This is a genomic window from Bacteroidales bacterium (assembly GCA_023228145.1).
In the GTDB taxonomy this organism is placed as follows: Bacteria; Bacteroidota; Bacteroidia; order Bacteroidales; family CAIWKO01; genus CAIWKO01.
Genome location: JALOBU010000024.1, coordinates 1 through 42618, shown reverse-complemented (window position 1 = coordinate 42618; position 42618 = coordinate 1). Strand labels below are relative to the sequence as shown.

Here is a 42618-nt window from a genome sequence, read left to right as displayed (position 1 = left end):
TGGCACCGCAAGCTACCGTTTTGTTTGTCGGACAGGTTATGGTAGGCGCCTGTGTATCAACATATATAGTGATAGATGCTACATTTGAGTATAATGTACTACCAGGATAAGCTCCGCTAAGCACTTCGTATTGCAAGTAATAGGTTGTGTTGACAGTTGGATTTACAGTTATAGTATTTGTGTTATAGCCGGCTTCCGTTCCGCCCGAAGTGGTCCCCCACCGGCAATTCATATAATCATCATCCTGAATATTTGCACTATTGGCATACAGTATAACAGCTCCTCCGGAACATACCTGTGTAATCGAAGCGCTGATAGAAGGAGTCTTTGGAATGGCTCTATAATTCAATGTACCAGAATATGATGTGCCACTTGCACAGGTATAATAAGTACTTAAAAGGCGGACAGCGGTGCTTCCAGGGGTATAAGTTATCATAGACTCATTTCCTGCGCCATTATTATCGTCGTACGCCAAAAAATATGTGTCACAATTATTTTGTGGATACAGGACAAGATATGTGTCATAACCATAGTTGTACCATTGATAAAAATAATTCGCATCAAGCGACCAATAACTGTATGATCCGCTGTAAAGCCCACTGCCGGATTGAGTCCATTGTATAGCGGTGCCACTTAGTGTGCCTGCTGGAGCGTTGTACGTACAGTTTGTACACTGTGAATACCCTGAACTTAAATTAGAAAAAATTAAAAAAACAAAAAAAAGTGTATAAATTATTAAATGGTTTTTTAATTTTTTACTCAGTAGTGTATATATTTTCCCCATTTTTATAAAAACATATTTTTATTAATAAAAGGATGTCAACAATTACAACAATAATTTATGAATTTAGGTTGTATATAATTGGTATAAAATTATATAAAAAATCTTAAACGAAAATATTTTTATATGGTTTTTGCATTATTTTTTTTATATATTTCTAAAATATTGAAATAATTTTTATGTTTTTTTTGAATTGTTGTTAACAAAAAAAGAGGCTATTTCTATTTTGAGACCACAACGCTTGGTGAAGCTGGCTGGATTAGCTTCGCTTAACCCTGTGGGGAGGAGGTAAAAACAACACCACTTTTACTTCACATTTTCAAATATTTCAGTCTTTAATTTGAAAGCAAACTTTCAGAACCGCTTAAATATTTGAAAAACACCCCTGCGGGGTGCAGAGGTGTTGTTTTGTGGAGCTGGCGGGATTCGAACCCGCGTCCAAACAAGTAGCTGAAATGCTTTCTACATGCGTAGCTTTTACTTGGTTTTCGTGATAAAGCCGGAAAAAAGCCGTCCTACCCTACCCTTATCCCTTAAAGTTTTGCCCGAACATCAGGGCGCTGAACGGACTATCCCCGCATTTACGATGCTTCTGGCGGGACACAGCAGGGAGGAGTTTCCCGGGAAGCAGCCAGCGCTTAATTCTAAATTAAGCAGCTAAGGCGTAATTGTAATCGTTGCCATTTAACTGGCGTGAGCATTGGGATTAACGGGCCACACACACAACGCCCGGCATGCTTACAAGTCCACTAACCTCGCTGTCAAAACCGGTCAGCCCCTTGCAACAGTGCAAAGTTACTATTTTTTTACCACATCCTTCGTGTTATCAATCAACTGAATATTAATATCTTCAGGAATTTCAAATTTCTCAGCAGGAATAACAGGGTTTTCTTCAAGTTTAACGGCCTCCATCTTCACTTCAATTCCGGCTACCGAAGAAACGGCTTTCATTATAAAACCTTTCCAAACATAATACGTCCCTTTCATTTTGGCCGATGTGTGCTCTGCCGTATAAACATCGCATTTTTTATCCAATATCACAGCCGTACCAGTTTTTTTTATATTAAACTTTTTAACCATTTCTTCTGTCAATGCATTGAAATTTACTTTATCAGGGCTGTTTTCATCGAGTTTAATTTTTGTTCCGTTTTTGTCAGCTGTAGTGTAGGTGTACATATAGCCAGAATCGGTTATGGTAATTTGTTTCATGATCTTTCCCAGCAGTTCAATGCTCAACTCGTTACATTGTTTTTTTCCGTAATCATCAAAATACATAATGACATCCTGCTCCATACCCATGGTCTTTGATTTCATGTGCAGTATGGCCGATTTGAGCCCATATCTTTCATAAACGGGTTTCCCTTCATCAGCCAATGCAATGACAGTGTCGCCGGAATTAATATCAGTTTTTTTATCGGAACTACCCGAACAGCCGCTCAAAATAAAGACAACTGCAATAAAAAGCATTTTTAATTTTTTCATAATTGTAGGGTTTTAATAATTACTAAGTGATTTAACATACGGAATCATATCATTCATAAAGTTAAAAAAATCCTGATTGAGGCTGCTGTAATGTTTTTTCAGTTCTCCCGCAGCATCTTTCATCACATAAGTGTTTTTTGTCCGGTAAGACAGCCCCTGAAATAAAATCTCAGGTTATTTGCATCCCTGTAATTTAAAAGCCAGTTTGTCAGCATCATGTGCGGAAACATTAGTTTCATTTGCAAAGGCAGAAAATGATATTTGGACAAAACAATTTTATAAACTTTTGCAACAAAATTACGCAAAGGTAATGGGTGGTATCGTTGCCAGTTTGCCGCAAGGAAGTGGTCGTAAAAAATATCCACAATCACGCCCCCATAAGGTGTATATTTCAAGTCGAGCCGGCTGATGCTTTTCTTGAAATGCAGATTATCATCGGTATAATTATCAATAAGATGGTGCAAGCGAATTCCTTGTCGAATTTTTTCTGAATATCCCGAAGCTTTATTTTTTACGGTATCAGCAATGAAGTTCCCAAGAAGTATATCCCCTTCATCAAATGAAAGATATGCATGCGCCAGATAATTCATCATCAAATAATTCATGCAAATATATTCACTTGCGCTTATACCTGCAATATCTCAACACATAATTCAATAAATTTTTATTTTTGTACGACGAAACATAATGAAATTTAAATAAACTTATGAATAATTTTCAACAGGAAATTTTGCAGGGTATTCCCGATATATTGCCGGAGCCACAGCTTTACGACAAGCAAATAAACCATGCGCCAAAAAGAAAAGATGTACTCAGCGCAGATGAAAAAAAACTTGCGCTTCACAATGCCCTAAGATATTTTGATGCCAGGTACCATAAAGTTCTGGCTCCTGAGTTTCTCAGCGAGCTGAACACTTACGGAAGGATTTACATGTATCGTTTCCGCCCCCGTTATAAAATTTATGCCCGCAATATTGATGAATATCCTCATCGTTCCAGACACGCAGCAGCCATCATGCTCATGTTGTCCAACAACCTTGACAACGCAGTAGCACAACATCCACACGAACTTATCACCTATGGCGGCAACGGAGCTGTTTTCCAAAACTGGTCACAATACCTGCTCACCATGAAATACCTGGCAACAATGACCGACGAACAAACTCTGGTATTGTACTCGGGGCATCCGCTGGGATTATTCCCTTCACATAAAAATGCTCCCAGGCTTGTAATTACTAACGGAATGGTTATTCCAAATTATTCCAAACCCGACGACTGGGAACGCTTTAATGCTCTTGGTGTGTCACAGTATGGGCAGATGACAGCCGGCTCATTTATGTACATTGGCCCGCAGGGCATTGTTCACGGAACAACTATTACCATTATGAATGCCGGAAGAAAAATTGACGCAACAGGCGAAGGCCTTGCAGGAAAACTTTTTGTATCCTCCGGGCTGGGAGGCATGTCGGGGGCTCAGGCCAAAGCATCTGTCATTGCAGGCGCTGTTGGGGTTATTGCGGAAATCAATCCGAAAGCAGTTGAAACACGCCATTCGCAGGGCTGGGTTGATGAAGTGTTTACCAATCTTGATGAGCTTATTGTAAGAATAGAAAAAGCACGCAAAGCAAAAAAAGCCGTTTCAATGGCATACCAGGGCAACATTGTTGATTTATGGGAAAAGCTCATTGAAAAAGATATTCATGTGGACATGGGCTCTGACCAGACTTCCTTGCATAACCCATGGTCCGGTGGGTATTATCCTGCAGGGCTAAATTTTGAAACGTCAAAAGAAATGATGGTAAAGGACCCGGAACTTTTCCGTCAAAAAGTCCAGGAATCATTGCGGCGCCAAGTCAACGCAATTAATGCTCTTGCTACAAAAGGAATGTATTTTTTTGATTATGGTAATGCCTTTTTGCTGGAAGCTTCCAGGGCAGGTGCTGATATTTTAAAACCTAACGGAGACTTTATTTATCCGTCCTATGTTCAGGATATTATGGGGCCTTTATGCTTTGATTATGGTTTTGGCCCGTTTCGGTGGGCATGCACTTCTTCCCGGCCCGAAGATCTTGACAAAACTGACAAGATTGCGATGCAGGTTTTAGAAGAAATATCAAAAAATGCCCCATCAGAAATACAACAACAAATGAAAGACAATATTCTCTGGATAAGAGAAGCCAAGAAAAACAAACTGGTGGTAGGCTCACAGGCAAGGATACTGTATGCCGATGCTACCGGAAGAATAAAAATTGCCGAAGCTTTTAACCAGGCCATAAAAAATGGCGATATTTCAGCACCTGTTGTACTTGGCCGCGACCACCACGATGTTTCCGGAACCGATTCCCCTTACAGAGAAACCTCAAATATTTATGACGGTTCTAAATTTACGGCAGATATGGCCATGCAAAATGTTATTGGCGATGCGTTCCGGGGAGCCACCTGGGTGTCACTTCATAATGGTGGAGGAGTTGGCTGGGGCGAAGTGATAAACGGCGGCTTCGGCATGGTGCTCGATGGCTCTGATGATGCAGACAGGCGATTAAAATCCATGCTTTTCTGGGACGTGAATAACGGCATCGCTCGCAGAAGCTGGGCAAGAAATCCGGGAGCCATATTTACAGCAAAAAGAGCTATGGAATCTGTACCAGAACTGCTTCTTACCCTACCTAATATTGCTGATAAAGATTTAATTGATTCCTTATTTTGATATTGGAACATTTTTTGCTTAAATTAGCAAAAAAAAACAATGATTAATATGAATAAAAGCTTAAGATTATTTATTGTTTTTACCTTGTTTTCTTTACTTATCTTTTCATCATGTGAAGAAATTGATGACCCCAATGAAAATGATGTCAGGGAATCTTATTTAGGCACCTGGAGCTGCCACGAGGCAAGCGGTCTGAATTATAATGTAACCGTACAACTCGACCCTTCAAACAGCGCTCAAATCCTGATATATAATTTTCATTTTCAGGGCAGCAACGAAAAGGTTTATTGCATTGCCACCGCAAACAACCTCACTCTTCCATCACAAACCTATTGCGGCAATACGGTCAACGGCTCCGGAAACCTTGTCAACAGCAATAAATTTACCATGCTGTACTATGTGAATGACAATGCCGATGTGGAAACTGTTGAAGCTACCTATACAAAATAAATCAGGGATTAACGCTCATTATTTTTGATTGCATCTTACTTAATTCAGTAACTACATTCTGATAAATTTTGTAATAATCCTTTATATTCGAATTGTAAAAATTCAGGCTGGCATTGAATTTTTTACTATTCATGTTGTGCTTTTTCATTATAAGGCTGTAATATTTTACCGATAGATTATTAACATCCTGTCCTTGTTGTTCGGCTCTTTTCAGAGCAGCTTCTGCCAGATGAAAATCCACCAGCACAGCAACCATCTTATTCTTGTCCATTACATTTTCGGGTATGGAAGCCCCTTTTTCTTCAGACCCGCAAGAGGCAAGAAACAACAATAACAATAAAGCAAGGGCTTTTCTTTTCATAGAGCAAAATTACAATTTCACATTTAATTAAATGTAAGCCTCATACCATGGGTTTTTTCAGCAACATTTACACCATCATAAACCTTATATCCGTTAACAAAGGTGGCCGTTATTTTAGATGAAAATGTTGTTCCTTCAAGCGGCGACCATTTGCATTTGTAAAGCAATGATTCTGTAATAACAGATGTGGAGGTTTTCAAATCAAGCAACACTAAATCAGCATAATAATTCTTACGAATAAACCCCCTTTTTTGAACTTTAAAACATATGGCAGGATGATGGCACATAAGCTTCGGAATTTCTTCAAGTGATAGTTGTTTTTGATGGGAAAATTCCAGCATCATCAGCAATGAATGTTGTACCAGAGGGCCACCGGAAGGTGCTGAAAAATACGTTTGCATTTTTTCCTCAAAAGTGTGTGGAGCGTGGTCAGTAGCCACAACATCAATAGTCCCGTCAAGAACGGCTTTGAACAATGCTTTGCGGTCCGCTTCGGTTTTTATAGAAGGATTCCATTTTATCAATGTACCTTTTGTGTGATAGGCATCTTCGTTAAACCACAAATGGTGAACGCATACTTCAGACGTTATCTTCTTTTCTTCAAGAGGAATATTGTTGGTAAGAAACGCCAGTTCATCAGCAGTTGACAAATGCAATATGTGAAGTCTTGTGCCAAGTTCATGCGCTAGCATTACAGCCCGCTGAGAAGATTTGAAACATGCTTCTGCGCTCCTTATGGCAGCATGAAATTTAACCGGGACATCCTCACCGTATTTTTGCCTGTAAAACTCAGTGTTCGCCCTTATGGTTGCTTCATCTTCGGAGTGAATGGCAATCAAAAAAGGCAAACTAAAAATCTTTTTTATAGTTTCGGTATTATCTACCAGCATATTTCCCGTAGAAGAACCTAAAAAAACTTTTATGCCGCAATTTTTCGTTGGGTCAAACTGTTTCAGGTGTTCAATATTGTCATTGGAAGCTCCAAGATAAAATGAAAAATTAGCCTGTGAAGTTTTTTCGGCTATCTCATATTTTTGCTCAAGCAACTCCAGTGTGAGTGCAGGAGGCTTTGTGTTGGGCATATCCATAAAACTGGTTACGCCACCTGCAACGGCTGCTGCCGATTCAGAAGCAATATCTCCTTTACGTGTCAATCCTGGTTCCCGAAAATGCACCTGGTCATCAATTACTCCGGGAATGAGAAACATCTCTGAAGCATCAATAACTTCAATATTTTGTTCCCTGGCAAATAAAACGCTGATTGGTATATTTTCCCCTATATCCGCAATAAAATTCCCGATAATAAGGACATCACCGGAAAATGTTTTTCCTTCATTTATAATCGTGGCATTTTTAATAAGGTAATTTTTCTTCATATAAAAAACACAGGCAGTGAACCTGCAACGTTATGAATAAAAAACAATACCATGCTCAGGAAACTTTTTGATATTTTCGGAACCAACTTCTTATTTTCAATGATATTACACCAAAAACAGCTTCTTTAAAAATACCTTTGCTCATCTTCGACTGACCTTCAGTTCTGTCGGTGAAAATGATAGGCACTTCCTGTATTTTAAAACCGTGTTTCCATGTGGTAAATTTCATCTCAATTTGAAAAGCATAACCAATAAAGTGAATTTTATCAAGTTCAATGGTCTCTAAAACCTTGCGGGTATAGCATTTGAATCCGGCTGTAGTGTCACGGATTTTCATGCGGGTAACGAAACGCACATAAGCCGAAGCATAATAAGACATCAGGACCCTTCCCATGGGCCAGTTTACAACATTAACACCGTTGATATAACGTGAGCCTATTGACATATCGGCTCCATTTTTTGCACAGGCATCATAAAGCCTTATTAAATCATCGGGATTATGAGAAAAATCGGCATCCATCTCAAAAACATAAGTGTAGGAACGCTGCAAAGCCCACCTGAACCCATGTATGTATGCCGTGCCAAGGCCAAGTTTCCCTTTGCGCTCTTCGATAAATAGCCTGCCGGGGAATTCATTCATAAGTGTTTTAACAATATTGGCGGTGCCGTCAGGAGAATTGTCTTCAACGATGAGTATGTGGAAATCTTTAGGAAGTGAAAAAACCTTACGGATAATTTTTTCAATATTTTCCTTTTCGTTATAAGTTGGTATGATGATTACGCTGTCTGACAAAATTTATTTTTTAATGGTTGGGTAACAAATTTATCATTTTTTTATTATTTATAAAGAAAATCTTTTAAAGAAAATTGATTTTTGTGTTCTTAAAAGGTCTTTTTATTATTTTTGACAAAAAAACTTCTCTTAATTCGTTAAATAATTAAAATCACAACCATGAAAAAAATTACTTTGTTTTTTTTATCTGCTTTTCTGCTTTGCTTCACAGGCCTGAAAGCACAAGTCATCATTTCCCAAATTTATGAAGGTTCTTCATATAACAAATTTATTGAAATTACCAATATCGGGACAAGCGCCGTGGACTTGACAAGCCCTCAGTTGACTATTAAGACTTATAACAACAAAGCTGAAATTGGCGCAAATAATCCGACTTATACAAGAAACCTGACGGGAACTCTTGCCCCGGGACAATGCTTAATTATAAGGCATAAAGATGCTGCCAGCCCCGCTTATGCGGTAAGTTATACCCCCGGAGACACTGCTATGGTAGCAAATTTCAACGGTCAGGGAAGCGATGCAACAAATACCGATATTGTAACATTAAACAATGGAACCACCCTGCTAGATGTTTTTGCCTGGGGCACTTTTCAGTATGCAAATAAATCTTATTATAGAAATTTAGCAATTACAGCACCAAATTCCACATGGACATTAAGCGAATGGACGGAAACCACAACGGCTGTTGTTGACGGAGCCGCCACAGAAACTATCGAGCGCTTAGGCTATCACGGGGCTGTTTCAACAGACCCTGTTATTTCCATTTTATATCCTGCTGACGGTTCAACTGTTTACACTGCTGATATTGATGTTACTTTTTCCTTATTTAATTTTATAATGAATACTGATGGACATATTCATTATACCGTTGATGGCGGAAGTGTCAATGAGTATACACTCACTGACCCGATTTCTATAACAGGACTTACAAACGGTGCTCACAAGGTGGTAATGACTTTGGTTGACAACAGCCACAACCCGCTCACCCCGAATGTTGCAGATAGTACTACCTTTACTGTTAACCTTTCGGGGCCAACCATCACACCTATTTATGATATTCAATACACCACCCTGCCTAACGGGGATTCCCCTCTCAATGACTCTGTATTAACGACTACAGGTATTGTTACAGCTACACATGCATTGGGATATTTTATTCAGGACGGCACCGACCCCTGGAACGGACTCTATGTTTACGACAATTCTCATTCTCCTGCTCTTGGCGACAGTATTGTATTAACAGGCTTAGTTTCAGAATATAACAACTTAACCGAGCTAAAAACTATTACATATTTTAATACTCCTGCAACCGGCAAGCCTTTGCCAACTCCAGTTTCACTAACAACCACAACGGTAAAAACCGAGCAATATGAAGGCATGCTTGTGAATGTGATAGACGCTCCCTGCACTTATGTGCACACATCGGGCTGGTGGGAAGTTATTCAAAATTCCGACACCCTTGAAATTGGAAATTTGATTTTCGGGTTCCCCACTGCTGTAGTTGGCAGCTACTATGATGTTACCGGGGTTGTTTATTTCACATGGGGTGATTTTGTTCTTGAACCAAGAGACATTAATGATATTACTTTACACAGCAGTATTGAAGAAAATACCGGCAATTATTTCAGCATATATCCCAATCCGGTTAGCGATGTCATCAACATCAAAACTGAAAAGAAAATCAATAAAATTACTGTTATCAATCTTCTGGGAGAAAAAGTTTTTGAATATAACGTAACTGAACAAAACTCCAAAATATTTGTAACAAACCTGCAAAACGGAATTTACTTCCTGAGTTTTATGAATGGCAATACTATAGAGGGAACCCGTACATTTATTAAACAATAAGTAGATACATAATCATTTGAAAGCTGCTCCACAATGGGGCAGCTTTTTTTATTTCAAAATAATAATCTTTCCGGTCTCAAAAAAATTTAATTTGTCTTTCACTTTGTATAAATAAATTCCACTGTTCAGCTCCTGCAATTTTATTTTTTGAAAAAAGCCGCTTTTCAGGTTAGTGGCAAAAATTCTTTTTCCCATGATATCGAAAAACTCAAAAAAACTATCTTTTTGAGTATAGTTAAATATCGTAAAAGCTCCGTCATTAGGGTTTGGTGATATTCTAACATCTCCGGTTTGCTTTTTATTTTCATCTAAGCCGCTATACACACCAAATCCGAATTTGTTCGCCCATTCGGGCTTATCAATAAAAGGATTACGGTTTTGTTGTAATGAATGTATGTAATCATTTCTGGCTATTTCATAATTATCCGGAGGGTCTTGTAAATTCCATTGTTTCAGAAGGCTTTCGTTCTGCCCATACATTGTTGCAGAATCAATAACCGTTGGCAAATACCAGTCGTTTCCGTTCACACCGTCATAGCATAGTATCTGATAAAACATCGATCTTGCGCAATCACCTTTTATCTTGTCGCGGGGCTCGAAAACGACATTTCCCGAAGAATCGAGGCCTTTTTTTGCATCTAAATATTGATATTGAATTGTAACAACTTTTCCAAGGGGATAATTAAGACGGTACACATTAATTTTATTCTGGTTGACTGGCATCAGGTTGTGATAGTCACTATATTCAGGAAAGTCGGTAAAGTTGGCATCATTAGAGGTAGGCATCCAACTCTGGCAGAAATTATGCTCCCTGCTAAAATACAGAAAAGCAAAAGGTTCGCTGTACACATAATTTTCTCCAGAGTAAGCACATGTGATTACTTTTCTTGAATATCCATCGGTAAGTGTATCACGGCTTTCAAAATTATCCACAAGATAAGAGGTGTAATTGCTGTAATATTGAGAATAATGGTTGTTGATAAGTGTATGAAGGTCTTGCCATAATGTTGGTGAAAGTTCATCAATGCTGTCATAATAATCCTCTATCATATTTTCGGGTGTGGTTGTATCTGCCGCAGCTATGGCTGAAGTAAGATAATTTTCATACCCCTGAAAACCGTTAAGAGAAAATATTTTTATATAGTAATGAGTATTGGCTATTACATTGGATGGGTAAAAATATCCGGCAGGCCCGATATAAGACACCTGAGCGCCACCTATATATTCCCCCTTCCGATAGCTTTGCCCGTCAAGTGGTTGTTCTGTTATTGGTGAAGATTTTTTCAGTACAAGGTATTTTTCCGGCGGAGTGGTCCCGTCAGAAAAATTCACACGGAATTTATATGATTTGACATACGAAAAATTGAGGTTTGTGGCTGCCTGTGTGGGTTCGGTAGCACAACATCCGTTCACAGCCCATAGGTTCAAAATATAAGGATTGTTGCCGGAGTCGTTGTTGCTGATACTTATACTTGCTGTTTTAGTTCCTGAAGCTCCTGATGGGCTAAAATGTACTGCAAGGAATACCGAGTCATTGGGTGGAATATTTAGTGGAATATCCGGGCAAGAGAACATCGAAGCATCTACCCCGCTGAAAACTGCAGAGTTAAGCCTAAGAGTGGAATCGGTTCCCTGATTTATCACTATAAAATTTACCGGAGAAGCGTTGCCGTAAACTGCTGTACCTCCCGATGGAATAAAAATATTATTCAGTTTAATCTTTATGTATGCCTCAGGGCCGGGGGGTAATGGTGTAATCATAATATCATCTACAGCCACATTACCACCTGATTTGTTTGTATATATAAACCTGACATAACGTGTTACTGATAGTAGTTTTTCTTTAAAAGGCTGAGCAGTTTGTAAACTGCTATTAGGAATATTGGCATTTGTAAAAATTCTCACATCAGTCCATGTACTGCCGTTTTGTGATTGCTGAACGGAAAAAGTACCCCCTGAAAAAGAGGCGCCGCGTAAATAATATTTCAGGCTATCAGGTTTGTCAACAAAATGAACGGTTATATACTTCCCTGTTGCTTCAAATTTTGCTGCATTGGGTGGCGAATGATAATAAGCCGATGAAACATAATAGTCAGATATATTAGTTGTCCATCCGTCCGGGATAGATTCCGGGGAGCAGTCCCAGGATGCCGGTAGCAATGTCTGTGCCTGGATAACAAACGGTAATAAAAATCCAAACAACACAATTAGAATTTTTCCGGATAGTTTTTTCATTATTCAGGAATTAACATAAAATTACAAAGTTTTTATACCGGGTTTTATCACAACAAAAAGGGGTTATTCTTTTGAAAACAACCCCCTTTGAAAGTATTGCATTTATATTAATTGTGAGATCCAGTTATCAAAATGCCTCCTACCTCCCATGTAGCCGCACCGGCAGTAGTAGATAAATATTTAAACGCAATATGCACGTTAGTACCGTTTATTGCCGAGAGGTCAACATCCCCGGAAGTAGTTTTAACCCATCCACCCGATGAAAGTGTCATTCCGGTGATTTCTGTCCACGTTGCCAGCGTGGGATTCCCGGATGAATAGTCTGTAGAGAAATAAAGGCGGAGGGAACCATCGCCTGCTGTGCCATAATTCATCATGGTAAAGAAATTAAGTTTTTCATTGGTGAAATTATCCAGGTTCAGAGAAGGCGAAATCAGCCAGTCTTCGTTATCGATTGCCGATCCTGAAAATCCTGACATTTTTGCAAAAGTATCATCGTTATATGTTGACTGCGCCCATACCTGTGCTCCGGTTACACTATATTGTGAAAAAGTTCCAAGAGAGCCAACTGTTGCAAAAGGTTCGCTTAAAACAATAGCAGCATTGAAATCAAAACCACTAAGGTCGTTTAAATCTCGCAGATAAAGTTGTAAATCGCCGTTGAAAACACTCAGTATGCCATAAACGGTGCCTATGCCCCCCGGGATGATATTGGCTGCAAAATTTGCATAATTGCTGGTTCTTACAATCAAAGTATTTGCCCCATCAGTAATTGTACGGTTGGTTGTTCCTGTTGACAATGAAAAAGTTTGTCCCACTTCAACGAAGCTCATATTTTCAAGTTTGATAAGCATTCCCAGATGAGCGTCTGTTATAGCTGGGATGGTCAACAATTCAGCCTCAGGCGTTGTCCCGGGTAATCCATTGCGAAACAAATGTTGGTCAATATAAATGTCGGGAATCCGGCCGATTTCTCCGTTGTAAATAGCTCCAAGCTGTGTCATTCCTCCATAATCCCCCAAAAATAAACCCTGGCATTTGATAAACACCTGTTGACCCACTTTGAAAATATTATAAAGACTTGTCCGGTCAAGGCCAATATACAATCCACCAGAAGTATCCTGTATATAAAGGCTTTTATAAATATTCCCCGATTCATCGTTGGCTGTAACGATACCAGACACATAAACATTATCATTTATACTATCAAGGGCACCTAAAACGGTATGGCGGGCTTTCAGTTCACTGATGTTAATGAGTGTTGCTCCATCAGGTAAGGTAAAAGTCGGTATTTCAACCGGAGGAATATCAAAGTTTTTCTTGCAGCTTGTGGCAATTAACATAGAAGCAATAATTGCAAGCACCCATACTTTTTTTATCTCAAAAAATGTTTTCATAACCTATAATTTATTTTTTATTTTAATATCTGAATGTAATCATAATGAAATATGTCCTGCCAAAGCCATAATAGTATTTTGCAGGAAACTTGTCAATATTTTTTGTTTCATAATCAAACCTGAGCTGCTCATAGCCGGAGGTAATCATTTTTTTATTATCAAGAATGTTGCTGACACTGGCATTTATCCCGATATAGTACTTTTTAAAAGCAAATGTTTTGCCTAAAGACGCATCCAGTGTAAACTGGGGTTTTTCGTATGCCAGATGTTGCTCAGTAATAGTAATAATTTGCGGGTCATCGGGCATCAGACCATCAAGAGCTTGTGAAGTGCGGCGGCTGGGATTAAAATCAACCCAATTGTTTGCAAAGATATTTGCATTGACATTAGCATACCATGTCTCATTTACATTTTTAATCCAGTTTACAGGATAAGCCAGTTTCAAACCCAGAGAGCCTGCGGCTTGTGGTGTGCCATTTACAAAAAAGTTTTTACAATAGATTTTTTGTGTCGAATCAGGCTGCGAACCATTTTCAACAGACATGAACGCAGACGGCTGATTTGAATACCTGTACTCTCCATAAGAACCTGCTGCAACAACTGACAATTCTGGAATTATTTTCACTTCAACACCTAATTCAATACCCATATGCGTTTTGTTTATACCCACCATCATATAGTTAACAAAAGTCTGTAGGTCATCATGATAAAAACTATTGTATTTGGTGTCATCCCAGAATTGTGTGTAAAACCCGGTAAGCCTGGCTTTCACAACAGGATAACGGATAATATAACTCAAATCAGTACTAAAAATCTTTCGGGGTCTAATGTCGCTTATGGCTGTATTTCTTACCCTTGGCGAGATATAAATGTCGTTAAAAGACGGGGCCATAGTCATGTAAGCGCCATTAAGTGCAATATAATGTCTGCCGGTTGGTTTATAAGTAACACCGGCTTTAACAGCGTAGTCGAAAAAGCTATGTTTTGCCGACTTCCCGTATGAATCATCAGGGAAGCGTCCGTTTTTCATTTTTCCGTCTCTCCACAGCTGTGTACCGGAAAGTTTAATTCCAGCAAAGAAATCAAAGTGATTAAAAGAAAATTCACTAAGCGCCCAAATGTTTGCAGAATTAATATGCACATCATAGTCATACCCGAAAACATCTCCTTTATATTTTTTCTCCCCGGGGTTATTTAAGTCGTTTTGTAACATATTTGTATCTGAAGGAAAGTCTCGTTCAGAGTACTGGTCAACATCAATCCAGTAGCCTGTGTAAGGCTCTCCCGTAGTTACGTCTGTCATTCCGTCAAGCATATCATTTATGACTTTGTAGTTACGGCTTTTATATAGGTTAATATTCAACCCTCCGCTGAAAAATATATGTTTGTTAATTTCGTAATTCAGGTGTGATGAAAGTGCTTCCTGCCAGTGGTCAAGACGGCGTTCTTCAAGGATATATTTTGCCTGGTCACCACTGAGATAGCTAAGATAATTTATCTGATACAACTCATTCCAGTTAATTTGCCTGACATTTTCATCTGTTTTCCATGCATTGATAATATCCTGAACCAAGAGGGGATCTGCAGCTGTTTCCGGGTCAACATTTTCCTGCCAGCTTGGAAGGTACCTGTAATAATCAGGGCGCGGGTCAGCGGCATTGTACCAGTTAAGAGCAGTAGTGCCTGTCCTGCCGAAGCTGAAACCAAATGTTGTTGTGAGCTTTATTTTATCATTAATATCATAATAGTGCGACAACATTAACACCGGTTCATGGCTGTTTCTTATACGTGCATTGCGGACTTTCCCTTCCTGCCAACCCCAGTTTGGATTGTAATAATTGTCTTCCAGCATGTCATAAATTTCCTGTACGGCAGCCGACTGCATACCTCTTTTTGCTGGCGCCCCAAAGCCCGTAAATGAGATAAAATGTTTTTTCCCGATCTTCTTTTCTACAGAAAGAAAATAGGAATATGCCTCGTACGGGGTTCCTTCAACATATCCGTGGTTACCAAGCCTTGTTGACAAGGAAGCTGTTACTGCCCAGCCGTTTTTCATGAGGCCGGTAGAACCGGTGAGCATGGCACGGTGCTGATATGTCCGGTTTGAAAAAGCGTACGACAGCTTAATCTGTTTTCGCTGGTGAGAAGCCCTCACATCAATATCCTGTGTACCGATTAAAGTGCCAAAAGAAAAACGTGTCGGGCTAAGGCCGTAAGAGCTTTCTTTGAAACGCGTGGCATCGTTAAGCCCGCCCCAGTCCGAAAAACTTGGCCTGCCGGTTTCGGGGTCATTCATGGATAGCCCGCTGATTAATACTTCTGAATATTCGTTGTCATAACCACGGGGGCGAAAATAACCGGCACTGAGTGTATACCCTGATACCGAAACAAATGCATCTGTGGAAGAATGTAATAGACCTGCAACATACTGGTCTTTGACTTCATCTTCCGAAACCACACTTCCTGCAGCAGCATCTGTATATCCATCTGAAACGAAGTTATTATGACCGGAGTAAGATATTTCAACCATTCCCAGATTGAAAACAGGAGATGCAACATTTGAATTAATGGCCCTATATTCATAGCCGTCAACACTAAAAATAATTCGTACCTGCGCATATTGCTCAATTTCTATTGAAAATTTACCATCAGTTCCGGTAAGAGTATTTTTTTCACCCACCGATACATTCACACCTTGAATAGGGGTTCCTGTGTAATCTACTACTTTGCCTTGTATAATGGCTTTCTGAGCAATAAGATAATTTGCCGTTAAAAATGTCAGGAAAAACAACAATAATGCCTTTTTCATATGTAATATTTAGAATTCATTATTTATTATCATGGATAAAATTCAGAAAATATACCCAAACAAAGATAATTATTTAAAGGCAAAAAAAAATAATTTAAAGTTTTTTTAATCAAAAGGATTAATTTTGATACTTATATATTGTTAACAACTTTATTTATGCTTAAAAAACTGACTTTGTTTGTTACTATAATTCTACAAGTATCCCTTTTAAATGCACAGGATAAAAAGCTTTCGATAGCAATAATTGCTTTTTATAATGTTGAAAATCTTTATGACATTTACGATGACCCTCTTACCGATGATGCGGAATTTTTACCCGATGGTAGCCAGAAATGGGATTTGGATAAATACAATTTAAAACTTCAGCGTCTATCGGAAGTTATTTCAAAAATCGGACAGGACATAGTTCCTGATGGACCTGCTATTATAGGCCTTTCAGAAATAGAAAACCGTACCGTCCTTGAAGACCTTGTCAATTCTGACGCGCTAAAAGCAAAAAATTATGGCATTATTCATTATAATTCCCCTGACCGACGCGGTGTTGATGTGGCTTTACTATATCAGAAAAGCCGCTTTGTTCAGGAAGGAAGTAAACCATATACATTGTCAACATCTGATAAATCATTCCTTACCCGTGACCAGCTGCTTGTATGGGGAAAACTTGACGGAGAACGATTTTATTTTTTGATTAATCACTGGCCTTCACGCCGCGGGGGCGAAAAAAGAAGCGCTCCGAAACGCATAGCAGCAGCTATGTTATCAAGAAATATTGTTGACTCCCTGAAACAAAATAACTCTGATGTAAAAATTGTTATCATGGGTGACCTTAACGATAATCCGAATAATGCCAGCATCAGGAAATATCTCAATGCGAAAACCTCCAAAGATAAAGTTGTTTCCGGCGACCTGTTTAACCCGATGTACAAATTGTTTATGGATGGCGTAGGTTCTTATGCGTATCGCGATTCATGGGACCTCTATGACCAGATTATTGTTTCGTCAACACTTACCGGAAAAGAATACAAAAGTTACAAGTTTATCAAAGCCAAAGTTTTTAACGAGCAATTCCTGAGGCAGAAAACCGGCACATTTACAGGTTACCCATGGCGCACTGTAGCTGGAGGCCAATATATTATGGGTTACAGCGACCACTTTCCGGTTTATGCCATCTTTGGCCGCGAAGCCGAATAATTATTTAAAAAATATTATGATTCGTTTTATTAAACTCTTTTTCCTGTTGCTTATAATTCTGACAGGAACTGTTAAGATATTTGCACAAACACGCATTTCGGCAGAAACTATGATTTTTCTGGCCGACCTTAACAAATCAATGTCAAAAACGGATAATATTCCGGACAGCGATATCTGCAACAAATATGCAATAACAAAGCGCAACGGGGTTTATTATATATCCTGCCTTGCACTTGTCAACGAACAATTTAATCAAACTATCCTGGAAACTGAAGGTATGAAAATTGGGTCACGAACAGGAGACATTATCACGCTGCGCATCCCGCTGAAAAAAATTCACATGATCAGTAAACTCCCCGGCATTTCATACCTTGAGGTTGCCGGAAAAATATCCCCAGCCCTAAATCGTGCTGTAAAAGATACCCGTGTAGATAGTGTGTGGCAAGGTATTGACCTTCCTATGCCATTTACAGGCAAAGATGTCCTTATCGGCATCACCGACTGGGGTTTTGATTATACACATCCGATGTTTTATGACACCACATTGTCGCATACACGCATTGTAAAAGCATGGGATCAGTTTCGCAATGCGGGGCCGCCACCTGCAGGCTTTTCTTATGGAACTGAGATTGCAGGAGAGGCAGACCTGCTGTTGGCACAGTGCGACACATTTAATGTTTATGAATGGGCCACACACGCTTCACATGTGGCAGGCATCTGCGGCGGCAGCGGTGCGGGTACCATATATCGCGGTGTAGCATACGAGGCCGAATATCTTATGGCTACTTTCCTGGTTGACATGGCGGCAGTGCTGGATGCTTACAACTGGATGGCAGATTATGCATCAAGTGTAATCAAGCGTTTAGTGATAAACCAAAGCTGGGGGCTTTACTATGCCGGCAACCTTGACGGCACATCATTGTTAAGCCAGGCTATTGACCAACTGTCATTACAGGGTGTGGTCTTTGTTGCCGCTGCCGGGAACAACGGCGATGTAAAATTTCATCTGGCACATTCATTTAATGGTATCAGCGACACGTTGAGAACACAGGTGAATTTCGACAGTTACTCCTATTATCCAAAAATGTGGGGGCAGTCGGTAACCATATGGGGTGAACCAGAGCATAAGTTTGATGTAAGCTTGAAAGTATACAATACATCGTATAGCCTACTTGATCAATCATCTTTTTATTCAACCGCCGATTCTTCTGTTTATTACATTGAGGACAGCATTATTATTGGCGCCGACACCATCTTTTACAATATTTCCAGTGATTCTTCAAATCCATTGAACAACCGGCCGCATATGCGCATACGGATACGTAACCTGAAAACAGGCACATACAAAATAGTGCTTTTCGCCTCTGCTGATTCCGGAGTAATAAACTGCTGGAATGTGATCGAACTCATAAATGATGTCGGCAACTGGGGTTCAGCTTTTTCCAATGCCCAGCCCGGTTGGGTGAACGGCGATTATTATTGCGGTGTAGGAGAACCTGCCTGTTCACAAAGCATCATCAGTGTTGCAGCTTATAATTCCGAATACTATGCCGGCGGAAATTTGTATGGGGGAACTTTAGCTTCCTTCTCAAGTTATGGACCTACATTCGATGGAAGGCTTAAACCCGATATTTCTGCCCCCGGAGTGGGAGTTATTTCATCCTTGTCATCATTCACCAACGGCAGCTACCCTAATCCTGTAACTACAGTTGAATTTGGCGGGAGAACATATAAATTTATGGGCTTCTCTGGCACATCTATGTCATCACCTATGGTAACCGGCATTGTTGCTTTGATGTTGCAGGCCAATCCAAGCCTGACTCCCGAACAAGTAAAAGATATCATTATTCAGACGGCACGCGAAGATAATCGCACAGGAGCTATTCCTGACACGGGAAGCTACCGCTGGGGATGGGGAAAAATACACGCCTGGAGGGCAGTGAAGATGGCTTATGCAGGAATAAATGAAAATAATGCAGAATCAAATTTCTTAGTCTATCCAAACCCTGCAGAGAATATCATTTATCTGCTGGGCGATGTAACATCATCATCGCTGACCGTGAACATTTACAATTCTTTAGGGCAGCCGGTAGCCACTCATAATTTGAACAACAGAAATACCATTGATATTAGCGGACTGAATTCAGGAATTTACTTTGTTGAAATTATTGATACCATAAGCAGAAAAAATATAAAATTTATTAAGCAGTAATCAACAATAGCTTGCAATAATTCCTTCCATTACAAACAACATTGATTATTTGTAATACCGCAATGAGCTTAAAAGTTTTTTACCGAATCATACTTAAAACTCCACCACAAACTCAACACGCCTGTTTTTGGCGCGTCCGGAAGCAGTGCTGTTATCTTCAACCGGTTTGGTCTCGCCATAGCCAAAAGCTTTCATGCGTGCTGCATCAATTCCTTTGTTCACCAGGTAGCCCTTTACAGCGTCAGCACGTTTTTGCGATAATAGCATGTTTGAAGCATCATCGCCTACGTTATCGGTGTGCCCGTTAATGATAAGGTTGTACTCCTTGTTCTCCTTCATGATATTTACCACATTGTTGAGTATCGGGTATGACACAGAACGTATGACATCTTTGCCGGTTTCAAACTGTATCCCCTGCAATGCTTTGCGGAATATTTCCTTCACTTCCTGCTTCACTTCGGGGCAGCCTTTGTTTTCGGGTATGCCTTTTACTTCAGGGCATTTATCAAGATAATCGGGAATGCCGTCGCCGTCTTTGTCGGGGCAACCATCTAGTTCTTTCAGGCCTTTGATATCGGGACATTTGTCAAGGTAATCAACAATACCATCGTTGTCATTATCCAACGGGCAACCTCTGGTATCCACCTTTACATTTTCAGGCGTTCCGGGGCATTGGTCGTCTTTATCTATAACGCCGTCATTGTCGGTGTCGGGGCAGCCAGCAAACTTTGCAAGGCCTTTCACTTCCGGGCATTTATCTAAATAATCGGCAATGTCGTCGCCGTCAGTATCCAGCGGGCAGCCTTTGGCATCCACTTTAACATTTTCGGATGTGCCCGGGCAGGCATCATCGCTATCTACAACGCCATCATTGTCAGTGTCGGGGCAGCCACTGAATTTCAACAGCCCTTTGACCTCCGGACATTTGTCATCTTTGTCAGGTATGCCATCGGCATCTGTGTCTTTTGCTTTGCCAAAGTTAAAAGCAAGGCTGAGGTCGTGCTGAAGATAACTGTCATCGTCCTTGCGGGCATAGTGGTCAACCTTGTCGTAGTTAGAATAAATGAATTTTTCCTGAAAACGCAGTGTCATATAAGGAAGAAAGTGATAAGAAAGCCCGATACCGCATGTCGGTAAAGCAACATTATGCCAGGTTTCATCACTGTGTTTATCGTTAAAGTTCATATAACCTATTCCGAAGAAAATATAGGGCGACAATTTAAATTCATCGTTTCCGAGAAATTTGAAACGAGCCGTTAAATCAACATCTAAAAGTGACGAATGTATGTACGGGCCTGTTGCAGGGTTTATGGACTTTGATTTGCCATAACCGATACTGCCGTAGTTACCTGCCAGGGTTAAGTCGAAGAATCTGTCAAGATAACGAGAAACAGACAGCCCCCCAAAGAAATAACAACCTTTGGTGAAACTGTAAAAACCATGGCCCAGGTCTCCCCAATATTGCGAGGCGCCCCCGTGAATCCCCATGCTCCATTTTCTGTCGGCTGTTTGTGCATATGACAAATAAAAACATGTGAACAAAATAACGATAAGTGCAAAAAGTTTTTTCATGGCTTTGTGTTTGTTAAATGTATTTTGTGCAGTAAAAATATTACTTTTTTTTTTAGAATTGATTTTGGGTTAAAAAATAAAAAAACAATAACTAACAACGCAAATAACATATTTTTTAACTGGTTGTGCTATTTAGCTCATAACTTTCTGACGGCAGGATTGAGCTAAATCGAAATTTGAACCGTCCATATTTTGTATATATGAAATAGTGAGATTTCATAATTTAATAGCACAACCGGCCATTTTTATTAATATGTTTGTTAAAACCCGAAACAATAACTTATTTGCTCTGAACTTTAAACTATAAAACCAATTGCAGCATTCCGTTTTTTGTCTTAGAATCTCCTGAAATTGTCTGATAATTTATCACGTAGTAATAATATCCAGCCGGCATCAGCTGACCGTGATATTTCCCGTCCCAGGCCTGCAAAGGGTCTTCGGTTGTGAATAATTTCACGTTATCAGCATTATAAACATACAGGTAGTAATTCTCCGTGCTTATATTATAGAAATATGGCCTCCAAGTATCGTTTAACATGTCGTTATTGGGAGTAAATGAGTTGGGAATATAGCAATCGCTTCCGTTATAAACCACAGTCACCTGATAATCGTATTGCTGAGATGGAGTGATGATAGTAACCTCATAATATCCTTCGTCTCTTATGGTTATGGTAGGTGTGGATAAGTTTCCCGGCAGCCAAAGGTAAGATGTTGCTTCCGGTATGGTAGCATCCAGTGTGAGTATGGTATTTTCGCTCATATCGTAAAACATTCCGGGAGCATTGACAAGCAAGGTATCATATATAGGCTCCGGGGTGGGGGTGTCTTGTTTTTTACAGGAAAAGGCAATGAATGTCATCAGAAAAAACAAAGCAAACAAAACTATTTTATTATGTTTCTTCATAGCTTTCCTATTATTATCTTTTCCCTCCGAACTGCAGGCGGACATTGATTCCGGCATAATCAATAATCCCAAAGTTTTGAATAAGAATTTTATTCATCGGTAAGCCGGTATGCAGGTTAATAATTACATTATCCTTTATATTAAATCCAAGTATGATGCCTGCATTCTTCAGGTTGCGAAATTCGGCGCCGAACAGCAGCCAGCGTTTGTATGTAAACAATGCTGCAGGAGTAAAACGAAACGTCTTTTCATCACAAAGCATTTCGATGGCCGGCAACATGCCAAAGTTGTCGCCAAACTTCAGGGCATAACCTGCTGAAAGCATGTACTCACGTGGAATACGATACAAAGATACTAGTCCAGCTTCCGGCGATGTCAGGTGATTGGCAGACAAGCCCACATATAATGATTCCCAACTGTACCAAACACCGACACCTAAATCAAATTTGTTCTGGGCTGTCTTGCCAGGAAATATCTCGTTAGTACCGAAAACAAAACCATGATGATTATCTATCATATCTGAAAATGTTAAAGAAGTATTGTTGACATCCAGCGACAAAAAAGTGGCAGTTGCTCCCACACGCAGATAATGGTATGGTGCAAGTGTAAAACGATATGAAAAACTCATGTCAACAGACAACGACCCCCCTGCTCCCCCAATAAACCTGCTATAATCTATTCCTGCTCCGAAATTTTTTCTCTTGCCAAAAGTTAAATCGTAAGCCAGCTTATATCCGAATGGTACGTTAAAGTCATTACCCGGTTTGTATAAAGGCTTATAAACCATAGTACTCACCGAGATGGTGTGCCTCTGATTGTAGCCGGCATAAGCAGGATTGGCTTCAAAATTATTTAATATGCCTATCTTATAATCCGGAGGAGTCTCCAGGTTTACTTTCGACTTACTGCCTCTTTTCGCATTACGTTCCGATTGCAATTTTTTTCTGGCTTCAGCTTGTTGTTTTTTTGAATTGTAATCGTCAATAACGCTAGAAACATTATCATCACTGTTTTTCACTTCCTCATTTTGGACTGTTTCATCTGCTTTCTGCGGCTCCAGTAAAACTATATCATTCATTTCTTTTCCACTGTTGTCAATATCTTCAGCGTTATTTACAGGCTGGTATTCCGGAAAAGTTACATCCTTATCTTTATCTTTTATAATTTGAATGTTTTCTTCCTGTAAATTATTCTTATTATTTTCAGTATTTCCCGATGTTAAATTCTCTTTTGTTAAAGTATTATTATTGTCACCCGAATTGTTTTTTACCTTTCCTGTATAATTATTTGTAATCGCAATATTATCATGCCTGCCTGCTTTGTTTGTTTTATTTGCAGCATTACCTGCATTTATAACATCGCTGGCATTTTTATCATCATCTGACGAAAAGTTTTCATCAGACAAACCATTATTCTTTTCGTTTGCATTTTTATAAATTTCGTTATTGCCTGATGTGATATTTTCCGGAGATGAATTATTCATCACATTTTCCACAAACGTATTATTATTTTTTTCTATGGAAAATTGTCCAGTTAATTTATCATTGTTTCCTTCCAGCCTGAGTTTTTCCGAAAGCACATAGGTGAAAATACCCATGGAAACGATGATGATAGCGGAGATGATAAGAAGTAAATTGGCGGTATTTTTCCCTGTCCCGGCAATGCCCGAATTACGAGGGTTTGCTATGGCCGCTTTCATCATCTGCCAGTGCTCGGGGACAAAATCCGGCTTGTATTCAGCCAGCTTCTCTTTGAACAATTTGTCAATATTATTTTCTTTATCCATTTATGATGGTCTCCTTACGGTTAAGTTTTAAAATCCTGTTCATTAATATGCGCCTTGCATTAAGCAAATGCCATTGCGAAGTGCTTTCGGTTATGTTAAGGGCTTTCCCTATTTCTTTATGATTAAAATTCTCAAAAACATACATATTAAACACGGAGCGGCTGGCCGGAGGTAGGTCCTGTATCATTTTGATGAGGTCTTCTTCCCCAAGCTTGCTCAAAGCTTCGTTTTCTATGTGCGAAGAATCGTTGTTAATGTTGAGAGGAACTGTATTATAATAGCGGTTTTTTTCAAAGCGTATCTTGTCAAGCGCTGTATTTACCATTATTTTTCGTATCCACGCATATAAATAATCTCCTTCTCCCTGATATTTGTCAAGATTTTGAAAAACTTTTAAAAAACCGGTATTCAAAACCTCCAGGGCATCATCTTCGCTTCTTGAATAACGCAAACAAATATTCATCATCGCACCATAAAACATTTTATAAAGCTTTTCCTGAGCAGCCGAATTATTTTCTCTGCACAAATCCACTATCTCCTTCAGCTCCTTACCCGGCTTCATAGACTCAGTTTAATTATCAAACGCATTTACTAAACAAAAACTTGGTGAATGAAATATTTTTACATTATTATTTTATCAGTTCATCCCTGAAATGATAAGAAATATAATTATCATAACTCAAACATACATCCGTAGCAAAACGCACAGCCATAGTTATCATCTTGTTATATTCATCCAGTGAGAGTCTTTGCAGCTTTATTTTATCAATTTTATTTTTGTACATCCAGTAGGCCATCCCCGCTGTAAAAGTATCGCCGGCGCCCACTGTGCTGATGGGTTTGACACCAATAGCCGGCACATGACTCTCAAAATCATAGGTTTGCAAATCCACCCCATTACGGTTTCGTGTATATATTAAAGATTTACTTCCGAGTTTTTTTAACAAATTATAAGTCGCTCCAGCATCTTCGATTTGAAAAATATTTTTAAAATCCTCATCAGAACCTTTTGTAATATCAGCTATAGAAATATTTTCCTCGATAAAGGGTTTAAGTTGTTCGAGCATATTAAGATGCGCAAGTCGGAAATTAGGGTCGTAAACTATCAGCGCATTTTTTTGATTTGATTGATGAATAAATTCCGAAACCATCGTTCTTATTTCGGGCTTGATGGCATAATACGAGCCGAACAAAAGAATATCGTCCTGCTGAAGTTCGGGAAAATTTATATAGGGTTTATCTTCAATTCGTATTTTATAAAAAGAATAGTCGGCATTGTTTTTTTCGTCCAGAAATGCTAATGCAATACGCGATTTGGCGTTGGTATACATGGTGATGTAGGTTGTATCTACATTATTTTCTTTAAGAAATTTTTTAATAATATTCCCTACCCTGTCGTTGGCAAAGTCGCCGACAAAATACACGGGAAGCCCGAGACGTCCAAGAGATACAGCTACGTTGAGCATGGCGCCGCCGGGCTTAGCCTCAACCGGGATTTCGTTTTTAAAAATTATGTCATAAACGGCTTCGCCGAAGCAATATATTTTTCGCATATCCGGTTTATTTGGTAATACGTTCCAGTACTGTCAATATAAGTTTTTCCATCAGTGGCTTGTAATCCTTGCTGAATTGTTTCGCAATGCGATTGGCAATGATTACACATATCGTCAGGGTTTCGTGTCCTAAAAGTTTTCCCAATCCATATAATGCCGAGGTTTCCATTTCAAAGTTTGTAATTTTATTGCTTTGGAATTCGAAACTTGTCAGTGTTTCGTTCAGGTCCGGAAATGCTAGTCCTGCACGCAGTTGTCTGCCCTGTGGTCCGAAGAAACCCGGTGCCGTAGCTGTTATGCCCTGCTGCATATCAAAAGCTATTTTCTTTAAAAGCTCTTCAGAAGCTGGAAACACATAAGGTCTCGCAAGAAATGCAGGCCATTTTGTCTGTTGGATGAACTCGTCGGTAAATTTATCACCCACCTCATTCTGAGGTTTCTCATAAAAGTTCAGAACCCCGTCAATGCCAAGTCCATATGAAGATGCAACAAACGAATCGATGGGAATATTTTTCTGCATAGCACCTGAAGTGCCAATACGAATGATGTTCAATTTTCGTAATACAGGTTTAACAGTACGTGTGGTAAAATCAATATTTGCAAGTGCATCAAGCTCGTTCAGCACGATGTCAATATTGTCGGGGCCCATGCCTGTTGACAAGGCTGTGATTCTCTTTCCGCCAAAATATCCTGTATGGGTTACTATTTCCCTGTTCTGAGCTCTAAGTTCGATGCTGTCAAAATGCCAGGATATTTTTCCAACTCTTCCGGGATCACCAACTACAATAATATCATCTGCAATGTCTTCTGGATGCAAATTAAGGTGGTATATTTTATTCTCCGGAGTAATAATAAGCTCGGATTCTTCAAATTTTTTCATAAGTGTCCATTTTGTTATTTTTGCATCATAAGAATATTTTATTACTGATAATCACATCATTAGTCAGTTTTTTATTTTTTTCTTGTCAAGGTAAATATTTTGTGTGTATATTTATAAACTGTTTACAAATTTAAAGTTTTATGGAAAATTACAAAAACATATTGGTGCCTTTTGACTTCAACGAGCAATCAGAAATTGCCCTTGGACAATCATACAACATTGCCCGCCTTTCGAAACTTGATATTACTTTGCTTTATGTGCATGAAGAAAGCAATTTGATAAGCAAGTTTTTTTCGGCCGACCAGAGTGAAGAACTTATGGGAAAAATGAAGGCAGAACTTGATGAATTTGCAGGTATAAAATCAAAGGAAACCGGATTAAGAATAAGCGGTATGGTTGCCAAAGGCAAAATATATTCCAAGATTGTCGAAATAGCCGACATGATAGAAGCAAAATTTATAATAATGGGAAAAGCCAGCACTTATAATGATGATGAATCAACCATAGGCGCCAATGCTTCCAGAGTGATACGCCACGCAAAATGCCCGGTAATCACAATTTCTTCTGAGCACAATTACAACGGATGCCGCAGTATTTTAGTCCCCATTGACCTAACTCTGGAAAGCCGCCAAAAGGTTTCATGGGCTATCGAAATGGCTAAGTTATTCGGTTCAACCATAAAAGTTGTTTCAGTTCTTTGGTCAGTGAATCATAAGGGAATAGTTAAAGAATTACATGCTAAGATACAACAGGTTGTAAACTTCATCGAAGAACGTAATATTCGTTGTACTGCGGAAATTATTGAAGCTGCAAAAGAGTCGGATGATGTACCTACAATGCTCGTTTATGCGAAGCAACAAGGAGATATTGACCTTATTATGATTATGACACAACAGGAAACAAGCATCATACCCTTTTTTGTAAGTTCACAAACCACAGAATTTATACGCAAAGCAGATATTCCTGTGATGTCCATTATCCCTAAAGATATGGGAGAGACACTCAGTTTCAAATGAAAGCCCTTATCATCAGCATTGGCGATGAACTGCTCATCGGGCAAACCGTAAACACCAATGCTGCTTTTATCGCGGATGAATTAAATAAAGCAGGCATCAATGTTTCAGCTATTTATACTATTGGTGACAATCGTGAAGATATTTTTTATGCCTTGCACAACAGTGCAAAAAATGCAGAAATAACAATTATTACAGGCGGTCTTGGCCCCACCAATGATGATATTACAAAAAAAACACTTTCTGAGTTTTTTAGTTCACCATTGGTTTTGAATGAATCGTCCCTAAAAAACATTGAAGCATTGTTTTCCCGCCGTGGCTGGACATTGAACGAGATAAACAGAAAACAAGCCGAACTGCCCAAAAACTGTATCCCTTTGAAGAATGAGCTCGGTACTGCCCCGGGTATGTGGTTTACAGAAAATGGCAACCACTACATCTCGCTACCCGGCGTCCCTTTTGAGATGAAAAACATACTGCTGAATGAAGTGTTGCCAAAACTCAAAAAGCTGAACCTGTCCGGTTCTGTAATTCACAAAACGATTTTAACCACCGGTATCGGCGAATCGGCACTAGCAGAACGCATACGTGACTGGGAAGAAAAACTTCCGGGAAATATTAAACTGGCTTACCTTCCTGAGCCGGGGATTGTGAAACTCCGGCTTTCCTGTTACAAAAACATTACGGGAAATGCCGAAAAATTAATCATTCAGAAAATCAAAGCATTAAACGAATTCGCAAAAGATTTTATTTTTGGTTTCGGGGATGAAACTTTGCAACAAGTTGCCGGAAAATTATTAATAAATAAACAACAATCGTTGACCACTGCCGAAAGCTGTACCGGCGGATACCTGGCACACCTTATCACTTCCGTTCCAGGCAGTTCAAAATATTTTAAAGGTAGTGTTATTGCCTATGAAAACAAAGTTAAAACGGAAGTTTTAGGAGTGGACGAATCATTAATTAACAGTTACGGGGCAGTAAGCAAAGACGTGGTAATAGCCATGGCTGAGAGAGCCAAAAATTTATTAAAAAGTGATTATGCCCTTGCCACGTCAGGTATTGCCGGTCCTGATGGCGGCACGCCAGAAAAACCTGTAGGTACTGTTTGGGTGGCACTCGCCACACCAGAATATACCATTGCTGAAAAACTGATGCTTGGCAACGACAGGGAGCGCAATATTATCAGGGCTTCCGTGCATGCAATGAATATGCTGAGGAAAGCGATTGTTTAATGTCTCTGCAACCGCACGTGGCACGCATCAGTTTATTGTCGCAATCAAAAGGATGTAGCAATAGTTATAATTTAATCAGCTTAGTTAAGAATTTTGTTTCATTCTTTCTAAGGTAAACAAAATAAAAACCTTTTCGAAGCTGAGATACATTAAAAAAATTTCGTGTGATGGATAAATTTTCTTTAACGACTAATGTGCCTTGCAGAGAATATATCTCTATTAAATCACAACCTTCTTTAAAATAAAACACTTCTTTTGTTGGATTTGGGAATATGTAATCCTCTGGTAATTCAATTGTTGTTTGAGGAATTTCATCTGGTACTATATTTGTTTTTGCAGATATTAGACTAAGTGTATTATCATACTCACTACCGACCTCAATTTTAAGGTAATATAAAATAAAATCCTTTCCTTGACTTTTTGTAAATACAATATAAGAAGTATCCCCCCAGAACGCATCAATATTTTGAGACAACATTCCTGGTGGGCCGTAGTGATAATATCTAGTTGATAATGGTGCTCCATGTGAAAGTAAATTTTCGTTAGAATAATGTATGGTGTCGCCCCAATTATATTTTTTTATTATGGTGGTTTTTCTGAAGGTATCAACTACCAACCCGGAAATAAATGTTTGATAATATTCTATATAACTGGTATCTATGTGAACATAGAAATTGTTAAATGTTGATACAGATATTATACTAGTACTCCATAAATGTACATTAAACCAATCATATAAATAAAATCTAATATCATTTATAGAATCACCGTCCAGATCAAGATAGTAATTAACATAAGAAGCGTTCGGATATTGTGCGTAACAATGTAACACTGTGTCTTGGAATGGTATCTCATACCCACCCGAACTCGAATTATCTATTACAAGGTATTGGGCATATGAACCTCTAATCCAACACAGCGCGAATATAAGTAATGTTATTTTTTTCATGTTTTGCATTAATTAATGCTTGTAGGCTTCACCTTTTTTGTAGCTGTAATCTGTTTTTTTGAGAGAGCTAAACCTTATATCCACAAATATACTTTATGTTTTTTTATCAAACAATTTATTAATACAATAATTCAGTTTGCTTTGTTTCAATATCCCTATTATTTCCTGCCGGAATTCTTTTTTATACCAGAAAAACATCAGTTTCTGCTGCCGCTTGTCTTCAGTGTTGCGCGCCACGTATAGTGGTTTGCCGGTGTAAGGGTCGGTGCCGGTATAATACATCACGGAAGACAGTGTCATAGGAGTGGGCGTCATATCCTGTACCTGCTCGGGTTGTATTCCGGTGTGCTTGATATCCACCGCACATTCAACCATATCCTGCAGGGTGCATCCCGGGTGGCTCGAAATAAAATAAGGTACAATTTGCTGGTTAAGCCCCTCAGAAAATGAAATTTTATCAAAGATGTATTTAAAACGCGAATACAGATTGAAAGAGGGCTTTCGCATTATGGCCAGCACTTTATCGGAAGTATGCTCAGGAGCTACTTTCAACCGCCCCGACACATGATTTTTTACCAACAGTTTGAGGTATTCGGTGTAATGATTTTTTTTGTCATCAGCAGGTTTTCTGCCGATAAACAAATCATAGCGCAGCCCGCTGCCGATAAAAACCTTTTTTATTCCTTGCACACTGCCGGCTTTCTTGTAAATATCAATAAGCGGTTTGTGGTTATCATTCAGGTTATTGCATATTTTCGGATAAATACAAGAATAACGCGAGCACTTTTCGCAAACTTTCAAGTCAACACCTTGCATCTCGTACATATTTGCCGTTGGCCCGCCAAGGTCGCTCAGATACCCTTTAAAATCGGACATTTTAGTAGTCTGTTTTATTTCATTTAAAATCGAATTTTCAGAGCGACTGGAAATAAATTTCCCCTGATGCATGGAGATGGAACAAAAGCTGCATCCGCCAAAGCATCCGGAATGCATAGTAACAGAATGGCGTATCATCTCATAAGCCAGAATGGTTCCACGTTTCAGGTAGCGAGGATGCGGCATTCGGGTGTATGGTAAATTGTAAGCGCTGTCAATTTCAGCACTTGTCATAGGTAAAAACTGCGGATTAACCACGACATACTTTTTATCGCATTTCTGTATCAGACGTTTTGCATATAGCTTGTTCGACTCTGTTTCGATGATGGTAAAGCTTTTGGCAAAGAGCTTTTTATCGCGCAGGCAATCTTCGTGTGAAGGTAATTTAATGCAATTATTGTCAAATGTTGTGTCTAAGTTGTCTGTAAGGTAAGCAAGCTGGTTAATTGTTTTTGCCGTTTCGATGCTGCCACCGTTTTTTATGTGTTCCATCAATGCTTTCAACGGTTGTATTCCTTGTCCGTAAATCAGTAAATCGGCTTTTGCCTCTACTAAAATAGAAGGTTTCAGCATATCCGACCAATAATCGTAATGGGTAAATCTTCGTAATGAGGCCTCTACTCCACCCAGAATTACAGGGACATCAGGAAACAATTTTTTCAAAATGTTGGAGTAAACCACCGAAGCATAATCGGGGCGAAATCCTGATTTATCGCCGGGTGTGTATGCATCTGTGCTCCGTAGCCGCTTGAAAGCCGTATAGTGGTTCACCATCGAATCCATGCAGCCTGCAGTTACTCCAAAAAATAAGCGTGGCTTGCCCAGCTTTTTAAAATCACGCAGGTCATCGCGCCAATTAGGCTGAGGCAAAATGGCCACACGAAATCCTTCGCTTTCAATCAGCCGGGCAATCATGGCATGGCCGAAAGAAGGATGGTCCACATAAGCATCACCGCTGACAACGATTACGTCAACATAATCCCAGCCGCGCTTTTCGAGTTCTTCACGGGAAACAGGAAGCCAATCTGTGAGCTGAAAATTTTTCTCCATTATTGCAAAGATAAATGAAATTCAGAATGCAGAAGTGAGAAGAAAGAATTAAAGAAACAATAGCCCTTTGCGCCTCTGCATCTTTGCGTGAAATAAATTTACTTCATTCAAAAACATTCATTATAATAACCACAAGGACAATTGGTGCACTATGAATTCACAAAGAAGGTTTTTATCAGGTGCAGTAGCAGATATTCAATCATTTTGGAATTATTAGCTTGGCATTTTTTCACTAAATTTGCAACAAATACAAAAAATGAATATCCTCATCGCATCGAAAATACACCCGCATTTTATTGAAAAAATGTTGCAGGCAGGGCATAAATGTGTAGAAAATATTATGAAGGATTCCTCAGAGCTGGAACAGGAAATCTCTAAGTACGAGGGCATCGTCATAAACAGCCGCTTTGTCATCGGGAAAGAGTTGATTGATAAAGCCATTCAACTGAAGTTTCTTGCCCGCATCGGTGCCGGCATGGAAAGCATAGATACGGAATATTTAGAAAAAAAAGGTATTCGCTGGTTCAACTCTCCCGAAGGCAACCGTCAGGCGGTGGGCGAACACACACTGGGAATGTTACTGAATTTATTGAACAAAATTAATATCGCCGACCGCCAGGAACGTCAGGGACAGTGGATACGCGAAGCCAATCGCGGCACTGAAATAAGCGAAAAAATCGTAGCAATTATCGGATACGGAAACATGGGCAGTGCTTTTGCACGATGTCTGCACGGCTTTGATGCCAATGTAATTGCTTACGACAAATACAAAAAGGATTATTCCGATGATTTTGTATGCGAAAAAACACTCGAAGAGGTGTTTGAATATGCAGATATTGTGAGTATGCACGTGCCATTGACTGATGAAACCCACAATATGGTGAATGACGCGTATATTAATTCATTCAAAAAAAACATTTATCTCATCAATACCTCACGCGGCAAGGTGCTGAACACAGAAGATTTAGTTAAAAACATGAAAAGTGGAAAAGTAACAGGCGCCGCACTGGATGTGCTCGAATATGAGTCATCATCCTTTGAAAAAATAGGTCTTAAGAATTTCCCGGAGCCTATGCAATACCTCGTTAATGCTGACAATGTGATCTTAACGCCGCATATTGCCGGCTGGTCGGTAGAATCAAACCTGAAACACGCACAGGTGCTGGTGGAAAAGATATTGAATTGTTATTAGCAATCTGCGTATATCAGCGTAATCAGCGGGAAAAATAAAATAATAGTTCCCGCAGATAACGCAGATTGGCGCAGAGAGGTTTTTTCAACTTATTTACCTATTCACCTATCCACCTAAACGCCTAACTACCTAACAGTCTATTTTACCTAATACCCCTAACAAACCAAAACTCTCCTCCCCAAAATCACTTCTTCAGAAAAAATCCTATATTTGCCTTAGAAAAATAAAAAATCAACATAATGAAAAACAACCAGAAAATCTTCAAGGGACAAACCCTGGCCATACTTACCGGTGGCGGAGATACTCCTGCCCTCAACTCCAGTATTGAATCTATTCGCAATCGTGCTTCGTTGCTCGGCTTTAAGGTTTACGGAATCCGCAAGGGTTGGAAAGGCCTCCTGGGTAACGGAGATATAGTTGATTTGTCTTATCAGCCCTATGATGGATATTTTGGAGGTACAGCACTGCTTTCAAGCCGCACAAACCCTTTCCCATCTAAGAAGAATCCTGAGAACCGCGTTCCTCAGATTTTACAAAACCTGAAAAAGTACAAGATAGATGTTATTGTTACCATTGGAGGCGACGACACCAACGGCGCAGCAAAGAAACTATATGAAACCGAAGGCATCCCTGTAATAGGCTTTCCCAAGACCATTGACAACGACCTGCGCACACGTACCATGCATCATTATGAAAATAGCAACATCGAGGCCGTGCTTTGCCCCGGCTTTCCATCGGCTGCCAAAGGCTTGATGGAATTTACCGACCGCATACGCACCACAGCTTATTCGCATTCCCGCATCATTGTGCTCGAAGTGATGGGGCGCGATGCCGGCTGGCTCACAGGCAGCGCAGTATTTGGAGGTGCCGACCTGGCGCTGATACCCGAATTTGAAATTACTAAAGAGCGCAAGGATTTCTTTTTTGAACAAGTGAAAGAAGCTTATCTCAGTTCACGAAAAAAAGCACTGGTAATAGCCGTTTCGGAGGGAGTACGCTGGTACGATGAACACAAAGACAAAGTGGATGTGGTGTATGCCAGCTCCGAAGTGGACGAATACGGCCATCCGCGCTTCGGTGGCATCAGCGGAATTATTGCCTCCGAAATTTCCAACAAACTGAAAATTGAAGCCCGTGCTCAAATTACCGGTTATTATGCGCGTGCCGGCCAATGCCGCCTTTATGACCGTCGGCTTACTCAGACCTTAGCAGATAAAGTAGTTGACCTGTTGTTGCGAAAAGAATATGGACAAATGCCGGTTATGCAGAAAATTGTAAAATTCCAGGAGCTGGAAGAATTCAACACAGCGTCGGTAGATATGGGCTCCATTGGGAACAGGCCATTGCCGGAACAATATTACGACATCAATGAATTTAAATTTACCCCTGCCTATACAGATTTCCTTATGCACATTCTGGGCAAGCAGCATTTTATTGAGTTTGACAGTGATTTTCCGGTTGTAATACCCTAAGCCGCTGAAATAATACGGATACACTGAAAGATATTTCACCTGAAATAGGAGCAATATCGGGTTGTAACACTTTCTATTTGTATCTTCAATGTCGCTGTTATCAATAAAGTCATTGCTGTGGCATTTCGTTTCATAAAAAAAAGCTATACAGCACTAATTTCGCTTAATTTTGCAGAAAAAGATTTTTTGCAACTTCCAGAAATCTTATCGGCTTATCATAATAACCCACAGGCTGTTCAAATTGCCAGTCTGACGGAAGCTGAAGGTTTACACCGTATCCATATTGCCGGTCTCAACGGGTCATCACGTGCTTTTATAATTGCAGCCGTCTTTGCCCGCTCCGAAAAAACACAGTTTGTGGTGATGCCCGACAAAGAATCTGCAGCTTACCTGTATAACGATATAGAAAATATCCTGAGCGAACAAAATGTAAAATTGTTCAAAAAAAATGTACTGTTTTTTCCTTCTTCATATCGGTATCCTAAAAATTTTGAAAAGATTGACAACACTGCCGTATTGCTACGTACCGAGGTGCTCAACAAGTTGCAAAAAGGAAGAAAAAAACTTATTGTGGTTACATATACCGATGCTCTGCTCGAGAAAGTAGTGTCGCAGAATTTCTTTGAAAAAAACACCCTGCGCCTGAAAACAGGAGATAAACTCTCGCTGGACTTTATCAATGAAGTTCTTTATGAATATCATTTTGAACACGTTGATTTTGTAGCCGAGCCCGGGCAATATGCCTTACGTGGCGGCATCATTGATGTGTATTCTTACTCCAACGAAAATCCTTACCGAATCGAGCTTTTGGGTGATGAAGTGGCCTCCATACGCACCTTTGACCCGGCCACACAGCTATCACTGGAACGCATCGAACACATAAAAATAGTTCCCGATTCAAATGACAGCGAGCTGGTAAAAAGAAAAGTTGATTTGCCTGAATATATCAAAGGCAGCGCTGCTTTCTGGTTTGAAGATGCCGAGTTGACACTTGACCAGCTAAGTATGCTTTATAACATTACTTCTGAACATAGTAAAACAAAAAATACTGATGAGAAAAATTTCAATATCAGTGAAGGTTTCACCGACAGCAATACCCTAAAAAAACAACTGCTTGATTTTCCTCTTATGGAATTCGGGAAGCATTATTATTTTGAGCCAACAAACGCCTTTGCTTTCGAAACCTATCCGCAGCCATCATTCAATAAAAATTTTGATTTGTTGCTTGGCACGCTTTCTGAAAATACGCAGAACGGAATTACAAACATCATTTTCTCCGATTCTAAAAGTCAATCGGAACGTATTTATGCTATCATTGACGACATCCAGAAAAGCAGAAAACAGGATTTATCTATTGATTTCTCCATCATCAACACTTCCCTGCACGAAGGCTTTACCGATGCTGAACAAAAACTCTGCTGTTATACCGACCATCAGATATTTGACCGCTACCACCGTTTTCGCCTGAAAGACAATTACAGCGCCAGAGAAGCAGCCACACTTAAAGATATTTACAACCTGCAACCGGGCGATTATATTACGCATATTGACCACGGGGTGGGCCGTTACGCAGGCCTCGAAAAAATTGAAGTAAATGGCAGGCAGCAGGAAGCCATCAAACTGGTGTATGAAAATCAGGATATTTTATATGTCAGCATCCACTCCCTGCACCGGATTTCAAAATATGTAAGCAAAGACGGGACCCCGCCGGCATTGAACCGGCTGGGCTCGAATGCCTGGAACAAACTGAAGTCCAAGACCAAAGAAAAAGTCAAAGACATCGCAAAAGACCTGATAAAGCTTTATGCGCAGCGGCGTGCCTCCAAAGGCCATGCTTTTCCCCCGGATAATTATCTTCAGCATGAACTTGAAGCTTCCTTTATCTATCAGGATACGCCTGACCAGGTGAAATCAACCGAGGATGTAAAAAAAGACATGCAGGCCGATTATCCCATGGACCGCCTGATATGCGGCGACGTGGGTTTTGGCAAAACGGAAGTGGCCATACGCGCGGCCTTCAAATCGGTGTGCGACAGCAAACAGGTGGCAGTGCTTGTTCCCACAACGATACTTGCACTTCAGCATTTCCGAACATTTTCTGACCGGCTTACAGAATTTCCTTGCAGGGTTGAATATATCAACCGTTTCCGCTCCACAGCAAAACAAAAAGAAATATTAAGGGAATTAACAGAAGGCAAAATAGACATCCTGATTGGTACGCACCGGCTTATCAGTAAAGATGTGAAATTTAAAGACCTCGGCCTTTTGGTTATTGACGAAGAACAAAAATTTGGTGTGGCCAGCAAGGAAAAAATCAAACAGTTGAAAGTAAATGTGGATACCCTGACACTAACGGCAACGCCTATCCCCCGCACACTGCAGTTTTCGCTGATGGGCGCCCGGGATTTGTCTATCATTTCCACAGCGCCACCCAACCGTTATCCGATACATACTGAATTGCATGTTTTTAACGAAGCCAGCATACGCGACGCCATCATGTATGAGATTTCACGCGGAGGGCAAGTGTTTTTTGTACATAACCGTGTGCATAATATTCACGATATTGCCGAACTCATCCAAAAGCTTTGCCCGGGAGTACGTATTGCCATAGGCCATGGACAGATGGAAGGCCATGTACTCGAAACAACCATGCTTGATTTTATTGACGGGCAATATGATGTGCTGGTTTCAACGACGATAATTGAGTCGGGGCTGGACATTCCAAATGCCAATACCATCATCATCAATGAAGCACAAAATTACGGACTGAGTGATTTGCATCAATTGAGGGGACGTGTAGGACGCACTAATAAAAAGGCGTTTTGTTACCTGCTGGCACCTCCGCTGTCGGTACTTACCGATGAAGCACGCAAGCGATTGAGAGCTATTGAAGAATTTTCTGAACTCGGAAGCGGCTTTAACATTGCCATGCGCGACCTTGACATACGCGGCGCAGGAAATATACTGGGCGCCGAACAAAGTGGTTTTATCTCTGAGATAGGCTTTGAGATGTACCAGAAAATCCTTGACGAAGCGCTGTTTGAGCTGAAACAAAAGGAATTCAAAGAGTTATACCAGGATGAGAAAAATATAAATCAGGAATTTGTAAGAGACTGCCAGATAGAAACCGACCTTGAAGTGTTGATACCCGATTCGTATATTTCTAATATTTCAGAACGGCTTGTTTTGTACAAAGAGCTTGACAGTATTGAAACTGAAGAAAGCCTGCTCACATTTCAGAACATGCTTATTGACCGCTTTGGTCCCATACCTATACAAGCACAAGAACTGATGAATGCTTTGCGTCTGCGCCGTATGGCAACAAAACTGGGCTTTGAGAAAATAGTACTTAAAGAAAAACAGCTTAAAGGATATTTTGTCAGCAACCCGGAATCGGATTATTATCAGTCGCCCATGTTTACTAATATTTTGAATTTTGTGAAAGAGCATTCGAGGTTTTGTACTTTAAAAGAAAGTGGTAAAAAACTGATGCTGATAATTTCTAATATTTCGAAAGTGTCGGAGGCAATGAACAAGCTGGCGAAGCTGCTGCAGGAGTCAGAGCAGCGGAGCGAAGTTTGAAACTTCGCTCCATTGAATTTCGTTCCGCAGTAATATTCCTAAAAAAGAAGCGCTTTAGAACAGCTTATCATTTATAAACATTTTGCCCCTCCGGGGCAATGGTTCTTTGGGGAGTACAAGTTTTTTAAAAATGTTGAGCCCCTACGAGACTTTAAAGTTAACCATTTATTATTTCTTTTAAATTTAATATTCAATAAAATTTAAAGTGTTTGTTCATTGTTGCTCACTTCTCGCTCAATAATATTTCATTGCACCAAAGCGGGTAATATTCTAATTTATAAAAATGAAGTACTTTAGTATCATAAAATTATATCGTCATTATGAAATTTTTTTTTAAATTATCCCATCTTTTTATCGTATTGTCGTTGCTTGCTACAAGCCTTCGGGCACAATACCAAGCGGGTGACACCGTCCACATTCAAACCTTCACTTTCGGCTCGCCGCAGAATGCAAAGTTTTTGTTTCCCCCGGATACCCTGCGGATAAACAAGATATTGATGTATTATACCCTCAAATGCAATCCTGCGCAAAACCCTGCCTGCGGCGAATGGGATTATCTAACAAATACATACTTATACGAACATACCGGCATACCTGACTCCACGCTGCTGAATGCACCCAGCTATGTGGTAAACGGCACAAGCCCCGATTCCACACAGTTCATGTTTCAACCTTCATGGAATTATTTCCCGCACTTCAATACTGAAATAGTTTACACAAACACCCTGAGCTTTGACTCCGCAAAGTTTGACAGCGGCATTGATGTCACAGCGAATCCCTTTAATTCCCTTTATCCAGAAAGCCGCTCACAATATTTATGGAAAGATGCAGAATTGCTGGCTGCAGGATTGCAGGCGGGCAATGTCAGCGGGTTAAGATTTTACGTAGAAAATACCGGAAGCGAATTGAAAAATTTAACCATAAGGATGAAGAATACCACCCTTGATTCGCTGACGGCAATAGCTTTTGTAACTTCCGGCTTTACAGAAGTATATAACAACAACACTTCTTTCCTTGCCACAGGCTGGAACATGATACATTTCACAAACTCATTCAACTGGGACGGAAGCAGTAATATTGCCATTGACATTTCTTATGACAATAGCAGTGCGGGAACAGCCAATGATATTCTTAGCGAGAACACACTGTTAAAAACAGGTATTTATTCTTCAGGAGAAGACAAATCGCTGTTTTTTTTCGGAAGTGATTTTGTTGATGTCCCCAAAGAAGCCTTTGCTGCCATTGACAGCTTTATCACCGTGTCATTCTGGCAATACGGCAACCCTGCTTTTCAGCCACAGGACCAGATGGCCTTTGAGGCATACGACTCTTTAAACAACCGTGTCATTAACGTGCACCTGCCATGGTCGAACAGTAATATATACTGGGACGCGGGAAACAGCGGAGGTACAAGCTATGACCGTATCAATAAAGCTGCAGTCCTTGCAGACTTTGAAGGGCAATGGAACCATTGGGCATTTACCAAGAATGTCGCAACCGGAAGCATGAAAATATACAAAAACGGTGTGTTGTGGCATTCGGGGACAGGCCTGACAAAGAGGATGTACGGTATTAAGAATTTTAAACTAGGTTCTGCAGCTTTGGGCAATTATAATTACGATGGTAATATTGATGAATTTGCTGTGTGGAACACAGAACTTGATTCGGCAACCATCAGAAAATGGATGCGGAAAAGCCTTGATGATGTGAGCCACCCGAATTATTCAGACCTCTTGTTGTATTACGATTTTAACCAGAGTTCACAGGATGTAACTTATGATTTGTCAGGCAATGGCTTTGACGGTTTGCTGTCCGGAATACCAGCATACATCACCACCAGGGGAAGCGACATCTTTAATAACTTCGGCGAAACAACATTGCGCCCAAACATTATTTTTGAACAGGGAACCTATGAATCCCATATTGATACACTGATTACCGTTGATTCTGTTCAGAAAGACCCCATGCAGATAGTTTTTTACAGCGATTCATTAAACCCGCTGACTTCCACGGGCTCAATCATTGCATGGCCTGTATATTTCAACAATTATACTTACGACCACCTTGGCCATGCCACCGATTCCACATTTGTGATTCCCGACAGCACTATTTACATGAAAAAATGGTATTACTATAGCGAACCCTTCGAGGTGATAAACCGTTATGAGCTTGGACGCTACATCACTCCTTATGGCAACGGTCTTTCGCTGGGAAATGGCGTAACATGGATTTATGACCTGAGCGATTACAGAACCCTGCTGAAAGACTCTGTGCATCTGAGTGCGGGTAACTGGCAGGAATTGCTTGACATGCGTTTTGATTTAATTGTTGGCACCCCACCCCGCGACCCTATCAGTGTGAAGAATTTATGGAATGGAGATTTTAACTATGGCTTTCCTGAGGACCCCATAGAAAGCCACCTGACACCAAAAAAAGTTTTAATACCACAGGAAGCAGTCAATGCCCGTTGGAAATCCCGTGTTACAGGTCATGGGATGGATTCTCCGCAAAACTGTGCGGAATTTTGTCCCAAAAGTCATTATTACAAAGTGGATGGTGTACAGAGGTATCAAAAACTGGTATGGCGTGATGATTGTGCATTAAACCCCCTTTATCCGCAGGGCGGCACCTGGGTTTATTCCCGTTCGAACTGGTGCCCGGGGGCAGAGGTCAGCACTTACGACCTGGAACTTACTCCGTATATGACACCCGGTGATTCCCTTACTCTGGACCATGATGTTCAGCCCTATACACATACCAGCGGATGGGATTATTACCAGATTGAAGATCAGCTGATAACTTACGGGACTCCAAATTTCATAAGGGATGCCGAAGTATATAACATCAAGACCCCATCAAAAGACTTTCTGTTCAAACGACTGAACCCGATTTGCAATAACCCGCTCATCACCATCCGTAACAACGGCAGCGACACTTTAAAAACTCTAACTATTACTTACGGTATCGAAGGGGGAAGTCCAAGCACTTTAAACTGGTCGGGAAATCTCCCACCTATGTTTGCTGAAGATGTTCAACTGGAACATTTTTCTTGGGAGCCTAACCCGGGAACATTTTATGCCAATGTTTCCCAACCCAACGGCGGGGCAGACGAATATGTTTTTAACGACAAAATGACATCAACATACAACCCAACACCAGAGTATCCCAAGGATTTTGTCATTGAGGTGAAAACCAACAACAGGCCTTACGAAAACGAATACACCATTATAGATGACCTTGGAAATATTTTATATTATAAAAATTTCAGCACAGCAAACACCGTTTACAAAGACACCGTTCATTTTGCCGACGGATGCTATGAATTCCGGCTCACTGACTCTGACGATGACGGTTTGCAATGGTGGGCAAATAACGATGGTGCAGGTTATTTAAAATTCCGCTGGCTTGAAAACAGCGTCGCTTTCAAATCTTTTGGTAGCGACTTCGGCAGGGAAATTTACCAGCAGTTTACCACAGGATATAATCTGCCGGTCAGTGAATATGACAATGATTACTTCTGCGATGTTTATCCCAATCCCACTGAAAACCATTTTACTCTGGACCTCGCATTACCTTTTCAGCAGGATGTTAACATTAGTATATTTGATTTCATGGGAATGTTGGTGAAACAAATCCATGAAACAGGCATCAGCGAGAAGCAGTTCACTATCGATTTGTCGGATCAGGCGGCAGGAATATACTTTGTAAATATCGTAATAAAAAATGCTGTAAAAACAGTAAAACTCGTTTTACAGAAATAATCAGCAAAACCTTACGCTCTATTTTTTCTTAACAATGCCTAATGGCATATTGTTTTGCCATATACCTCATTCATCACCTGCGCTATGGCTACATAACAAGCCAGCAAGCCGCAAAATATTCCTTCGAATCCTTTAAGGTCTGCACCGCACTGCATTCGGCAAAATCGCCGATTGCGAGCAGGAAGAACAGCAGTGCCAGAGTCCCGAACAGAAGCTCAAAGCGACATTGATCTTAAATGTCCCTATGAAGATGCAAAAGGTGAACACCCCCCACTGTGTCAGATAATTTGCCATTTCATTCTTATCAGGTGCGGTGGCATACCCTGCCTTGGGCAACGTAAACATCAGCACCAGCGAAATCCAGAACAAACCGTACGAAGTAAATGCAGTAGCCCCAAAGGTGTTGTTCTTTTACCATTCCTGTATGCCCGCAAAAATCTGAGCCAGCCCGCCAAATGCTATACACATGAACAGGATGATACTGCCCAGCGCAAAGCTGCCGGCATTGTGGATATTTAGCAAAATAGTTGTCATGCCAAATCCAAGCAACCCAAGAGGTGCAGGATTTGCAGGGCTGTCCTTTATTACAGTGAGGTTTTGATTTTCAATAAGGATATCTTTAAATTTTCAATTTATGCAAAAATTTAAAACTGCATAAACAGCAAAATCAACTCAACTGATTTTATCTGTCTATCTGAGCATCTTCAACACAACAATCTGTGATTTTTGCTTCCCTTCAAAGTTCAGCTTGAAAGTGTACATTCCTGCAGAAAGTTTGCTTCCCTGAAATTCAACAGTGTATTTTCCGGCATCTTGATATTGATTAACGAGTTCTTTTACCTGCATGCCCATAGCGTTGTATACTTCCAGCTTTACTTTTCCTGCTTCAGGCAAGCGGTAACTCAACGTAACTTTTTCGCTGAACGGATTCGGATAACCGGTCAATTCCAGTTCAGGCGTATTGCCATTGCCCTGTATATATAATTTTGGTATTGTCAGGTATATCCCTTCAGGTTCACGCCCATACTGGTCGGCTATCACACCCGTGCCCTGCAAATTCAGACCGATTTCTCCTGATTGTTGTGACTTTCTTGGTTTGAAAATTAATGTCAGTATCTCATCATTTTCTATTACATCATAGTGATTCGTCG

Annotated in this window: 29 protein-coding genes, 1 other RNA gene and 2 pseudogenes; 12 read left to right on the top strand and 20 right to left on the bottom strand. The window is 40.1% G+C overall.

What is annotated here, in order from left to right; all coding sequences use genetic code 11:
• The 4 genes and pseudogenes from M0R16_10950 to M0R16_10935 form a co-directional block, all read right to left on the bottom strand.
• On the bottom strand, nt 1–784 hold a 784-nt coding region (locus M0R16_10950), incomplete at its 3' end, for a hypothetical protein (GenBank protein MCK9613389.1).
• A gap of 405 nt (nt 785–1189) precedes the next feature.
• Nucleotides 1190–1560, bottom strand: a transfer-messenger RNA (tmRNA) gene (gene ssrA, locus M0R16_10945).
• Between the two features lie 19 nt (nt 1561–1579).
• Complete coding sequence (locus M0R16_10940; protein MCK9613388.1) at nt 1580–2263, bottom strand: hypothetical protein; 684 nt, start codon at nt 2261–2263, stop codon at nt 1580–1582.
• A gap of 12 nt (nt 2264–2275) precedes the next feature.
• Nucleotides 2276–2853 (bottom strand): annotated as a pseudogene (locus tag M0R16_10935) (acyl carrier protein phosphodiesterase).
• Nucleotides 2854–2969: 116 nt separating this feature from the next.
• Between M0R16_10935 and M0R16_10930 the strand changes: the two are divergent.
• Together M0R16_10930 and M0R16_10925 are read left to right on the top strand one after the other, a co-directional pair.
• On the top strand, nt 2970–4970 hold the full coding sequence (locus tag M0R16_10930; GenBank protein ID MCK9613387.1) for a urocanate hydratase: 2001 nt from the start codon (nt 2970–2972) through the stop codon (nt 4968–4970).
• A 48-nt stretch (nt 4971–5018) separates the two neighbouring features.
• Nucleotides 5019–5420, top strand: coding sequence for a hypothetical protein (locus M0R16_10925; GenBank protein MCK9613386.1), 402 nt, complete (start codon nt 5019–5021; stop codon nt 5418–5420).
• Between the two features lies 1 nt (nt 5421).
• Here the strand turns inward: M0R16_10925 and M0R16_10920 are convergent, their stop codons facing one another.
• From M0R16_10920 to M0R16_10910, 3 genes are read right to left on the bottom strand one after another with little or no spacing between them, the layout of a single operon-like run.
• A complete protein-coding gene (locus tag M0R16_10920; protein ID MCK9613385.1) occupies nt 5422–5781 on the bottom strand; it encodes a DUF4296 domain-containing protein in 360 nt (119 codons plus the stop codon).
• 23 nt (nt 5782–5804) lie between these two features.
• Entirely contained in the window at nt 5805–7157 is a 1353-nt protein-coding gene (locus tag M0R16_10915) for a dihydroorotase (GenBank protein MCK9613384.1), read from the bottom strand.
• A 55-nt stretch (nt 7158–7212) separates the two neighbouring features.
• Complete coding sequence (locus tag M0R16_10910; protein MCK9613383.1) at nt 7213–7950, bottom strand: polyprenol monophosphomannose synthase; 738 nt, start codon at nt 7948–7950, stop codon at nt 7213–7215.
• A 159-nt stretch (nt 7951–8109) separates the two neighbouring features.
• Here M0R16_10910 and M0R16_10905 point away from each other — a divergent pair, with 159 nt between their 5' ends.
• Nucleotides 8110–9798 (top strand): DUF6130 family protein, encoded by a 1689-nt coding sequence (locus M0R16_10905; protein ID MCK9613382.1) that lies wholly within the window; start codon nt 8110–8112, stop codon nt 9796–9798.
• A gap of 48 nt (nt 9799–9846) precedes the next feature.
• Here M0R16_10905 and M0R16_10900 read toward each other — a convergent pair whose 3' ends face one another.
• From M0R16_10900 to M0R16_10890, 3 genes are all read right to left on the bottom strand, one after another.
• Nucleotides 9847–12033, bottom strand: coding sequence for an endonuclease (locus M0R16_10900; GenBank protein MCK9613381.1), 2187 nt, complete (start codon nt 12031–12033; stop codon nt 9847–9849).
• Between the two features lie 107 nt (nt 12034–12140).
• Nucleotides 12141–13430 carry a DUF5689 domain-containing protein gene (locus M0R16_10895; GenBank protein ID MCK9613380.1) on the bottom strand — a complete coding sequence of 430 codons (1290 nt, stop codon included), beginning with the start codon at nt 13428–13430 and terminating at the stop codon, nt 12141–12143.
• A 22-nt stretch (nt 13431–13452) separates the two neighbouring features.
• On the bottom strand, nt 13453–16239 hold the full coding sequence (locus tag M0R16_10890) for a carboxypeptidase-like regulatory domain-containing protein (protein ID MCK9613379.1): 2787 nt from the start codon (nt 16237–16239) through the stop codon (nt 13453–13455).
• A gap of 156 nt (nt 16240–16395) precedes the next feature.
• On the opposite strand from M0R16_10890, the gene M0R16_10885 reads away from it, so the two are divergent.
• Together M0R16_10885 and M0R16_10880 are read left to right on the top strand one after the other, a co-directional pair.
• Nucleotides 16396–17430 carry an endonuclease/exonuclease/phosphatase family protein gene (locus tag M0R16_10885; GenBank protein ID MCK9613378.1) on the top strand — a complete coding sequence of 345 codons (1035 nt, stop codon included), beginning with the start codon at nt 16396–16398 and terminating at the stop codon, nt 17428–17430.
• Between the two features lie 16 nt (nt 17431–17446).
• Nucleotides 17447–19642 carry a S8 family peptidase gene (locus M0R16_10880; GenBank protein MCK9613377.1) on the top strand — a complete coding sequence of 732 codons (2196 nt, stop codon included), beginning with the start codon at nt 17447–17449 and terminating at the stop codon, nt 19640–19642.
• A gap of 93 nt (nt 19643–19735) precedes the next feature.
• On the opposite strand, the gene M0R16_10875 is transcribed toward M0R16_10880, so the two are convergent.
• The 7 genes and pseudogenes from M0R16_10875 to M0R16_10845 form a co-directional block, all read right to left on the bottom strand.
• On the bottom strand, nt 19736–20287 hold the full coding sequence (locus tag M0R16_10875; protein MCK9613376.1) for an OmpA family protein: 552 nt from the start codon (nt 20285–20287) through the stop codon (nt 19736–19738).
• Between the two features lie 291 nt (nt 20288–20578).
• Nucleotides 20579–20734, bottom strand: a pseudogene (locus M0R16_10870) (hypothetical protein).
• Between the two features lie 781 nt (nt 20735–21515).
• A complete protein-coding gene (locus M0R16_10865) occupies nt 21516–22118 on the bottom strand; it encodes a gliding motility-associated C-terminal domain-containing protein (GenBank protein MCK9613375.1) in 603 nt (200 codons plus the stop codon).
• Between the two features lie 13 nt (nt 22119–22131).
• A complete protein-coding gene (locus M0R16_10860; GenBank protein ID MCK9613374.1) occupies nt 22132–23904 on the bottom strand; it encodes a type IX secretion system membrane protein PorP/SprF in 1773 nt (590 codons plus the stop codon).
• On the bottom strand, nt 23897–24466 hold the full coding sequence (locus tag M0R16_10855) for a sigma-70 family RNA polymerase sigma factor (protein ID MCK9613373.1): 570 nt from the start codon (nt 24464–24466) through the stop codon (nt 23897–23899). The genes M0R16_10860 and M0R16_10855 overlap by 8 nt, the downstream gene beginning before the upstream one ends.
• Before the next feature lie 67 nt (nt 24467–24533).
• Nucleotides 24534–25457: a carbohydrate kinase gene (locus M0R16_10850; protein ID MCK9613372.1), complete on the bottom strand. Its 924-nt coding sequence runs from the start codon at nt 25455–25457 to the stop codon at nt 24534–24536.
• A 7-nt stretch (nt 25458–25464) separates the two neighbouring features.
• Nucleotides 25465–26337: a nucleoside phosphorylase gene (locus M0R16_10845; protein ID MCK9613371.1), complete on the bottom strand. Its 873-nt coding sequence runs from the start codon at nt 26335–26337 to the stop codon at nt 25465–25467.
• Nucleotides 26338–26477: 140 nt separating this feature from the next.
• On the opposite strand from M0R16_10845, the gene M0R16_10840 reads away from it, so the two are divergent.
• Together M0R16_10840 and M0R16_10835 are read left to right on the top strand one after the other, a co-directional pair.
• Nucleotides 26478–27353 (top strand): universal stress protein, encoded by an 876-nt coding sequence (locus tag M0R16_10840; protein ID MCK9613370.1) that lies wholly within the window; start codon nt 26478–26480, stop codon nt 27351–27353.
• Nucleotides 27350–28585 carry a competence/damage-inducible protein A gene (locus tag M0R16_10835; GenBank protein ID MCK9613369.1) on the top strand — a complete coding sequence of 412 codons (1236 nt, stop codon included), beginning with the start codon at nt 27350–27352 and terminating at the stop codon, nt 28583–28585. The genes M0R16_10840 and M0R16_10835 overlap by 4 nt, the downstream gene beginning before the upstream one ends.
• 64 nt (nt 28586–28649) lie before the next feature.
• On the opposite strand, the gene M0R16_10830 is transcribed toward M0R16_10835, so the two are convergent.
• Both M0R16_10830 and M0R16_10825 read right to left on the bottom strand, forming a co-directional pair.
• Entirely contained in the window at nt 28650–29534 is an 885-nt protein-coding gene (locus tag M0R16_10830; protein MCK9613368.1) for a T9SS type A sorting domain-containing protein, read from the bottom strand.
• A 93-nt stretch (nt 29535–29627) separates the two neighbouring features.
• Complete coding sequence (locus tag M0R16_10825) at nt 29628–31460, bottom strand: YgiQ family radical SAM protein (GenBank protein ID MCK9613367.1); 1833 nt, start codon at nt 31458–31460, stop codon at nt 29628–29630.
• 256 nt (nt 31461–31716) lie between these two features.
• On the opposite strand from M0R16_10825, the gene M0R16_10820 reads away from it, so the two are divergent.
• The 5 genes from M0R16_10820 to M0R16_10800 all read left to right on the top strand — a co-directional run bounded on the left by M0R16_10820 (nt 31717) and on the right by M0R16_10800 (nt 41986).
• Complete coding sequence (locus tag M0R16_10820) at nt 31717–32652, top strand: NAD(P)-binding domain-containing protein (GenBank protein MCK9613366.1); 936 nt, start codon at nt 31717–31719, stop codon at nt 32650–32652.
• Nucleotides 32653–32891: 239 nt separating this feature from the next.
• The gene (locus M0R16_10815) at nt 32892–34124 is read left to right on the top strand and encodes a 6-phosphofructokinase (GenBank protein MCK9613365.1); all 1233 of its coding nucleotides are present in this window, start codon (nt 32892–32894) and stop codon (nt 34122–34124) included.
• A 117-nt stretch (nt 34125–34241) separates the two neighbouring features.
• Entirely contained in the window at nt 34242–37706 is a 3465-nt protein-coding gene (gene mfd / locus M0R16_10810) for a transcription-repair coupling factor (protein ID MCK9613364.1), read from the top strand.
• Between the two features lie 320 nt (nt 37707–38026).
• Nucleotides 38027–41467 carry a T9SS type A sorting domain-containing protein gene (locus M0R16_10805; protein MCK9613363.1) on the top strand — a complete coding sequence of 1147 codons (3441 nt, stop codon included), beginning with the start codon at nt 38027–38029 and terminating at the stop codon, nt 41465–41467.
• Nucleotides 41468–41659: 192 nt separating this feature from the next.
• Nucleotides 41660–41986 carry a hypothetical protein gene (locus tag M0R16_10800; protein ID MCK9613362.1) on the top strand — a complete coding sequence of 109 codons (327 nt, stop codon included), beginning with the start codon at nt 41660–41662 and terminating at the stop codon, nt 41984–41986.
• Between the two features lie 171 nt (nt 41987–42157).
• Here the strand turns inward: M0R16_10800 and M0R16_10795 are convergent.
• The coding region (locus tag M0R16_10795) for a T9SS type A sorting domain-containing protein (protein MCK9613361.1) at nt 42158–42618 on the bottom strand (461 nt) is incomplete at its 5' end.

Bases quoted from the DNA above. Each gene is read 5' to 3' on its own strand.
- M0R16_10805 (MCK9613363.1), top strand. From the start codon at position 38,027: ATGAAATTTTTTTTTAAATTATCCCATCTTTTTATCGTATTGTCGTTG.
- M0R16_10895 (MCK9613380.1), bottom strand. From the start codon at position 13,430: ATGAAAACATTTTTTGAGATAAAAAAAGTATGGGTGCTTGCAATTATT.
- M0R16_10880 (MCK9613377.1), top strand. From the start codon at position 17,447: ATGATTCGTTTTATTAAACTCTTTTTCCTGTTGCTTATAATTCTGACA.
- M0R16_10920 (MCK9613385.1), bottom strand. From the start codon at position 5,781: ATGAAAAGAAAAGCCCTTGCTTTATTGTTATTGTTGTTTCTTGCCTCT.
- M0R16_10850 (MCK9613372.1), bottom strand. From the start codon at position 25,457: ATGCGAAAAATATATTGCTTCGGCGAAGCCGTTTATGACATAATTTTT.
- M0R16_10890 (MCK9613379.1), bottom strand. From the start codon at position 16,239: ATGAAAAAGGCATTATTGTTGTTTTTCCTGACATTTTTAACGGCAAAT.
- M0R16_10835 (MCK9613369.1), top strand. From the start codon at position 27,350: ATGAAAGCCCTTATCATCAGCATTGGCGATGAACTGCTCATCGGGCAA.
- M0R16_10815 (MCK9613365.1), top strand. From the start codon at position 32,892: ATGAAAAACAACCAGAAAATCTTCAAGGGACAAACCCTGGCCATACTT.
- M0R16_10830 (MCK9613368.1), bottom strand. From the start codon at position 29,534: ATGAAAAAAATAACATTACTTATATTCGCGCTGTGTTGGATTAGAGGT.
- M0R16_10860 (MCK9613374.1), bottom strand. From the start codon at position 23,904: ATGGATAAAGAAAATAATATTGACAAATTGTTCAAAGAGAAGCTGGCT.
- M0R16_10925 (MCK9613386.1), top strand. From the start codon at position 5,019: ATGAATAAAAGCTTAAGATTATTTATTGTTTTTACCTTGTTTTCTTTA.
- M0R16_10865 (MCK9613375.1), bottom strand. From the start codon at position 22,118: ATGAAGAAACATAATAAAATAGTTTTGTTTGCTTTGTTTTTTCTGATG.
- M0R16_10855 (MCK9613373.1), bottom strand. From the start codon at position 24,466: ATGAAGCCGGGTAAGGAGCTGAAGGAGATAGTGGATTTGTGCAGAGAA.
- M0R16_10905 (MCK9613382.1), top strand. From the start codon at position 8,110: ATGAAAAAAATTACTTTGTTTTTTTTATCTGCTTTTCTGCTTTGCTTC.
- M0R16_10915 (MCK9613384.1), bottom strand. From the start codon at position 7,157: ATGAAGAAAAATTACCTTATTAAAAATGCCACGATTATAAATGAAGGA.
- M0R16_10820 (MCK9613366.1), top strand. From the start codon at position 31,717: ATGAATATCCTCATCGCATCGAAAATACACCCGCATTTTATTGAAAAA.
- M0R16_10930 (MCK9613387.1), top strand. From the start codon at position 2,970: ATGAATAATTTTCAACAGGAAATTTTGCAGGGTATTCCCGATATATTG.
- M0R16_10845 (MCK9613371.1), bottom strand. From the start codon at position 26,337: ATGAAAAAATTTGAAGAATCCGAGCTTATTATTACTCCGGAGAATAAA.
- M0R16_10900 (MCK9613381.1), bottom strand. From the start codon at position 12,033: ATGAAAAAACTATCCGGAAAAATTCTAATTGTGTTGTTTGGATTTTTA.
- M0R16_10840 (MCK9613370.1), top strand. From the start codon at position 26,478: ATGGAAAATTACAAAAACATATTGGTGCCTTTTGACTTCAACGAGCAA.
- M0R16_10885 (MCK9613378.1), top strand. From the start codon at position 16,396: ATGCTTAAAAAACTGACTTTGTTTGTTACTATAATTCTACAAGTATCC.
- M0R16_10940 (MCK9613388.1), bottom strand. From the start codon at position 2,263: ATGAAAAAATTAAAAATGCTTTTTATTGCAGTTGTCTTTATTTTGAGC.
- M0R16_10825 (MCK9613367.1), bottom strand. From the start codon at position 31,460: ATGGAGAAAAATTTTCAGCTCACAGATTGGCTTCCTGTTTCCCGTGAA.